55 protein-coding genes and 3 pseudogenes (1 of these 58 only partly in view) are annotated in these 54822 nt (G+C 72.5%); 30 read left to right on the forward strand and 28 right to left on the reverse strand.

What is annotated here, in order from left to right:
- Positions 1 to 512: pseudogene (locus ABD224_RS18000) on the reverse strand (hypothetical protein); the annotation flags it as partial.
- Positions 513 to 922: 410 nt separating this feature from the next.
- Here ABD224_RS18000 and ABD224_RS18005 point away from each other — a divergent pair.
- Positions 923 to 1357, forward strand: coding sequence for an SsgA family sporulation/cell division regulator (locus ABD224_RS18005; protein WP_344050997.1), 435 nt, complete (start codon positions 923 to 925; stop codon positions 1355 to 1357).
- On the opposite strand, the gene ABD224_RS18010 is transcribed toward ABD224_RS18005, so the two are convergent.
- Together ABD224_RS18010 and ABD224_RS18015 are read right to left on the reverse strand one after the other, a co-directional pair.
- Complete coding sequence (locus ABD224_RS18010) at positions 1351 to 2451, reverse strand: baeRF3 domain-containing protein (RefSeq protein WP_344051000.1); 1101 nt, start codon at positions 2449 to 2451, stop codon at positions 1351 to 1353. The two genes, ABD224_RS18005 and ABD224_RS18010, sit on opposite strands and share 7 nt — an antisense overlap.
- A gap of 64 nt (positions 2452 to 2515) precedes the next feature.
- Positions 2516 to 4102 carry an alpha/beta hydrolase gene (locus tag ABD224_RS18015; protein ID WP_344051002.1) on the reverse strand — a complete coding sequence of 529 codons (1587 nt, stop codon included), beginning with the start codon at positions 4100 to 4102 and terminating at the stop codon, positions 2516 to 2518.
- A 268-nt stretch (positions 4103 to 4370) separates the two neighbouring features.
- Here ABD224_RS18015 and ABD224_RS18020 point away from each other — a divergent pair, with 268 nt between their 5' ends.
- Positions 4371 to 5090: a chaplin gene (locus ABD224_RS18020; protein ID WP_344051004.1), complete on the forward strand. Its 720-nt coding sequence runs from the start codon at positions 4371 to 4373 to the stop codon at positions 5088 to 5090.
- 76 nt (positions 5091 to 5166) lie between these two features.
- Complete coding sequence (locus tag ABD224_RS18025) at positions 5167 to 5403, forward strand: hypothetical protein (protein WP_344051006.1); 237 nt, start codon at positions 5167 to 5169, stop codon at positions 5401 to 5403.
- Between the two features lie 44 nt (positions 5404 to 5447).
- On the opposite strand, the gene ABD224_RS18030 is transcribed toward ABD224_RS18025, so the two are convergent.
- Complete coding sequence (locus ABD224_RS18030; RefSeq protein WP_344051008.1) at positions 5448 to 5870, reverse strand: DUF6223 family protein; 423 nt, start codon at positions 5868 to 5870, stop codon at positions 5448 to 5450.
- A 219-nt stretch (positions 5871 to 6089) separates the two neighbouring features.
- On the opposite strand from ABD224_RS18030, the gene ABD224_RS18035 reads away from it, so the two are divergent.
- The 3 genes from ABD224_RS18035 (at position 6090) to ABD224_RS18045 (ending at position 8985) form a co-directional block, all read left to right on the forward strand.
- Positions 6090 to 7217, forward strand: a complete 1128-nt coding sequence (locus ABD224_RS18035) for a sensor histidine kinase (protein ID WP_344051010.1) — start codon at positions 6090 to 6092, stop codon at positions 7215 to 7217.
- On the forward strand, positions 7214 to 7876 hold the full coding sequence (locus ABD224_RS18040) for a response regulator (RefSeq protein ID WP_344051012.1): 663 nt from the start codon (positions 7214 to 7216) through the stop codon (positions 7874 to 7876). The genes ABD224_RS18035 and ABD224_RS18040 overlap by 4 nt, the downstream gene beginning before the upstream one ends.
- A 407-nt stretch (positions 7877 to 8283) precedes the next feature.
- The gene (locus tag ABD224_RS18045) at positions 8284 to 8985 is read left to right on the forward strand and encodes a hypothetical protein (RefSeq protein ID WP_344051014.1); all 702 of its coding nucleotides are present in this window, start codon (positions 8284 to 8286) and stop codon (positions 8983 to 8985) included.
- Between the two features lie 36 nt (positions 8986 to 9021).
- Here ABD224_RS18045 and ABD224_RS18050 read toward each other — a convergent pair whose 3' ends face one another.
- Positions 9022 to 10068 (reverse strand): acyl-CoA dehydrogenase family protein, encoded by a 1047-nt coding sequence (locus ABD224_RS18050; protein ID WP_344051016.1) that lies wholly within the window; start codon positions 10066 to 10068, stop codon positions 9022 to 9024.
- Positions 10069 to 10679: 611 nt separating this feature from the next.
- Between ABD224_RS18050 and ABD224_RS18055 the strand changes: the two genes are divergently transcribed.
- From ABD224_RS18055 to ABD224_RS18075, 5 genes are all read left to right on the forward strand, one after another.
- Complete coding sequence (locus ABD224_RS18055; RefSeq protein ID WP_344051128.1) at positions 10680 to 11333, forward strand: chitinase; 654 nt, start codon at positions 10680 to 10682, stop codon at positions 11331 to 11333.
- Between the two features lie 119 nt (positions 11334 to 11452).
- Positions 11453 to 12823: a phosphoinositide-specific phospholipase C-related protein gene (locus ABD224_RS18060; protein WP_344051018.1), complete on the forward strand. Its 1371-nt coding sequence runs from the start codon at positions 11453 to 11455 to the stop codon at positions 12821 to 12823.
- 56 nt (positions 12824 to 12879) lie between these two features.
- On the forward strand, positions 12880 to 13806 hold the full coding sequence (locus tag ABD224_RS18065) for an aldo/keto reductase (protein ID WP_344051020.1): 927 nt from the start codon (positions 12880 to 12882) through the stop codon (positions 13804 to 13806).
- A gap of 200 nt (positions 13807 to 14006) precedes the next feature.
- On the forward strand, positions 14007 to 14402 hold the full coding sequence (locus ABD224_RS18070; RefSeq protein WP_344051022.1) for a VOC family protein: 396 nt from the start codon (positions 14007 to 14009) through the stop codon (positions 14400 to 14402).
- A 28-nt stretch (positions 14403 to 14430) separates the two neighbouring features.
- On the forward strand, positions 14431 to 15519 hold the full coding sequence (locus ABD224_RS18075; protein WP_344051024.1) for an adenosine deaminase: 1089 nt from the start codon (positions 14431 to 14433) through the stop codon (positions 15517 to 15519).
- On the opposite strand, the gene ABD224_RS18080 is transcribed toward ABD224_RS18075, so the two are convergent.
- Both ABD224_RS18080 and ABD224_RS18085 read right to left on the reverse strand, forming a co-directional pair.
- Positions 15483 to 15998, reverse strand: a complete 516-nt coding sequence (locus ABD224_RS18080) for a mycothiol transferase (RefSeq protein ID WP_344051026.1) — start codon at positions 15996 to 15998, stop codon at positions 15483 to 15485. The two genes, ABD224_RS18075 and ABD224_RS18080, sit on opposite strands and share 37 nt — an antisense overlap.
- 27 nt (positions 15999 to 16025) lie before the next feature.
- Positions 16026 to 16934, reverse strand: coding sequence for a LysR family transcriptional regulator (locus tag ABD224_RS18085; RefSeq protein ID WP_344051028.1), 909 nt, complete (start codon positions 16932 to 16934; stop codon positions 16026 to 16028).
- Between the two features lie 127 nt (positions 16935 to 17061).
- Between ABD224_RS18085 and mgrA the strand changes: the two genes are divergently transcribed.
- The 3 genes from mgrA (at position 17062) to ABD224_RS18100 (ending at position 19418) form a co-directional block, all read left to right on the forward strand.
- Positions 17062 to 18054, forward strand: coding sequence for an L-glyceraldehyde 3-phosphate reductase (gene mgrA, locus ABD224_RS18090; RefSeq protein ID WP_344051030.1), 993 nt, complete (start codon positions 17062 to 17064; stop codon positions 18052 to 18054).
- Between the two features lie 281 nt (positions 18055 to 18335).
- A complete protein-coding gene (locus ABD224_RS18095; protein ID WP_344051032.1) occupies positions 18336 to 18746 on the forward strand; it encodes a hypothetical protein in 411 nt (136 codons plus the stop codon).
- Between the two features lie 216 nt (positions 18747 to 18962).
- A complete protein-coding gene (locus ABD224_RS18100; RefSeq protein ID WP_344051034.1) occupies positions 18963 to 19418 on the forward strand; it encodes an ATP-binding protein in 456 nt (151 codons plus the stop codon).
- A 113-nt stretch (positions 19419 to 19531) separates the two neighbouring features.
- On the opposite strand, the gene ABD224_RS18105 is transcribed toward ABD224_RS18100, so the two are convergent.
- On the reverse strand, positions 19532 to 20416 hold the full coding sequence (locus ABD224_RS18105; RefSeq protein WP_344051036.1) for an RNA polymerase sigma factor SigF: 885 nt from the start codon (positions 20414 to 20416) through the stop codon (positions 19532 to 19534).
- A gap of 383 nt (positions 20417 to 20799) precedes the next feature.
- On the opposite strand from ABD224_RS18105, the gene ABD224_RS18110 reads away from it, so the two are divergent.
- A complete protein-coding gene (locus tag ABD224_RS18110) occupies positions 20800 to 21204 on the forward strand; it encodes a helix-turn-helix domain-containing protein (protein WP_344051038.1) in 405 nt (134 codons plus the stop codon).
- A gap of 35 nt (positions 21205 to 21239) precedes the next feature.
- On the opposite strand, the gene ABD224_RS18115 is transcribed toward ABD224_RS18110, so the two are convergent.
- Together ABD224_RS18115 and ABD224_RS18120 are read right to left on the reverse strand one after the other, a co-directional pair.
- On the reverse strand, positions 21240 to 21842 hold the full coding sequence (locus ABD224_RS18115) for a ClpP family protease (RefSeq protein WP_344051040.1): 603 nt from the start codon (positions 21840 to 21842) through the stop codon (positions 21240 to 21242).
- Position 21843: 1 nt separating this feature from the next.
- Positions 21844 to 22497, reverse strand: a complete 654-nt coding sequence (locus ABD224_RS18120) for a ClpP family protease (protein ID WP_344051043.1) — start codon at positions 22495 to 22497, stop codon at positions 21844 to 21846.
- 312 nt (positions 22498 to 22809) lie between these two features.
- Here ABD224_RS18120 and ABD224_RS18125 point away from each other — a divergent pair, with 312 nt between their 5' ends.
- A complete protein-coding gene (locus ABD224_RS18125; protein WP_344051045.1) occupies positions 22810 to 23292 on the forward strand; it encodes a VOC family protein in 483 nt (160 codons plus the stop codon).
- Between the two features lie 62 nt (positions 23293 to 23354).
- Here ABD224_RS18125 and ABD224_RS18130 read toward each other — a convergent pair whose 3' ends face one another.
- Complete coding sequence (locus tag ABD224_RS18130; protein ID WP_344051130.1) at positions 23355 to 24362, reverse strand: zinc-binding alcohol dehydrogenase family protein; 1008 nt, start codon at positions 24360 to 24362, stop codon at positions 23355 to 23357.
- Between the two features lie 147 nt (positions 24363 to 24509).
- On the opposite strand from ABD224_RS18130, the gene ABD224_RS18135 reads away from it, so the two are divergent.
- Both ABD224_RS18135 and ABD224_RS18140 read left to right on the forward strand, forming a co-directional pair.
- Entirely contained in the window at positions 24510 to 25232 is a 723-nt protein-coding gene (locus ABD224_RS18135) for a ribonuclease H family protein (RefSeq protein ID WP_344051047.1), read from the forward strand.
- A 4-nt stretch (positions 25233 to 25236) separates the two neighbouring features.
- Positions 25237 to 26220 (forward strand): aldo/keto reductase, encoded by a 984-nt coding sequence (locus tag ABD224_RS18140; RefSeq protein ID WP_344051049.1) that lies wholly within the window; start codon positions 25237 to 25239, stop codon positions 26218 to 26220.
- A gap of 12 nt (positions 26221 to 26232) precedes the next feature.
- Here ABD224_RS18140 and ABD224_RS18145 read toward each other — a convergent pair whose 3' ends face one another.
- From ABD224_RS18145 to ABD224_RS18190, 10 genes and pseudogenes are all read right to left on the reverse strand, one after another.
- Positions 26233 to 27204, reverse strand: a complete 972-nt coding sequence (locus tag ABD224_RS18145) for an LLM class F420-dependent oxidoreductase (RefSeq protein WP_344051051.1) — start codon at positions 27202 to 27204, stop codon at positions 26233 to 26235.
- A gap of 40 nt (positions 27205 to 27244) precedes the next feature.
- Complete coding sequence (locus tag ABD224_RS18150; protein WP_344051132.1) at positions 27245 to 28822, reverse strand: serine/threonine protein kinase; 1578 nt, start codon at positions 28820 to 28822, stop codon at positions 27245 to 27247.
- A gap of 440 nt (positions 28823 to 29262) precedes the next feature.
- On the reverse strand, positions 29263 to 30222 hold the full coding sequence (locus tag ABD224_RS18155) for a threonine/serine dehydratase family protein (protein WP_344051053.1): 960 nt from the start codon (positions 30220 to 30222) through the stop codon (positions 29263 to 29265).
- A gap of 248 nt (positions 30223 to 30470) precedes the next feature.
- Positions 30471 to 31508 (reverse strand): polyprenyl synthetase family protein, encoded by a 1038-nt coding sequence (locus ABD224_RS18160; protein ID WP_344051056.1) that lies wholly within the window; start codon positions 31506 to 31508, stop codon positions 30471 to 30473.
- Positions 31505 to 32569, reverse strand: a complete 1065-nt coding sequence (locus tag ABD224_RS18165; protein WP_344051058.1) for a tetratricopeptide repeat protein — start codon at positions 32567 to 32569, stop codon at positions 31505 to 31507. Before ABD224_RS18165 ends, ABD224_RS18160 begins: the two co-directional genes overlap by 4 nt.
- 224 nt (positions 32570 to 32793) lie before the next feature.
- Positions 32794 to 33039, reverse strand: a pseudogene (locus ABD224_RS18170) (AIM24 family protein); the annotation flags it as partial.
- A 38-nt stretch (positions 33040 to 33077) separates the two neighbouring features.
- A complete protein-coding gene (locus ABD224_RS18175) occupies positions 33078 to 34307 on the reverse strand; it encodes a serine hydrolase domain-containing protein (protein ID WP_344051060.1) in 1230 nt (409 codons plus the stop codon).
- Between the two features lie 254 nt (positions 34308 to 34561).
- On the reverse strand, positions 34562 to 34912 hold the full coding sequence (locus ABD224_RS18180) for a UBP-type zinc finger domain-containing protein (RefSeq protein WP_344051062.1): 351 nt from the start codon (positions 34910 to 34912) through the stop codon (positions 34562 to 34564).
- On the reverse strand, positions 34909 to 36426 hold the full coding sequence (locus ABD224_RS18185; RefSeq protein WP_344051064.1) for an ATP-binding protein: 1518 nt from the start codon (positions 36424 to 36426) through the stop codon (positions 34909 to 34911). The genes ABD224_RS18180 and ABD224_RS18185 overlap by 4 nt, the downstream gene beginning before the upstream one ends.
- Positions 36423 to 38099 carry an NAD(P)/FAD-dependent oxidoreductase gene (locus tag ABD224_RS18190; protein WP_344051066.1) on the reverse strand — a complete coding sequence of 559 codons (1677 nt, stop codon included), beginning with the start codon at positions 38097 to 38099 and terminating at the stop codon, positions 36423 to 36425. The genes ABD224_RS18185 and ABD224_RS18190 overlap by 4 nt, the downstream gene beginning before the upstream one ends.
- 199 nt (positions 38100 to 38298) lie before the next feature.
- Between ABD224_RS18190 and ABD224_RS18195 the strand changes: the two genes are divergently transcribed.
- Complete coding sequence (locus tag ABD224_RS18195) at positions 38299 to 39201, forward strand: universal stress protein (protein ID WP_344051068.1); 903 nt, start codon at positions 38299 to 38301, stop codon at positions 39199 to 39201.
- A gap of 620 nt (positions 39202 to 39821) precedes the next feature.
- Here ABD224_RS18195 and ABD224_RS18200 read toward each other — a convergent pair.
- Together ABD224_RS18200 and ABD224_RS18205 are read right to left on the reverse strand one after the other, a co-directional pair.
- Complete coding sequence (locus ABD224_RS18200) at positions 39822 to 40073, reverse strand: hypothetical protein (RefSeq protein WP_344051071.1); 252 nt, start codon at positions 40071 to 40073, stop codon at positions 39822 to 39824.
- Positions 40074 to 40386: 313 nt separating this feature from the next.
- Positions 40387 to 41157 carry an MBL fold metallo-hydrolase gene (locus ABD224_RS18205; RefSeq protein WP_344051073.1) on the reverse strand — a complete coding sequence of 257 codons (771 nt, stop codon included), beginning with the start codon at positions 41155 to 41157 and terminating at the stop codon, positions 40387 to 40389.
- Positions 41158 to 41507: 350 nt separating this feature from the next.
- On the opposite strand from ABD224_RS18205, the gene ABD224_RS18210 reads away from it, so the two are divergent.
- Positions 41508 to 41936 carry a hypothetical protein gene (locus tag ABD224_RS18210; protein WP_344051075.1) on the forward strand — a complete coding sequence of 143 codons (429 nt, stop codon included), beginning with the start codon at positions 41508 to 41510 and terminating at the stop codon, positions 41934 to 41936.
- Between the two features lie 267 nt (positions 41937 to 42203).
- Here the strand turns inward: ABD224_RS18210 and ABD224_RS18215 are convergent, their stop codons facing one another.
- Entirely contained in the window at positions 42204 to 42425 is a 222-nt protein-coding gene (locus ABD224_RS18215; RefSeq protein ID WP_344051078.1) for a hypothetical protein, read from the reverse strand.
- Here ABD224_RS18215 and ABD224_RS29470 point away from each other — a divergent pair.
- The 5 genes from ABD224_RS29470 (at position 42334) to ABD224_RS18240 (ending at position 47201) form a co-directional block, all read left to right on the forward strand.
- Positions 42334 to 42567: a hypothetical protein gene (locus ABD224_RS29470; RefSeq protein WP_425580999.1), complete on the forward strand. Its 234-nt coding sequence runs from the start codon at positions 42334 to 42336 to the stop codon at positions 42565 to 42567. The two genes, ABD224_RS18215 and ABD224_RS29470, sit on opposite strands and share 92 nt — an antisense overlap.
- Positions 42568 to 42624: 57 nt before the next feature.
- A complete protein-coding gene (locus tag ABD224_RS18225; protein ID WP_344051083.1) occupies positions 42625 to 43275 on the forward strand; it encodes an AmiS/UreI family transporter in 651 nt (216 codons plus the stop codon).
- A 161-nt stretch (positions 43276 to 43436) separates the two neighbouring features.
- A complete protein-coding gene (gene fmdA / locus ABD224_RS18230) occupies positions 43437 to 44684 on the forward strand; it encodes a formamidase (protein ID WP_344051085.1) in 1248 nt (415 codons plus the stop codon).
- 182 nt (positions 44685 to 44866) lie between these two features.
- Complete coding sequence (locus ABD224_RS18235; protein WP_344051087.1) at positions 44867 to 45496, forward strand: TetR/AcrR family transcriptional regulator; 630 nt, start codon at positions 44867 to 44869, stop codon at positions 45494 to 45496.
- A gap of 31 nt (positions 45497 to 45527) precedes the next feature.
- Entirely contained in the window at positions 45528 to 47201 is a 1674-nt protein-coding gene (locus tag ABD224_RS18240) for an FAD-binding dehydrogenase (protein WP_344051089.1), read from the forward strand.
- A 43-nt stretch (positions 47202 to 47244) separates the two neighbouring features.
- Here ABD224_RS18240 and ABD224_RS18245 read toward each other — a convergent pair whose 3' ends face one another.
- Entirely contained in the window at positions 47245 to 47595 is a 351-nt protein-coding gene (locus ABD224_RS18245; RefSeq protein WP_344051091.1) for a DUF488 domain-containing protein, read from the reverse strand.
- Positions 47596 to 47767: 172 nt separating this feature from the next.
- On the opposite strand from ABD224_RS18245, the gene ABD224_RS18250 reads away from it, so the two are divergent.
- Positions 47768 to 48220, forward strand: coding sequence for a DUF6098 family protein (locus ABD224_RS18250; RefSeq protein ID WP_344051093.1), 453 nt, complete (start codon positions 47768 to 47770; stop codon positions 48218 to 48220).
- A gap of 18 nt (positions 48221 to 48238) precedes the next feature.
- Here ABD224_RS18250 and ABD224_RS18255 read toward each other — a convergent pair whose 3' ends face one another.
- Positions 48239 to 49456, reverse strand: coding sequence for a saccharopine dehydrogenase family protein (locus tag ABD224_RS18255; RefSeq protein WP_344051095.1), 1218 nt, complete (start codon positions 49454 to 49456; stop codon positions 48239 to 48241).
- Positions 49457 to 49595: 139 nt separating this feature from the next.
- Between ABD224_RS18255 and ABD224_RS18260 the strand changes: the two are divergent.
- Together ABD224_RS18260 and ABD224_RS18265 are read left to right on the forward strand one after the other, a co-directional pair.
- Positions 49596 to 50294 (forward strand): annotated as a pseudogene (locus ABD224_RS18260) (TetR/AcrR family transcriptional regulator); the annotation flags it as partial.
- A gap of 97 nt (positions 50295 to 50391) precedes the next feature.
- A complete protein-coding gene (locus ABD224_RS18265) occupies positions 50392 to 51735 on the forward strand; it encodes an MFS transporter (protein ID WP_344051097.1) in 1344 nt (447 codons plus the stop codon).
- Positions 51736 to 51828: 93 nt separating this feature from the next.
- Here the strand turns inward: ABD224_RS18265 and ABD224_RS18270 are convergent, their stop codons facing one another.
- A complete protein-coding gene (locus tag ABD224_RS18270; RefSeq protein WP_344051099.1) occupies positions 51829 to 52281 on the reverse strand; it encodes a cyclic nucleotide-binding domain-containing protein in 453 nt (150 codons plus the stop codon).
- A gap of 597 nt (positions 52282 to 52878) precedes the next feature.
- Positions 52879 to 53100, reverse strand: a complete 222-nt coding sequence (locus ABD224_RS18275) for a 3-deoxy-D-manno-octulosonic acid transferase (protein ID WP_344051101.1) — start codon at positions 53098 to 53100, stop codon at positions 52879 to 52881.
- A gap of 172 nt (positions 53101 to 53272) precedes the next feature.
- Here ABD224_RS18275 and ABD224_RS18280 point away from each other — a divergent pair, with 172 nt between their 5' ends.
- Complete coding sequence (locus tag ABD224_RS18280; protein ID WP_344051103.1) at positions 53273 to 53719, forward strand: ATP-binding protein; 447 nt, start codon at positions 53273 to 53275, stop codon at positions 53717 to 53719.
- A 241-nt stretch (positions 53720 to 53960) separates the two neighbouring features.
- On the forward strand, positions 53961 to 54822 hold the 5' portion of the coding sequence (locus tag ABD224_RS18285; RefSeq protein WP_344051105.1) for a SigB/SigF/SigG family RNA polymerase sigma factor. 44 nt of this gene lie beyond the right edge of the window; the window shows 862 of its 906 coding nt (coding positions 1-862); its start codon is at positions 53961 to 53963; its stop codon lies off the right edge, out of view.

The raw sequence follows: 54822 nt of genomic DNA on the forward strand, positions 1-54822 counted from the left end.
GTTCCCCGCGGCTCGACCGCGAGCCGGTGCCCGGTCCGCGCGCGGTGCCGGCGGCGCTGCGACGAGTCACGGGTCTCGCACAGCGCCGGCCGGCCGTGGCGCGGCTCGCCGACGTCCCGCGGCACCGACCGCATCGAAGCGGTGCCGTCGTCGGCTCCGGGCACCGGCCCGCCCCTGGTGCGCACCCCGCGGACGGTGCCGTCGGGCCGCACGGTGCGGAACTTCCCGTCGGCGGGCCGGGCGGCGACCGTCGCGGAGGGTGCGCCGGGAGCGGCGGTCACCGGTGGCGGACCGTCGTCCCCCGGCTGCGCCGGGTGCTCGCCCGGGGCGGCGAGCCGGCGCGGGACCAGGCCGTACGGCGCGTGCCCCCGGAGGATCCGCGGAGCCCGCGCACCCCGCTGCACGACGTCCGCCCCGCCCCCGGGCCGGAGCGCCTGCGGCTTCGGCGCGCCGAGCGGACCGCGCCCCGGTGACCGGGCGGGTGAGCGGTCCGTGGAGAGGCGGGGCGGCATGACATGACTCCCTGCGGGACGGTACGGCCGAGGCGGTGCGCGGGGCCGTTACGACTGTCGCACAGCCGGCGACGGCCCGTAAGGGATTTGGCAAGACACGTCCGGAGGATGCATCCGGCATATGCCACAGTCCTCCGGATGCGATTCCGCCGCGTCCCCGGCGTACGCGGCGGACGGGACGGGGCGGAGGCGGGGCGAGGGTGCTGTACGTGGGCCGATGGTCCATCGGCGTACGGCACGGCTTCCCGGGCACCTGTCCGAAGGCCGCGCGCCCTCCCGGGAGGCACACTGGGGTGTGTGACGCAGGTCACATCAATTGGTGGCCGGTCGGGCGTCCCGCACGCGGCCCCTGCGGCTCCTGACAACGACGGCACAACGGCCGACCCGACGACCCACAGGGAAAACCGACCATGGACATCATCCTCGAGCAGCCCGCGCGCGCCCATCTGATCACCGCGGACGGACGGGAGCTTCCCGTGCCCGCCACCCTGCGCTACGTCTCCACGGACCCGCTGGCCGTGCACCTGGACTTCCCGCCCGAGGTCGCCCTCGACGGCGAGGAGGTCACCTGGACCTTCTCCCGGGACCTGCTGGAGGAGGGACTCCAGCGGCAGGCGGGGGCCGGGGACGTGCGCCTGTGGCCGTGCGACACCTCTCGTACGGTGCTGGAGCTGCACTCGCCCTTCGGGCTGGCCCTGCTCCGGTTCGAGACGCCGGTGCTGCGCCGCTTCCTGCGGCGGAGCCATGCCATGGTGCCGCCCGGCCGGGAGGACCTCACCGAGGCCGTCGACCGCGGTCTGAGCGCCCTGTTCGGCTCGGTCCGGCACCGGCCCGGCGGTCAGTAGCGCAGCACTCCCGCGATGCCCTGGGCCTCCTCCAGGGTGCCGTCCGGGACGAAGCGGACGTCGGCGCCGGTCTCGAGGCACCGCTCGACGATCTCGTCCACGATGTCCTCGCGGGCGCCGGGCTCGTCGCTTCCGGCCGGCACCAGGTGGCCGCCGGTGTCGTCGCGCACCGTCACCTGGTGGTTCTCCTCCACGGCCAGCAGCTGGACGCGGCCCTCCCGGGCGGTGCGCCACACCTCGTCGATCCCCGACACATAGGTCCTGCGGCCGCGGGCGGCCTCCAGCTCCCGGAGCACCGCGGCCGTCTCCTTGCGGGCCTCCTCCTCCCGCACCGGCTGGAGCGCGCGCCACACGGCCTCGGGAGTGCCGTGCGCCAGCCCGCCGTGCTGCACCTGCACGGCGTTCCCGGCGACCGTGCCGGCCTCGTCGAACGCGGACAGCGCGGCCGGCTCGCCCGTGACGTACAGCGGACGCGGATGCTCGCGCAGCACGGTGCTCATCGCCGCGTCGGCCTCGCGCAGGAACTGACGGGTGCGCTCGTCGCGGAACGTGCTCGGCGCGTCGCCGATCCGCTCCTGGCGTTCGGCGTCGAAGTTCTCGGAGAGGTCCCGGGTCAGCGGGAAGCCGCCGGTGCGGTCCTCGGCGATGTGGTCGGCGGAGCCGCTCCACAGGGTCACCCGGTCGGCGGAGAGCGACAGGACCCAGAACGGGCGTGCGGCGGTATGGGCCGAGACCAGATTGCGGGTGAGGAAGGTGTCCGAGAGCACCACGCGCTCGGGGACGGTGCGGGGCAGCGACCACACCTGGTGCTCGCCCGGCGCCGCGTAGATCGCCAGACCGTCCTCGGCGTGCGTGAGATCCACCTCGGCGAGGGCCTGGTCGAGCTGCCGCATGACGTCGGCGCGCCGCTCCCGTGTGACCGCCGGGTCGGCCTCCAGCTGCTTCTTGGCCTCGGTCACGACATTGCGCAGCCGGACCGGGTCCTGGGCGTTGTAGGGCTCGCGGCGGTGCGTCGGCGTCAGCACGGACACGGCCGGATAGCTGCGCGGACGCCGCAGTTCGGCAAGGGTCGCGGGACTCGGATCGTGCCTCATGACAGCACCATAGGACCGATCCGCACATCAGGCATTCGGAGCAATCAGGGTCAACGGGCCTGTCTCACATGCCTCCGGGAGGTGCCTGATCCTCCCCGCACGAACTGCCGTTGGCCGGCAGGGAGCCGTACAGCAGGAAGTCGTTCACCTTCCGCTGCACGCACCGGGAGGAGAGATATCCCGTGTGCCCGTCGGCCCGGTTGTCGAGCACCACGGCGGACGGGCCGAGCCGCCGCGCCGTCTCCACGGTCCAGCGGTACGGCGTCGCCGGATCGCCGCGGGTGCCCACCAGCAGCATCTTCTCCGTGCCGACGTTCTTCACCTTGTCGCGGATGAAGCCGGTGCCCTTGGGGCGGCCGTGGCACATCAGCAGCTCGTTCAGCCGGGAGCGGCCGAAGACCGGGGAGGCCCGCTCGTACTCGGTGCCCAGCCGGCCCAGTTCCCTGACGAGCTGCTCGGCTCCGGGCCGGTCGGGGTCGTCCGCGCAGTTGACCGCCATCAGCGCGGCGGACGGGTTGTCCGGCGGAATCCCCGTGGTGCCGGCCGGCCCCTCGTCCCGCCGGGCCGGCAGCGTGCCGCCGTGGGAGAAGACCTCGATGCCGTGGGCGTCACCGTCCTGCAGCAGTGAGGCGACCGCTCGTTCCAGGGAGGGCCACAGCCGCTTGCTGTAGAGGCCCCGCCCGAGCGCGTCCACCAGGTCCTGGCCGGTCAGCCGGCCGCCGAAGCCGTTCGGCACCGGCTTTTCGTCGAGCGAGCGGACGAGCCGGACGACCCGCTCGTCGGCCGCGCGGCGGTCGTCGCCGAACGGGCAGGCGGTGTCCTGCACGCACCAGTCGAGGAAGCTGCCGAGCGCCCGCTGCTGTCCCTCGACGGCCACCAGCCCCTCCTCCGCCGGTGATTCGGTCAGGGTGTCCACCCCGTCGAGGGCCATCCGCCCGACCTTGCCGGGGAACTGTGCCGCGTACACCGCGCCGAGCCGGGTGCCGTAGGAGAAACCCAGGTAGTTGAGCTTGTCGTCGCCGAGCGCCTGACGTATCACATCGAGGTCCCGGGCCGTGTCGACCGTGCTCATGTGCGCCTGGACCGGACCGGAGTGCTCCGCGCAGGCGGCGGCCAGCCTCCGCCATGCCGCGAGCCGTTCACGGGCGATGCGCGGGTCGGTGAGATCACCGGCCGCGCCGACCGCCCGCACGTTCTCGTCGTCCGGGCCCAGACCGCAGCTGACCGGGGAGGACCTGCCGACGCCCCGCGGGTCGAAGGAGACCACGTCGTAACCCTCGGCCAGGTCCATGAACCGCCTGCTGTCAAAGGCCAGTCCGGTCACGCCGGAGACGCCGGGACCGCCGAAGTTCAGCAGCACCGAGCCGCGTGAGGGCCCGGTGGCCCGGTAGCGGGCCAGGGCCAGGTCGAGGGTGCCCGCCTCCGGGCGCGCGTAGTCGAGGGGAACGGTGACCTTCCCGCACTGCAGATCCTCGGAGATGCCCGCCCCGCACGCCGACCACGTCACCTTCTGGTCGTAGAACCGGTCCAGGCCGGGCTCCCCGCCGCCGTCGCCCGCCATGGGCGGTCCGGCGCCGAGCAGGGTCAGCGCGGCGGCTCCGGCGCACGCGAGGTGCCGGGCCGCGCGCCGCACGGACGACATGGCCGGCATCGGTGCCTCCAGCAACGCTCGGCCGGGGTTCGGCAACAGCGCCCTCGCGCTCACGATAAGCGGCGTCGGTGAGCGGCGCCTGTCGGCGCATGCCCTGCTTTGGCACCGAACCCGGACCCGTCGCCGGTCGTATCAGGACATCAACTGCTGTTCGACAACCGGACCCCTCAATGGGGTGAAAGACCGCAAAGCCATAACCCGGACCCTTCACCGGCGTTTTACCCGATGCGGGCGAGCGCCCGTGACCATGTCTGGAAGGCAGGGACCGATGAAACGGGTTACCCGGAACAGTGTGATCGCTCTCGCCGCCGCCTCCGGCGCGATGGCGATGACCGCGCCGATGTCCGCCGCCTTCGCGGCGGACGGCGGCTCCGTGGCGGAGGGTGTCGCCGCCGGCTCGCCCGGTGTGCTCTCCGGCAACACCGTTCAGGCGCCGGTGCACCTCCCGGTGAACGTCTGCGGAAACGCGGTGAGCGTGGTGGGGCTCCTCAACCCCTCGATGGGCAACGCCTGCGCCAACACCTCCGCCGGGGGGAGCGGGGCATCGTCGACCGGCACAACGGCGGGGCAGGGGAACACCGGCACGGCGGCGGGGAACGAAGCCGGCGGAGCGACGGCACAGGCGGGCGCGCAGAACTCGCCCGGTGTGCTCTCCGGCAACAACATTCAGGTACCGGTGCACGCCCCGGTGAACATCAGCAACAACAGTGTGAGCGTGCTGGGCGCGGGCAACTCGACCGAGGGCAACTCCTCCACGAACGGCTCTTCCGAGGAGGAGATCGGCGAGCCCGTGCCCGAGCCGCCCGCACGGGCCGTGCCGCACCCGCTGCCGAAGCCCGTGACGCACCCCGCGCCCGAGTCGCGGAAGCCCGCGTCGCTGGCCGACACCGGTGCGGACCAGGCCGTGCCCGCGCTCGCCGCGAGCGCGGCCCTGCTGGCCGGCGGTGTCGCCCTGTACCGGCGCTACCGGCCCGGCGCGACGCGCTGACGCATCAGGCGCCGTCATGGCGGACGGAGGCCCACCGGATCCCCCCTTACCGGTGGGCCCTACCCATGATTCCGTCGTGTGCGGCCCGCACGGCTCCCCGCAGGACGGGAACGGCGTGCTGGGGCCGGCCCCGGACACCGCGGACACGGAGGCGGTGATCGCCGGACAGGTGGCGTACTTCCGTGAGACGGGCCAGGGAGGCGAGGGGGTTCGTACGGTCAAGTCCCGCCTGGAGACCGGAAGTTCGCTTCCGCGGGAGCCGTGGCCGATGCCGCAGCCGCTGGGAGTACGGGTCGTACGCGGTGGCATCTGAACGGCTTTCAGGCAGGCACGGACGTGTGCTTGTGTCCGTGGCCGTCAGCCGGTGCGGCGGGAGCGGGCCAGGGCCAGCCAGCCGCAGACTGTGGCGATCAGGCCCAGCACCAGGCCCACGGCGCCACCGACCACTCCGTTGCCGGTGCCGGGACCACCGTCGGCGACGGCCAGGTTCAACGCGCCGATGACCACGCCGGCCAGCCCCGCCACCAGGGCCACGACGGCCCTGCTGCGCCTGCTGCCGGTGCCGGCGCGGCCGGCGGAGCGGGCGAGCACCCGCCCACCGATGACCACGCCGGCCAGTGCCACGAGCGCGGCCGTGGTGCCCACGAGCCGCCCGGTGGTCAGGCTGGAGGCATCGACGGCGGCCGACTGGGCCGAGGCGTGCGCGACCGCCGGTGCGGCAAGCCCGGGGCCTCCGAGCACGGCGGCCCCGGCGGCGGCAAGCAGGTGACGGACAGACATCGAGGTGCTCCTTCTCTCCCTGCGACCAGGTGTCGCCCGATCCTGTCCGCAGGACCCGCCCCGGGTCGTCCGGCGGACGCGGACACTTCGCACCGCCGCCGATGCCGCATCCGGCTGCCACGGACGCCGCAGAAGACGTGAAGGTACTGCGGGTGCGGTAGCCGGCCGCTCGTTCACGAGGAGGACTCGCCCGCGGTGACAGCCGGTTAGGGTGCGCGCATGAGCACAGGCGAGTCCGGCGTTCGGGCCCGGTTCGGCGACTGGGGCATCGCTGTCGGCGTGACGGTGGCGCTGCTGGTCACCGGGCTGTCCGGACAGCGTTCCGCCACGGACCTCGCCGTGCTCGGGTATGTGCTGCTGACGGTCGGCGGGCTGGCGCTGGGCGCACGCCGCCGGGCCCCGGTCGCTGTCCTGGCCGTCACCGGGCTGTGCGCGGTGGGGTACCAGGCGGCCGGTTTCGACGTGCCCGCCGTCGCGTACCTGTTCGCGGTGTACGCGGCCGTACGGGCGGGACACCGCACCGCCACGGTGGCGGCGAGCGTGGCCATGCTGGCCCTGCTCCCGCTCGCGGCCCTGGCCTCGGGCCCGCACGACACGGGCGAGGCGTTCGCACAGGCCCGGGGCGCTCTCGAAATCGCCTGGCTGGTCGCGGCCGGCGCCGCGGGGGAGGCGCTGCGGCAGGCCGAGCGGCGGGCGGACGAGGCCGAGCGCACCCGGGAGGAGACCGCGCGGCGCCGCGCCGACGAGGAACGGCTCCGTATCGCTCGGGAACTGCACGACTCGCTCACCCATCAGATCTCGGTCATCAAGGTGCAGGCGGAGGCCGCCGTGCACGTGGCCCGCAGGCGGGGCGAGCAGGTGCCGCCTTCCCTGCTGGCGATCCAGGAGGCCGTGCGCGAGGCGAGCCGGGAGCTGCGCGCGACGCTGGAGGCGCTGCGCGGCGACGACACGACTCCGCCACGCGGGATCGACGATGTCCCGGAACTGGTGGAGTGGGCCCGTACGTTCGGTCTGGACGTGACACTGACGATCGAGGGACAACGACACGACGTGCCGGCCGCGGTGGACCGGACCGTCTACCGGATCGTTCAGGAGTCGCTCACCAACGTCGCCCGGCACGCGGACGCGGCCACGGCGTCGGTCCGGATCGACTGCCGTCCCGACGCCCTCACGCTGCGCGTCGACGACGACGGCAAGGCGACGCCGGCCACCGCGCCGGTACCCGGCCTCGGGCTGCTCGGCATGCGTGAACGCGTCACCGCCCTCGGCGGCCGGCTGCGGGCCGGACCCCGCACCGAGGGCGGCTTCACCGTCCAGGCCGAACTCCCCGTGGACCGGACGTCATGATCCGTGTCCTGCTGGTCGACGACCAGCCGCTCATCCGCAGCGGATTCCGTGCCCTTCTCGACCTCGAGGACGACATCGAGGTGGTGGCCGAGGCCGCCGACGGCCGTGAGGGCCTGGAGCTCGCGAAGGAGCACCTGCCCGACGTCGCGCTCGTCGACATCCGGATGCCGGGCGTCGACGGCATCGAGGTGACCCGGCGCATTGCCGCGGATCCGGCCCTGGCCGGGGTGCACGTCGTCATCCTGACCAACTACGGCCTGGACGAATACGTCTTCGACGCGCTGCGCGCCGGCGCCGCCGGATTCCTGGTCAAGGACGTCATGCCGGAGGACTTCCTGCACGCCGTGCGCGTCGCCGCGCGGGGCGACGCCCTGCTGGCCCCCTCGATCACCCGCAAGCTGATCCACCGGTACGTCACCCAGCCGCTCCCCACCGACACCGGCACAAGGGTGGAAGAGCTGACCGCCCGCGAACGCGAGGCCGTCGTCCTGGTCGCGCGGGGTCTGTCCAACGACGAGATCGCCGCCCGCATGGTGATCAGCCCGCTGACCGCGAAAACCCACATCAACCGGGCCATGGCCAAGCTGCATGCCCGGGACCGGGCACAACTCGTGGTCTTCGCCTACGAATCCGGTCTGGTGACCCCACGCACCTCCTGACATGCGTTACGCGCACCAGGACCGTCCTGGGCGGCCGACGATCATGCGGCTGACCGTCCGCGAAGAACGGCCGCATCCCGGGGCCCGGTCGAGGATCACGGACGCGGAGGGCATGCGGAGAAGACGGGCGGCAGCCCGTCGACGAGGTGGTGACCGCCGGTTTGGGACCACCCGCTCCTGCCGGGAGCGGCCGGCCGGAACGGCGGGGTGACGCGGCGGCCACCCGCGTCCGCGGACCGTCAACGGCTGCTGCGCACGGTCGCGTTCCGGGAAGCGGTGCCGCGGGAGTGCCCGCCCGGCACCCCACCGCCCGGTGGCACGGCTCGCACCGGGGGAACCGCGGCCCCGGGCGGGCTCGTGTCCTGATACGGGCGCAAGGGAAACCGGGCGAGGGTCGCGGGGGAATCATGCAGATCATCGAGGTGACCGGTTATGCCGTCCGATCCGCTGTGATCACCATGAGGCGGACCGGAACGCCGCTCGAGTTCGTGATCTTCCCTATGGTGCATGTGGCCTCGCCGGCGTTCTACTCCCAGGTCCGCACCAGGCTCGGGGAATGCGACCTCATCGTCCTCGAGGGAGTCCGAGGGAAGTCGCTCGGAGTGAGTGCCCTCACGCTCGCTTACCGGTTCGCCCCACGCCGACGGCGCAACGGCCTGCAGGAGCAGCGCGAGGAACTGCTGCTTCCCGAGGGAGTGCCGGTCATCAACCCGGATGTGACCGCGGCGGAGGCGATCGCGGACCTGAGGACGCTGCCGCGATGGACGTACCTGCTGCTCATGGTCGCGGCTCCCGTGATGGGCCTGGCGTTCGCGCTGCGCGGTCCGCGTGCCTTCCTCGACGAGGACCTGGTGGTCGAGGATCTGCCGTCGACGCTGCGGGCGGAGATGATGGCCGACGATCCCGTGAAGCGAGCGATGACCGACCGGCGCGACCAGCGGCTGCTCGCCGCGCTCGGCGAGATCCACACGGAGCGCTGTGACGAGCCGATCCGGGTGGCCGTCGTCTACGGGGCCGAGCACGTCCCGGCGATCGTGTCGGGACTGGGGGACCGTTACGGGTACCAGCCACGCGAAGCGGAATGGCTCACCGTCCTCGTCCCGGCGTAGGCCGCCGGGCGGGGCCGGTTCCGCGCGAACCGGGCCTCAGTCGCCCAGATGGCCGAGATGGGCCCGGCGCACCTCGGCCGTCTGCCCCTGGACCAGCAGGAACATTCCCTCACGGAACAGCCGCTGGGCCCGGCTGCCCAGAACCAGGGACCGGCCGCCCCCGGCCACGACCGCCGCGGTCGTCGCGGCACGCATCAGGTCGTACGCCCGTGTCTTCAGCGCGAGCCGCTCCTCGAGGTGCTCGTGCGGCACCGGGTGGTCCCACAGGGCGTACGCCCGCTCCCGGGTCTCGTCGAGGCGGGCGCGCAGGGAACGCGCCGTGGGTGCCGCCTCGGGAACGCCGTCCAGCAGGGAGAGCGCCGCGTCGGCCACACCGAAGACGGCCGGGGAGGCATTGGTGTTGCGGGGACGGTCGGTCACGGCGAACTCCTCCTGCGGGGTGCGCAGGACGACCGCCTCCTCGGGGAGCCACAGGCCGTCCAGCCGCAGCGACACCGTGCGGGAGGCGGTGAGCGCCGCGAGCCGGATGGGCGGCGACGGACACAGCCCCGGCTGCTCGCGCGCCTCGGTGAACGCGAACACCACCTCGGCGGTGTCGGACACGCCCGCCAGCAGCATCACGTCGTTCAGCCCCCACCCCGTGTACCAGGGCACGGTGCCCTCGAAGCGCCAGCCGCCGCGGTCGGGCACGGCACGCACGGGCACCCGGGGGAAGGCACGGACGTGCGCGTAGGCGATCCCCGCGAGCAGCTCCCCGGACGCCAGCGGGCGCAGCAGCCGCTCACGCACCGGACGTCCGCTCTCCGCCAGCAGCCTCACCGGGGTGTGGTGCTGTGTCGTCACGAACCATGTCGAGCAGCAGGCCCCGGCCAGGATCTCCGCCGTCCGCCGGGCCACGGCGGCGGGCGCCGCAGCCCCGCCGTACTCCGCGGGCGCGCTCACCCCCAGCAGCCCCGAGCGCTTCACCGCCTCGATGTGACTCATGGGCATGCCCTCCTGGTCGACGCGTTCGGCGTTCGGGGCGAGCAGTTCGTCGGCGAGGAGGCGGGCACGGGCGACGAGGGGATGCGCGGCGACGGTCATGGAAGCGATTTTCCCGGTACCGCCCCCCGGGGCGCCGGTGCCGGGGACGTGTCGTTCGTGCGGGAGGAGCACGACCGTGCGGAGAAACGCGACGGCACGGAGGGCGTCACGGGGTACTGCCCGCCCGGTGTGATCCGGCCCGGCGAGCGCCTTTCGCCCTCGGCCGGGGTGCTCGCGGAGAGCATGGCCGGTGCCGGCGGGGCCTTCCACCGGGAGCTGCGCGAGGCCGGAGCCCGGATCTTGCCGGCGAGCCGGACGGTCCGGGGACGGCCGGGGCGCCGAGGGCGAGCAACGTGCTGATCACGGAGGGGGCCTGTGCCGGAGGCAAGGGGTGCCCGGTCGTCGGCGGACGGGCATCCGCGGTGCGGGCGCGGGAAGTTGACCGACTTCCGAACTTGACTGGTACAGACCAAACACGGTTGAGTGTGCGTCCGACATCCCCCCACCACGGCCGTCCCCACCTCGTGGCCGGTGTCACCGGTGCGTGTGCACAGGGCCGGGCCCCGCCCTGCTCGTGTACGGGTGCGGCCGTGCCGGACAAAGGAGTTGACCCTGTGTCGAGACGCCGTATAGCCGCCGTCCTGACCTCGCTCGCCGTCTCGTGCGCCGGCCTGGTGCTCCAGTCGGCCCCCACCGCCTCCGCCGCCGGATTCGTCGTGAGCGAGGCGCAGTTCAACCAGATGTTCCCGAACCGGAACCCGTTCTACAGCTACAGCGGGCTCACCGCCGCCCTCAGTGCGTACCCCGGCTTCGCCAACACCGGCAGCGACACGGTGAAGAAGCAGGAGGCCGCGGCGTTCCTCGCCAACGTCAGCCACGAGACCGGCGGGCTGGTGCACATAGTCGAGCAGAACACCGCCAACTACCCGCACTACTGCGACTGGAGCCAGTGGTACGGCTGCCCGGCGGGCCAGGCGGCGTACTACGGGCGCGGTCCGATCCAGCTCAGCTGGAACTTCAACTACAAGGCCGCGGGCGATGCGCTCGGCATCGACCTCCTCAACAACCCCTGGCAGGTGGAGAACAACTCCGCCGTCGCCTGGAAGACGGCCCTGTGGTACTGGAACACCCAGTCCGGTCCCGGTTCCATGACCGGCCACAACGCCATGGTCAGCGGCGCGGGCTTCGGCCACACCATCCGCAGCATCAACGGTTCCCTGGAGTGCGACGGCCGCAACCCCGCCCAGGTGCAGAGCCGCGTCAACAACTACCTGAAGTTCACGCAGATCCTCGGGGTTCCCGCGGGCAACAACCTGTACTGCTGAGGCGGCTGACGTGAAGGTGCGCTGCATGATGTCATGCACCTGACCATCCACCGACCGGGTCGCGGGCATCGCGCCACGGCGATGCGCCACGGCCCCGTCCGGACGAAGGGCACACCCTCATGCGCACCTTCCACGTCCTGCTCGCCACGGCCGCGGCGCTGACCGCCGCGGTCGTGGCACCCCCGGCCTCCGCGGGCGTCGCGGCGGACGTTCCCCCCGAGGGGACGTACTACGTCCAGAGCGTCACGACCGGCCTCAACGCCGCCGCCCAGAAAAGCGCCGTGGAACAGCACAGACCCAAGGGCAACGAGGACCACCAGCAGTGGAACCTCCGGGCGAGCGGAGCGTCGTACGTCCTGGAGAACACCGACACGGCGGGCAGCTGTCTCGGCCGCTCCGGCACCCAGGCGCGCGTCGTCGCCTGCACCAGTGCCGACGCGGCCTGGGAGATCGCACCGGCCGGGGACGACCGGTACACCCTCAGGGCCCCCGGCACCGACCGCCATCTGACCGTCGCCGCCAAACCGGCCGGCGCCACCTACCCCGCACAGCTGGCCGTCGGCCCCGCGGGCGACCTCGCCCGCTGGTACCTCACCCCGGTACGGCCGGCCACCCGGCCCATGCCGCCGGCCGACCAGCGCACCCTCGACCAGGTCACCTTCCTGACCGCCCACAACGCCTACGCCAACGGAGTCGACGGCGGCTTCGCCCCGCCGTTCATCAACCTCCTGCCCAACCAGACCCGCGGCATCGACCAGCAACTCGCCGACGGTGTACGCGGGTTCATGCTGGACATCCACCAGACCCCGGACGGCGCGATCCTCTGCCACAACAGCTGCACGCTGGTCAGCAGGCCGGTCGCGCTGTGGGTGGACCTCCAGCGCATGGTCGACTTCCTCAAGGCGCACCCCGATCAGTTCATCACCGTCTTCCTCGAGGACTACGTCGACCCCGGTGTCCTGCGCAGTGAACTCGCCCGGGTCAACGGCCTGTACGACGTGCTCTACCGGCCCGACCGGACCGGTGTGCGCCAAAGCGGCTGGCCGAGGATGGCCGATCTGATCGCCGCCAACCAGCGACTGCTGATCTTCACCGACCACAGCCGCTCCGCCGACGAGGCCGCGGGCCTGACCCGGGACAGCTTCGGTGTGATGTACCAGCGCGAGTGGACGGTCGAGAACTACTGGTCGATGGGGTCCGGTCTGGGCTCCTCCGACTGGTCCTGCTACAGCCGCTGGTACGGTGCCGACCTCAACATCCCGCTGACCCGTACCGAGCCCGGCTTCCGCCCGCTGTTCGTGATGAACCACTTCCGCGACAGCACGATCTCCGCCACGGCGCAGAACGACAACGGCAAACTCGCCGACCGTGCCGAGCGGTTCTGCATGCCGGCCGCGCGCAAGAAGCCCAACTTCCTCGCCGTGGACCGCTACGACCTGGGAAACCCGGCGGCCGCCGTCGCCTCCCTGAACACATACGTCCATCCCTGAGCGTCCATTTCTGGGAAAGACCACTCCTGAGGAAAAACGCTCGCGGCGCACGGGGGATGTGCGACACTCCGGCGATGAGCTCCGAAACGATCACTGCGGACGCCGCGGGCACCTTCGACCTCGGTGATCTGACCGTCAACCGCATCGGCCTGGGAGCGATGCGGTTGACGGGCAGCGCCGCCTTCCACCTCGGCACCCCGAGCGACCGGGGACGTTCGATCGCCCTTCTGCGCAAGGCCGTCGAGCTCGGCGTCAACCACATCGACACGGCGGCCTTCTACTTCTCCGCGCGCCGCTCCGCCAACGAACTGATCAACAGCGCGCTGTCCCCGTACCCGGAGGACCTGGTCATCGCCACCAAGGTCGGCCCGTTCCGGAACTACTCGGGAGAGTGGGGCGTCTCCGCGCGCCCCGACGACCTGCGCGGCCATGTGGAGGAGAACCTGCGCCAGCTCGGCCGCGACCACCTCGACGTGGTCTATCTGCGCCGGATGGGGCAGGACTCGATCGCCGAGCACTTCGGCGCGCTCGCCGAACTGCGCGAGGAAGGACTGATCCGGCACCTCGGCATCTCCGACGTCGAGCCGCGCCATCTGGACGAGGCCCGGGCCATCGCGCCGGTGGTGTGCGTGCAGAACCGCTTCGGGCTCGACTCCCGCGACCCGGCGACCGGCGAACTGCTGCGCATCTGCGGCGAGGAGGGCATCGCCTTCGTGCCGTTCTTCGCGATCGCCGGCGAGGGCGGCTCCCAGGGCGTGCGGAGGGAGGAGGACGACGAGGAGATCGCGGCCGTCGCACGGGCCCACGGCGCGACGCCCGCCCAGGTCCGGATCGCCTGGACCCTGCACCAGGGACCGCATGTGCTGGCCATCCCCGGCACCGGCAACCCCGACCACCTGGCGGAGAACGTGGCCGCCGGCGCCCTGCGTCTCACCGGCGAGGAGATGTCCCGTCTCGACGCGCTGCACACCAAGAGCGCATGAGACATCCGCGGCACACCGTCCGCCGGACCGGGACCGGGACCGGGCCGGTGCCGGCCCGGTCCCGCCTCGTGCCGGGGCACTCCTGACCGCCCCGTGGCCCCGTGCCGCGTTCCCGCGTCCTTCATCCGTCCGGCGGGACTGGCGCCCGGGAAGTTTTACGTATAACCTCACTCGGCGCCCGTCAGTCCCGAAAGGTTCCGATGAGACGCATCGCCCTGGTCACCCTCGTCGTCGACGACTACGACGAGGCGATCCGCCACTACACCGAGGCGCTCGGCTTCCGGCTCGTCGAGGACACCCCGCGCCCGGACGGCTCGCGCTGGGTCGTCGTCGCACCGGACGGGAACGGCGCCGGCACCGCCCTGCTGCTCGCCCGCGCCAGGAACGGGCGCCAGCGGGCCCGGGTGGGCGACCAGACCGGCGGGCGCGTCGGGTTCTTCCTGTACACCGGCGACTTCGCCCGCGACCACGCCCGGATGCGGGCGGCGGGCGTGACCTTCCTGGAGGAGCCGCGGCACGAGCCGTACGGCACCGTCGCCGTCTTCGAGGACCTGTACGGCAATCGCTGGGACCTGCTCCAGCCCGCCACCCCATGACATCCGCCAACCGTCCGAGGAGACGCCCATGACCGCGCCCCGCGTCGGCGCCGACACCCTGCGCAGGCTGCCCAAGGCCGTTCTGCACGACCACCTCGACGGCGGGCTGCGCCCGGCCACCGTCGTCGAGCTCGCCGAGGAGGCCGGCCACACGCTGCCCACCACCGACCCCGACGAGCTCGCGGCCTGGTACTGCGAGGCGGCCAACTCCGGGGACCTGGTGCGGTACATAGCCACCTTCGAGCACACCCTCGCCGTGATGCAGACCCGTGAGGGCCTGCTGCGCACCGCCGAGGAGTACGTCCTCGACCTGGCCGAGGACGGCGTGGTCTACGCGGAGGTCCGCTACGCCCCCGAGCTCATGGTGAAGGGCGGACTGACGCCGGCCGAGGTCGTCGAGACCGTCCAGGAGGGCCTGGCCGCCGGTATGGCCAAGGCGGCCGCCGCCGGTACGCCCGTCCGGGTCGGCACGCTGCTGTGCGGGATGCGGATGTTCGACCGCAGCCGTGAGATCGCCGGTCTGGCGGTCGCCTATCGCGACGCCGGCGTCGTCGGCTTCGACATCGCCGGGGCCGAGGACGGCTTCCCGCCCGCCGACCACCTGGCCGCCTTCGAGTACCTGCGCCGCGAGAACATGCCGTTCACCATCCACGCCGGCGAGGCCCACGGCCTGCCCAGCATCCACCAGGCGCTCCAGGTCTGCGGCGCCCAGCGCATCGGGCACGGCGTGCGGATCACCGACGACATCGTCGACGGCAAGCTGGGCCGGCTGGCCGGCTGGGTGCGCGACCGCCGGATCGCCCTGGAGATGTGCCCGACCTCCAACCTGCAGACCGGCGCCGCCCGTTCGATCGCCGAGCACCCCATCACCGCCTTGAAGGACCTCGGCTTCAGGGTCACCCTCAACACCGACAACCGCCTGGTGTCCGGCACCACGATGACCCGTGAGATGTCCCTGCTGGTCGAGCACGCGGGCTGGACGGTCGAGGACCTGCGCACGGTCACGGTGAACGCGGTCAAGAGCGCGTTCATCCCCTTCGACGAGCGCAACGCCCTGATCAGGGACGTGATCCTGCCCGGCTACGAGTCCGCGCTCTCCAGCAGCCCTCTGACGTAGGCGGCCTGGCCGATGTGCTGCAGGTCGTCGGACAGGACGCTGACGAGGCGGACGCCGAGGGAGACCGGCGGATCCCAGCGCTCGTCGACGATGCGCTCGAGGTCCCCGGCGGCCAGGGAGCGCAGGGCCTTCAGGGTCTGCTCGTGCACGGCGTCGTAGTAGCCGGCCAGCAGCTCACCCGAGTCGACCCGCACCCTGGCGACCTGCGCCGGGCTGTGCCCGTACCCGGTGTCGTGGCGCTCCAGGCCGAGTCCGAAGCGCTCCTGCCAGCCCTGGGAGAGCCACACCTGCTCGAGGCCGAAGGCGTCGGCGACGTGGTCGTCCTGCACGCGCGTGAGGTGCCACAGGAGCCAGGCGATGGAGTTGGCGCCGGCGGCGGGGCGGGCGTTGAGCCGCTCGGCCGGCAGGCCGTCGACGACGGCGTGGAGTTCTTCCCGGATGCGGCCGTAGCCGTCGATGAGGATGTCCCTTGCGTGCATGTGCCCACCCTCGCGCATCCGCTTCCGTCATGCCTCCGAAACACCGCGGGACGCCGGGCACGGTGACTCCAGCAGGGCGACCAGGGCACGGGCGGCGGGGCTGGTGGCCTGCTCGGGCGGCAGCAGGGCGACGGTCTCGTACTCCGCCCCGGTGGACTCCTTCAGCGGCAGCGCGGTCAGCGAGGGCCGCTTGTGCCGGAAGTGGCGGGGCACGACCGCGATGCCGAGGTTCTCGTCGACCAGGTCGAGCAGGCTGTGCACGTCGTTGACCTCCAGGGCCACCGTGCGTCTGATGCCCGCGGCGGCGAAGACCGCGTCGGTGGTCCGGCGCGGCCCCCAGTCCGGGTGGAAGTCCACGAAGACCTCGCCGCCCACGTCCTGCGGCGTGAGGGCGGCACCGGACGCCGCGAGCCGATGGCCGGGGTGGCACAGCACGGTCATCGGCTCGCCGGCCAGCGACACCGAGCGCAGCTGGTCGGTGTCCGCGCGGGTGCGGTAGGCGAACGCCAGGTCGAGCCGGCCGGCCGCGACCTCCTCCGCCAGCGCGCCCGAGCCCGCCTGCCGCAGCCGTATCTCCACATCCGGGTGCTGCCGCCGGAACGCGGCGAGCAGCCCGGCGACATACACCCCGGCGACGCACTGCTCGGTGCCCAGCGACAGCGTGCCGCGCAGTACGCCCTGCACCGCCGCCACCGCCTCGTACGCCGCCCGCACCTGCGCCAGGATCCGCTCCGCCTCACCGAGCAGCGCGCGCCCGGCCTCCGTGAGCGTCACCCGGCGCGTGGTGCGCACGAACAACGGGGTCCGCAACTCCCGCTCCAGCGACCGGATCGACGCCGACAGTCCCGACTGGGAGACCATCAGCCGCTCGGCCGCCCGGGTGAAGTGCCGCTCCTCGGCGACGGCGACGAAGTGCTGGAGGTGGCGCAGTTCCATGACTGAGAAGCCTAGTCGCTGAATTCCATCGGATTCTTCTGTTGGACCGCTGGCAGCCGGTGGCGCCAGAGTGGGACACCGGTTCCACGGAGCCGGTCGTTTCCCGTCGACGTCCCAGGGAGTCGCGTTGTACCTCGCCCACCCCGACCGCTATGCGGACATGCTCTACCGGCGCGCCGGACGCAGTGGCCTGAAGCTCCCCGTGCTGTCGCTCGGCCTGTGGCACAACTTCGGCCCCGACCGCCCGGCCGAGACCCGGCGCGCCCTGCTGCGCCGCGCCTTCGACCTCGGCATCACCCACTTCGACCTGGCCAACAACTACGGTCCGCCGCCCGGCGCCGCCGAGTCCGCCTTCGGCGAGGTGCTGCGGACGGACTTCGCGCCGTACCGGGACGAGCTGGTGATCTCCACCAAGGCCGGCCATCTGATGTGGCCCGGCCCGTACGGCGAATGGGGCTCGCGCAAGTACCTGCTGGCCTCGCTGGACCAGAGCCTGAGGCGGATGGGCCTGGAGTACGTCGACATCTTCTACTCGCACCGCCCCGACCCGGACACTCCGCTCGAGGAGACGATGGGCGCCCTGCACACGGCGGTCCAGCAGGGCAAGGCGCTCTACGTCGGCATCTCCAACTACTCCCCGGAGCAGACCCGCGAGGCCGCCCGGATCCTGGGCGAGATGGGCACCCCGCTGCTCGTCCACCAGCCGCGCTACTCGATGCTCGACCGGCGTCCCGAGGAGGAGGGCCTGCTGGACGTCCTCGGTGAACTCCAGGTCGGTTCCATCGTCTACTCGCCGCTGGAGCAGGGCCTGCTCACCGCCCGCTACCTCGACGGCATCCCCGAGGACTCGCGCGCGGCGAGCGACAGCCCGTTCCTGAACTCCGACGCGGTCACCGGGGAACTGGTGGACAGGCTGCGCGCCCTGCAGAAGATCGCCGAGTCCCGCGGCCAGTCCCTGGCCCAGCTGGCCCTGGCCTGGGTGCTGCGCGGCGGCCGGGTCACCTCGGCCCTGGTCGGCGCGAGCAGCCCGCAGCAGCTCCAGGACAGCGTCGAGGCGATCCGCAACCTGGACTTCGACGCGGAGGAACTGGCCCGCATCGACGCGATCGTCCGGCCGTAGGGGGCCGTTCCACGTCCCGGCAGGAGCACCCTGCCGGGACGGGCCGCGCGGGCCGGTCCCGCCGGGCGAGGCCGCGCGGCCACGGACCGTCACGGTTTCGGCCACACAGCGTGCCGAATATGCCGGGAGACTGGCCGGAAAGTCGTGGTGACACTGTTTCAGCAGTGAACATACTCGGGATTCAGGGCAGTTCACCACACAACAATCATGCTTCACCGCACGGAGACCGCCCGGAGAGCGAGGCAGTACCAGTAGGGCGACGACGCGACGGGGGAGGAGCAGTGCACGACGAATTCCTGTGCCATGTCACTGCGTACGGCGTGTGCGACGGACGCCGCGTCGGTGTCCCGCTCGGCACCTACCGCGCGCCCACCCTGGCCCTGGCCCTGTGGTGGCTGCGGGACCGCGCCTCCTGGATCGCCGAACGGCTCGACCCCCTTCCCGACAGCCCCCACGTCCCGGCCGGTGCGCTCGTCCCGGTGCCGGACACCGTGCCCGACGTACCGAGCATTCTGCGTGCCTGGTGCGCCGACATCGCACAGCAGGAAGCCGTCGCCGACGAGCTGGCCGACGGCCGATTGGTACGGATCGCCGCCAGCGACGACACCACCGAGTACGAACTGCTCGCGGAGTCGGTGGACTCCCTGCGCATGCACCGCACCCTCCCGGCCCTCGTCCTGCCGATGGCCTGACGGCGATCCCTGGGAGGAGCCCCCGGGAGGAGCCCCCGGGAGGAGCCCCCGGGAGGAGGCCCCGGGAGGAGCCCCGGGAAGGCTTCGGCCCGGTGGCGCACCCGCGCGGACGGCACGCCCGCCGGGAGAGCCGTACGCGGGGACTGCCGGGCGCGGCCCGGGGTAACAGGACAGATGCGGAAGTGTCCGGCCATCGGCTCGGCGGGAGAGACATGCATGACCGAGGACCTGGACGGGACAGCGATACCGGCTGGTTTCGATGTTCCCGTGGAACCGCTCCGGCGGGCGGCGCACTACACCGGTGAACCGGGGTGCATCGCCGCGGCGCGGTCCTTCGCCGCGCAGTTCCTGGACCAGCTCAGAACCGAGTGGTGCGCCGGGATCGGCCCCCGCTCCGGCGACGCGCTCCTGCTGGTGGTCAGCGAACTGGTCACCAACGCCGATCAGCACAGCAACGGCCCCTACATCCTGGAACTCGAGGGAACGGACACCTTCGTCGGCGTATGCGTCTACGACAGCAGCGCCGCGTTGCCCCGGCGCTTCCCCCGGGACCCGCAGCGCGTCGGCCGGCACGGCCTGGAGATCGTGCACGCGCTGGCCTCCGAGGTCACCGTGGAGCGGGTGCCGGTCGGCAAGCGGGTGCGCGCGGTGGTCGCCCTCGGCGGCGACTGAGTGACCAGGGGTGCTGTGCGCATCGTGCCGCACCCCGCTCGACGCGGGCACAAGGCGCCGCTCACCGAAGCCGGCCCGCTCCGCGCGACACCCTGGACGGAACCCGGGGCCGCTCAGGCGCAGCCCAGCTCGCCCAGCATTCCCTGGCGCAGCTGTGTGATGATCTTCTTGATCAGCCGGGAGACGTGCATCTGCGAGCAGCCGAGCCGTTCGCCGATCTCCGCCTGGGTGGCCTCCTCCACGAACCGCAGATGGATGATCTGCCGGTCGCGTTCACTGAGCCCGGCCACCAGCGGTGCGAGGCAGTGGAAGTCCTCGACGAGCCCGATCCCGGTCTCCTCGACCCCGATGAAGTCGGCGAGCACCGCCTCGCCGTCCTCGGCGCCGTCACCGGTGAGGGCGGCGTCCAGCGACGCGGAGTTGTAGCCGTTGGAGGCGATCTGGGCCTCGATCACCTGCTCCTCGGAGAGATTCATCAGCGTGGCGAGCTCGCCGACCGTCGGGTCCCGGTCCAGACGGCTGGACAGCTCCTCACGGGCCCGGGCCAGCTCCACCCGCAGCTCCTGCAGCCGCCGCGGGACGTGCACCGCCCAGGTGGTGTCACGGAAGAACCGCTTGATCTCACCGACGATGTAGGGCAGGGCGAAGGAGGTGAACTCCACCTCGCGCGCCAGCTCGAACCGGTCGATGGCCTTGATCAGACCGATCATCCCGGTCTGGACGATGTCCTCCATGTCGTCGCCGCGGTTGCGGAACCGGCCGGCCGCGAACCGCACCAGCGACATGTTCATCTCAATGAGAGTGTTGCGCGCGTACTGGTATGCGGGCGTGCCCTCCTCCAGCTCCGTCAGCCGCCGGAAGAAGTGACGGGACAGCTCCCGTGCGTCCCGTGGAGCGACCGACCGCGGGTTGGCCACCCCCGGCAGCGGCTCACCGTCCGTCCCGGTCTCCGGGGTCTCCCCGACCGCTGTCTCGGACCGGCTCACGGCGGTGTCCATTGCCTCTCCCAGTAAGGTCACGGTGCGGCCTCTGCCTTCTCGGCCTGTGTACGTCTGCCTGTGTACGTCCGGTCCCGGTGCTCCGCCACCGAAGGGCTCGTCGAACGACTGCGCGACCCCCGCGTTCCCTGCCCGCGGCGATGTATGCGCCCGGCCCCGGCTTTTCGCCGCTGCGCCCCTCTTGTCCCTCCGGTGGCCCTCCTGCGGGGCCGTACGGATTGCGGGTACCCGACGTCACCGGGAGGATGCCCTCCGTGTTCCGGGCCGCGTGGCGGCGACCGCTGCGGGCGGCGGACACGGCCGGTATGCGCCCGAACCGGTGATTCACCCAGAGCGGAATGCCGCTCTCTTCCGCCCGCGCGGATGATCCTTACGCTGAAGGGATGAGCAGCCGAGCACCCCGTCGAGCACCGGATCGAGTCCGTGTCGTCCCCGTGAATCCGCCGGCCGTACGCTCCGGAACGGCCCGCCCGCAGTCCCGCCGCCCGGCCGAGGCCCCCCGCGAACCGCTCTGGCGCGACCTCGTCGGCGATGTCCTGCGCCGGGAGAGACTCGCGCAGGAACGCACGCTCCAGGACGTCGCCGACGCGGCACGGATCTCGATGCCGTATCTGTCGGAGATCGAACGCGGCCGCAAGGAAGCCTCCTCGGAGGTCCTCGCGGCCGCGGCACGGGCGCTCGGCCTGGGGCTGGGCGACCTGCTGTCACGGGCGCGGGACGAGCTGGCGCGGGTCACCCGCCCCGCTCTGTCCGCCTCCCGCCACGACGGCCTGTGCCTGGCCGCCTGACGGCACACCGTCCCGGCCGGCGTCCCGTGTGCGCCTCAGACGGATGCGAGACGCCGGCTCAGCACCTTGTCGGCCAGCCCGTAGGCCACCGCCTCCTCGGCGGTGAACACCTTGTCGCGGTCCATGTCCGCGCGCAGGGTGGCGACATCGTGACCGGTGTGCCGGGACAGCACCTCCTCCACCTGGGAACGGATCCGGACCATTTCCTTGGCCTCCAGCGCCAGATCGGAGACCGTGCCCTGCCGGCCGCTGCTGGCCGGCTGCCCCAGCAGCACGCGCGCGTGCTGCAGCACGAACCGCCGTCCCGGATCCCCGCCCGCCAGCAGGACCGCCGCCGTGGAGGCCGCCTGCCCCACGCAGAACGTGGAGATCGGCGCCTGGACGAACGTCATCGTGTCGTAGATCGCCATCAGCGAGGTGAACGATCCGCCGGGCGAGTTGATGTACAGCGCGATCTCCTGCTCGGGGTTCTCCGACTCCAGGTGGAGAAGCTGGGCGATGACGACGTTGGCCACGCTGTCGTCGATCTCGGTGCCGAGAAAGACGATCCGCTCGTTCAGCAGCCGGCTGAACACGTCGTACGACCGCTCGCCCCGAGCGGTCCGCTCGATCACGTACGGAACCGTGTACGACCCCATGTCACCATCCCATCCGCCGGCGGGCGGCTGGGAGGATCTCGGCGAACGAGTCCACCACCCGGTCCACGATCCCGTACTCCAGGGCCTGCTGGGCCGTGAACCAGCGGTCCCGGTCGCTGTCCCGCGCGATCGTCTCCTCGCTCTGCCCGGTGTGCTCGGCGGTGATCCGCTCGATGCTCCGCTTGATGTACTCCAGGTTCTCCGCCTGGATCTCGATGTCGGCGGTGGTGCCGCCGATGCCCGCCGACGGCTGGTGCATCATGATCCGCGCGTTCGGCAGCGCGAACCGCTTGCCGCGGGCCCCCACCGTCAGCAGGAACTGGCCCATGCTGGCCGCGAACCCCATGGCCAGCGTCGCCACGTCATTGGGGATGAGCCGCATCGTGTCGTAGATGGCGAGGCCCGCGGTGACGGACCCGCCGGGGCTGTTGATGCACAGGACGATGTCGTTGCGCGGGTCCTCGGCCGACAGCAGGAGCAGCTGCGCGCACACGCGGTTGGCCGACGCGTCGTCGACCTGGGTGCCCAGGAACACGATCCGCTGCGCGAGCAGTCCGGCCGCGAGATGGTCGTCGAACCGGCTGGGAAAGGCGTCCCCCTCCATGGCACGCGGCAGGAACGGGGTGAGCGGGGACAGTGCGGTCGGTGGAGCCATCGGGTCTCCTCACGTTGACGGGATGCTGCCGAACCCCACTGTCGCCCCGGTGAGTTGCTCCCGGGTGGTTTCTCTGCCCGCAGCAGATTCGCCACGAGCAGAGCCGCCCCGCCGGCCCTCCCCGGACACCGGCCGCCTCCCCGGACACCGGCCGGGAGAACGCCCGTACGTCAGGCCGGCATACGTCAGCCGGAAGGAACGCCCGTACGTCCCGGCCGCCGCATCCCCGGACTTTTTCGCGGGCGCACCGATGAGTTCCGTCGTGCGGACGAGTCGGTATCCATGTCCGCATCACCCGTGCAGGAGGAACCCATGACCGCCCGAGGATTCACCACCTGTCTCTGGTTCGACGGCCAGGCCGAGGAGGCCGCCCGCTACTACGTCTCGGTCTTCCCGGACTCCCGCATCGGACGGGTCACCTGCTGCAACGAGGCCGGCCCGGGGGTCCCCGGTTCGGTGCTCACCGTCGACTTCGTGGCGAACGGCCAGAAGTTCGTCGCGCTCAACGGCGGCCCCGACTTCACGTTCAACGAGGCGGTCTCCTTCCAGATCCACTGCGCGGACCAGGAGGAGGTCGACCGCTACTGGGCCAGGCTCACCGAGGACGGCGGCGAGCCCGGCCCCTGCGGCTGGCTCAGGGACAAGTACGGCGTCTCCTGGCAGGTCGTCCCGGACAGGCTCCTCGAGATGCTCTCCGACCCCGACACGCAGAAGACGGTCCGTGTCACACGGGCGATGTACGCCATGAGCAAGTTCGACATCGCCGCGCTGGAGAAGGCGTACGCCGGCGAGTGACGGCGGGCCGCGGGGCCGGTCCACCCGTGCGGGGGAGTGGACCGGCCCCGCGGGCCCTCGGCTCAGGACAGGTCGTTCACCAGTACCGCCGCCCCGTCGAAGCGGCCGGCCTTCAGGTCCCGCAGGGCCCGCGGGGCCTCGGACAGCGGATAGGTGTGCGTGGTGGCGCGCACGCCGTGCCGGGCGGCCAGGGCGAGGAACTCCCGGCCGTCCTCCCGGGTGTTCGAGGTGACGCTGCGCAGCTCCTTCTCGTAGAACAGCTCGCTCTCGTAGTGCAGCGGCGGCGTGTCGCTCAGATGGATCCCGGCGACGGACAGGACACCGCCGCGGTCGAGGGCCCGCAGGGCCACCGGGACCAGGTCGCCCACCGGGGCGAACAGGATCGCGCTGTCCAGCGGCTCGGGCGGCGACGCGTACGCGTCCTGGGCCGAGGCGGCGCCCAGCTCCAGCGCGAGCCGCCGCGCAGCCTCCCCGCGGGTCATGACATGCACGGTGGCCCCCTGGGCGAGCGCCACCTGGGCGCACAGATGCGCGCTGCCCCCGAAGCCGTACAGGCCGAGCCGCCCGCCCGGCGGCAGCGAGGCCCGGCGCAGCGCCCGGTAGCCGATGATGCCCGCGCACAGCAGCGGGGCGAGCGCCACGTCGTCGACCCCGCCGGGCAGCCGGTAGGCGAAGTCGGCCGGAACGGTGGTGTACTCGGCGTAGCCGCCGTCGGCGTCCCAGCCGGTGTAGCGGGAGGCCGGGCAGAGGTTCTCCGCACCACGCACGCAGTAGGCGCAGGTGCCGTCGGTACGGCGCAGCCAGGCCACGCCCACCCGGTCTCCGGGCTCGAAGCCGCTCACCGCCCGCCCCCGGTCCGCCACCACGCCCACGACCTCGTGGCCCGGGGTGACGCCGGGCCGGTGCACCGGCAGGTCGCCCTCGGCGACGTGCAGGTCGGTGCGGCACACCCCGCACGCGCGCACCCGCACCAGCAGCTCGTCGTCCCCCGGCACGGGCACCGGCTTCTCCACCAGCCGCAGCGGTTCCTCCTCCACCGGCCGCGGCCCGGTCACCGCCCACGCCCGCATCGTGCTCTTCGCCATCTCGCACCCCGTCCTGCCGACGACCGCCCCCGACCGCCCCGGTGTGGAATCCGGTGCGGAACCCAGTGTGGAACAAACGGGCCCGTTCGGCGCGCGGCCGCTTTCGGAGGGACCCCTCCGCCGGAGCGTGGCATGATCGAGCCCATGCGTGAACGTGTGGTGGCCGCCTGCGACGGGGCGTCGAAAGGAAACCCGGGTCCGGCGGGCTGGGCATGGGTCGTCTCGGACGACACCGGGGCCCCGGTTTGCTGGGAGGCGGGAGCGCTCGGCAGGGCGACCAACAACGTCGCCGAACTCACGGCGCTGGAGCGGCTGCTGACGGCGACCGACCCGGATGTGCCGCTCGAGGTGCGGATGGACTCGCAGTACGCGATGAAGGCCGTGACCACCTGGCTGCCCGCCTGGAAACGCAACGGCTGGCGGACGGCCGCCGGCAAGCCGGTCGCCAACCAGGAGCTGGTGGTGCGGATCGACGCACTCCTCCAGGGCCGCTCGGTCGACTTCCGCTACGTCCCCGCCCACCAGGTCGACGGGGACCCGCTCAACGACTTCGCCGACCGTGCCGCCAGCCAGGCGGCCTCCGCGCAGCAGGCGGCGGGCAGCGCCCTCGGCTCGCCCGAGCCGCCGCCCTCGCCCGTCGCCCCGGCCTCCCCGCGCCGCCGCGCCGGCACCAGGACGGCCCGGCAGCGCGGCGGAGCGTCGTCCCGCACGATCAAGGCGAAGTTCCCCGGCCGCTGCGTGTGCGGCCGTTCCTACGCGGCCGGTGAGCCCATCGCCAGAAACGACCAGGGCTGGGGGCACCCGGAGTGCCGTACGGCCGCCACCGGGCAGCCGGCGGGGCGGGTGGCAGACTGACGCCATGGAGGAACGCGCATTCCGCAGGTCGCACCAGCACGCGTCGGTGGTCGGGCTCGGCACCTGGCAGCTGGGCGCCGACTGGGGCGACGTGGACGACAAGGAAGCCCTCGCCGTCCTGGAGGCGGCCGCCGAGTCGGGGGTGACCTTCTTCGACACCGCCGACGTCTACGGCGACGGGCGCAGCGAGTCGATCATCGGGGACTTCCTCAGGTCCCGGCCGGACCTGCACGTGCTGGTCGCCACCAAGATGGGCCGCCGCGTCGAGCAGATCCCGCAGAACTACGTCCTGGACAACTTCCGCGCCTGGAACGACCGTTCCCGGCGCAACCTCGGCGTCGACCGCATCGACCTGGTGCAGCTGCACTGCCCGCCGACGCCCGTGTACTCCAGCGACGAGGTGTTCGACGCCCTCGACACCCTGGTCGAGGAGGGGCGGATCGCCGCCTACGGCGTGAGCGTGGAGACCTGTGCCGAGGCGCTGACGGCGATCGCCCGGCCGAACGTGGCCAGTGTGCAGATCATCCTCAACCCGTTCCGCATGAAGCCGCTGCGCGAGGTGCTGCCCGCCGCGCGGGAGGCGGGCGTCGGCATCATCGCCCGGGTCCCGCTGGCCTCCGGGCTGCTGTCCGGCAGGTACACCAAGGACACGGTCTTCCCGGCCAACGACCACCGCACCTTCAACCGGCACGGCGAGGCCTTCGACCAGGGCGAGACCTTCTCCGGCGTCGACTACCTCACGGGCGTGGAGGCCGCCGCCGAGTTCGCCGCGCTCGCTCCCGAGGGCTTCACCCCGGCCCAGCTCGCGCTGCGCTGGATCATCCAGCAGCCCGGTGTCACCACCGTCATCCCGGGGGCCCGCTCACCGGAGCAGGCCCGCGCGAACGCCGCCGCCGCGCAGCTGCCGCCCCTGGGCGAGGAGACCCTCGCGGCGATCCGGGACCTGTACGAGCGCCGGATCAAGGACCAGGTGGAGCCCCGCTGGTAGACACCGGCATCCCTAGGCGAAGGCCTCGCGCAGCGCGGGCAGCAGTGTCCTCGCCGACCAGTCGAGGAACGGCTCCTGCGACGCGCCGCCGATCTGCACCAGCGCGATCTCCGTGAACCCGGCCTCGGCGTAGGGACGTACGGCCTCCACGAAGACCTCCGGGTCGTCGCCGCACGGAATCGCGTCGGCCACGTCGTCGGGGGTGACGAACTGCGTGGCCCCCTCGAACGCGTCCGGGTGAGGCAGTTCGGAGTTCACCTTCCAGCCGCTGCCGAACCAGCGGAACTGCGCGTGGGCCCGCTCCACCGCCGCCTCGCGGTCGGGGTCGTGGCAGACCGGAAGCTGGCCCACGCGCGGCTTGCCCTCGCCGCCGTGCCGGTCGAAGGCCTCCAGCAGCCCCGCCTTGGGCTCGGTGGCGATCACCAGATCGGCGAGGCGGCCGGCGAGGGCACAGGACTGCTCGCCGGAGACGGCGATGCCGATGGGCGGCGGCTGGTCCGGCAGGTCCCACAGCCGGGCCGACTCCACGGTGAAGTGTGTGCCGTGCCGGGTGACATGACCGCCCCGGAACAGCTCCCGGATGATCTCGACGGCCTCCTCCAGCCGTTCGTGGCGCACGTCGACGGACGGCCAGCCGCCGCCCACGACATGCTCGTTGAGGTTCTCGCCGGAGCCCAGGCCCAGCCGGAACCTGCCCTGCGACAGCAGGTGCAGCGTCGCCGCCTTCTGCGCCACGACCGCCGGGTGGTAGCGGAAGGTCGGGCAGGTCACGTACGTCATCAGCGGAATGCGCGAGGTCGCCTGGGCGGCGGCCCCGAGGACGCTCCAGACGTACGGCGCGTGCCCCTGCGAGCGCAGCCAGGGGAAGTAGTGGTCGGAGGCCACCGAGAAGTCGAAGCCGGCCCCCTCGGCCCGCACCACATGGCCGACCAGCTCCCGGGGCCCGGCCTGCTCGGTCAGCATCGTGTATCCGAACCGCACCATGGGCGCCGAGTCCCCGGGGACGGTGCCCCGGAAACGGGGATCAGGCCGGGGCCGGCCGGAAGGTCCGGAGGAAGACCTTCAGCGCCTGCCTGTTCACCGGCGAGGTGAAGTCGTCGGCGGGGGTCGTCCAGCGCAGCGAGAAGCTGCGTCCGCCGCCGAGGAGGAAGCCGCGGCCGAAGGTGCGCACCCGCTCGTCCCCGGTGCCGGACAGCCACTCCATGTCGGCCGCCTTGCGTCCCTGGTACGTCGTCGCGCGGATGGCGCCGATCCGCCGGTACGCCGTCTGCCGCTCCTCCAGCGCGGGCTCGACCTCGTCCCGCCAGATCACGACCGGGTCCGGGCCTGCCTGGGTGCTGTAGGTGACGGCGAGGGTGCGTGCGTCCCCGTCCGCGCCGAAGACCACCCGGTACGCCTGGTGGGGGGCGCGGGTGGTGCTCACCCGGCGCCATCCCTCGGGCAGCGCGAGGGAGAAGCCCTCCGGCGCGCTGAAGGGGCGGAAGCCGGCCGGCAGGCCGGTCGCCGTGGCCGACGGGGAGGCGCCGGCCGGCGGCGGGGTGCTCCGCCCGGTCCGGCCTTTGGAGCCGGTGGCGGAGAAGGACGGCTCGGCGGTGCCGGGGGCGGCGACGGAGCCCGGACCGCCGGTGCCGGGCAGCAGGAGGGCGGCGGCCAGTGCGGCGGCCGTGACGGTGGCGACAGCCAGCGCGGTGCCCAGGACCATGGTCCGTCTGCTCCGGGCCCGGACCGCCGCGCCCATTCCGCGCAGGCGGGGCCGGGGAGCCGCGGGCGCGACTGTGCCGGGGTCCTCGTCCACGACCCGGGTGAGTGCCTCCCGCACCGCCGGGCGGGTCAGGCGGTCCCGGTAGTTCTTGCGCAGCAGGCCCTCCACGACCCGCTCGAGCGGCCCGGTCCGCAGGGGCGGGCGCATCGGCAGCCGGACCACGTCCTGCAGCGTGACCTTGGGCCGGCCCCGGTCGCGGAACGGCGTGTGCCCCTCGGTCATCGTGTAGAGCAGTGCGCCGAGCGCCCACAGGTCGGCCGCCGGTCCGATCCGCTCGTCGCGGGCCTGCTCCGGGGAGGCGTACGACGGTGCGGTGAGCCGGGGCACGAGGGTCGCGCCCACCAGGCCGAAGCCGGTCACCACGACCTCGTCCCCGTCCCGTACGAAGACCTGGCCGGGGCCGAGTTCGCCGTGCGTGATGCCCTCGGCGTGCGCGGCCTCCAGCACATCGAGCAGGTCCAGTCCGATGCGGGCCGCCCGTACAGGGGTGAACGCCCCTTCCCGCGCGAGGAGTTCGCCCAGGGGGACGCCGTCGACCCACTCGGCGACCGTCCACAGCGTCCCCGCCTCCACCACGGCGTCGACCACCGTGGCGACCCGGCCCGGCCGCAGCAGCCCCATGGTCTCGGACATCCGCAGGACGCGGGCGGTGATGCGCCGGGCGTCGTCCTGGCCGGTGCCCTCCGGGAGCCCGGTCTGCGTCAGCAGACGGGGGCACTCCGTCTCGCTGTCCTCGCCGTACCAGCAGATGTGGTTCGTCTCGCGGTGGAGGACCTCGAGGAGCCGGTACCGTCCGGCGACCGACCCGTGTGCGGACACATGCCCCTGGACCATGGCCATCCTTCGCTGAGCTGAGAACACCGGCTCTCGCCTTTCGCCTTTTCCGAGGGATACGACGGAGAGCACCGGGTGCGTTCAAAAGGATCGTGGTCCGGAGGCCGTTTCCGCGGCCGTTTCCGCCGCTGTTCGGCGGGCTGCCGGGTGCGTGCGCGACGCAATCCGTCCGGATGCCGCGCCCGGTGCCGTCCGGGGCGCCGGACGCGGCCGGAGGTGCGCCGAGGTGCTGCTCGGGCGGGGGACGGACGGGACCGCATACGGGGCGGGAAATTCTGTTCCTCTTGTCACGAGGGGCGCCCGCGCTTTTCCGCGGAGTGATCCTCCGGGCGAATGCGCGGGCGCCGACCTGCGGTAACCGCCGGTAAATTCATACGGCGGCCGTATGCGGTCCGCCGATGCTTTTCGAGCGGGTCCGGTGTGCGCCGTTTCAGCGCGGTGCGCATTCAGCGCAGCCCGAACCGGTCCGCCCAGGACATGATGTCGGCGGGCGTCGCATTGCCTCCGCACACCACCAGCCCGAGCCGGACGTCCGGGCCGACCCGCTCCCGTACGCGCCGTGCGGCCGGCAGCAGACAGCCCGCGGCGGGTTCGGCCCACACCTTGGCGTGCTCGGCGAGGTCGAGGCAGCCGCGCACGGCCTCGCGGTCGGGCACCACGAGCACCTCTTCGACCAGGGCGGAGACATGGTCGTACGTCAGCCGGGACACGGCCGGCGCGCTGAGCGTGGTCACGATCGAGGACAGGGCCACGGGCACCGGACCGCCGGCCGCCAGCGCCTCGGACATGGCCTGGGCGCCCTCGGTCTCCACGCCCCAGACCCGCACACCGGGCCGCAGTGCGCGCAGGGCCGCGGCGACGCCCGCGATCAGTCCGCCGCCTCCGATGCTGACGAGCACGTCGGTGAGGTCACCGGCGTCCTGGGCCAGCTCCAGGCCGACGGTGCCCTGCCCGGCGATCACCACGGGGTCGTCGAAGGGGTGGACCAGGGTGAGGCCCTCGTCCCGCAGCCTTTCCGCCGTGGCGAACGCCTCGTCCATGCCGTCGGTCAGCCGTACCGTGGCCCCGCTCTCCTCCGCGATCGCGACGGACCGCGCGGGCGCGGAGCGCGGCATGACCACGGTGGCCTTCACCTGGAGGGCGGCGGCCATCACCGCGAGTGCGATTCCGTGGTTCCCGCCGCTGACCGCGACCACTCCCGCGTCCCGCTCCGCCTCGCTGAGCGACAGCAGCTTCGCCGTCGCTCCCCGCGCCTTGAAGGACCCGGTCCGCTGCAGCAACTCCAGCTTCGCGGTCACGGGGACACCGAGCAGCGCCGACAGGCCGGGACTCGGCACGGTGGGCGTCCGCACGATGTGCGCGCCGATCCGCTCGCCCGCGGCTTCGATCTCCGAGATGCCGATCAAGACAGTTCACCCTTCCGGCGCGTCGCACGACGCTCCGCGCCGCGTAGACCCTCACCCGGCGGAGCGGCACGGGTCAACACGTTTCCCGTCCGTTCCGGTCGCGTCCCGTCCGTTTCCGTCCCCGCCCGTTTCCGTCCCCGTCCGGTTCCGTTCCGTCCGGTCCCGGCGGCGCGGTCCGGGACGCCGGGGACGGCGCCGGTGTGCGGCCGGGCACGCGCGACCCGTGTCCGGTCCTTCCGGGAACAGGGTCACCGGGTGCGCTCGAGGAGGAAGGCCGGCAGGGCGTGCAGTGCGGCCGCGGCCGTCGCCCGCAGGGGGACCTCGGACAGGGCCGCCCCGGCGGCGTCGAGGTGGCGGTGGGCCTCGGCCAGGGCCGCGGTGCGGCCGCCCGCCGCCTCGATCAGGGCCGCGGTCTCGGCGGGGTCCGCGTCCGACGCCAGGCGTGCGGCCAGACGCCGGGCCGCCGGGCCCGTGGTGTCCAGGGCGGCCAGGACCGGGAACGTCTTCTTGCGCTCCCGCAGGTCCGCGTGGACGGGCTTGCCCGTCACGGCGGGATCGCCCCACAGCCCCAGGATGTCGTCCACGATCTGGAAGGCGACCCCGAGATGCCGTCCGGCCCGGTCCAGCGCGTCGGCCGTCGCCGGGGGCGCCCCGCCGAGGAGGGCGCCGAGCGCGGCGGCGCAGCCCAGCAACGCGCCCGTCTTCCGCTCCGCCATCACCCGGTACGCCTCCGGCCGCACCCGCTCGGGCCCCGTCCAGGGCCGTGCGGCGAACAGCAGGTCGTCGGCCTGCCCGTGCAGCAGGTCGGACAGGGCCGCGGACAGCCGGCGCAGCGTCCCCGCGCCGCCGGGAGCGGCGGCGAGCGTCTCGACGGCCAGCGCGAACAGGGCGTCACCGGCCAGGACGGCCGGACCGGTGCCGTACGCCTTCCACACCGCTGGCCTGCCGCGCCGCATCCCGTCGCCGTCCATGATGTCGTCGTGCAGCAGGGAGAAGGTGTGCACCAGCTCCACGGCGACCGCCGCGGCCGCCCCGTCCCGCCCGTCGGCCCCGGCCGCCTCCGCCCCGAGCACCGCCAGCGCCTGCCGCAGGCCCTTTCCGCCCGACGCGGCCACCGGAGCCCCGCCGACCTCGCACCAGCCGAACGCGTACCCGGCCATCTCCCCGACCCACGGGTGCAGCCGTCCGACCGCCTCCGTGAGCGCGGGCCGCACCAGCTCCCGGCAGCGCTCCAGTACGTCGGGCACACTCACCGCAGCCGGCCCCGCCGAGGACACCGCCGTCATCGCACGGCCTCCTGGACCACCGGGGCCTGAGGGGTCTGGGTGAGGCCGAACTCCTCCTGCGCCCGGCGCACCATCTCCTCCGCGTGCCGCAGGCCGATACGGGCCGTCGTGCGGGCCAGATCGGCCAGTTCGGCCGCCGTCTCCGCGCGGTCGCGGCCCAGACGGGCCAGGGACTTGGCCAGACCCAGACGGGACAGCGCCTCGCCGCGCGGTTCGGCGATGGCGCGGAACTCCGCCAGAGCCCGCTGGTACCACTCGCGCGCCTCGTCGTAACGCCCCGCGCGGTAGAGGACGTTGCCGCGCATCTTGTGGTTGTACGCCAGCGCGGAGGCCAGGTTCATCGCACGGCAGGTCTCCTCCGCCTCGCCGAGCAGCGCGAGCGCCCGCTCGGTGTCGCCGTCGCGGACGGACACCACGTCGGCGAGTCCCCGCAGCGCCCAGGCGTGGCCGCGCCGGTCGTCGGCACGCGCGGCTATCCCGGCCGCCTCCTCGAACATCGCGTACGCGGTGTCGTACGACCCGGTGTTGCGGTGCATCTGCGCGATGCCCTCCAGTGCCCACACCGTGTGCCGTGCCTCGCCGCGCCGCCGCGCCTCGGCGAGCAGCTGCTCGTGCAGCCGGCCGACGGCCTCGTAGTCGCCCTGGATACGGCCGGTCTCCGCGAGCCCGGCCAGCGAGTAGCCGCGTACGACGACGTCCCCGCCGCGCTCGCCGAGTTCCGCCGCGAGGGAGAGCAGCCGCCAGGCCAGGGCGAACGCCCCGCGCTGCCGGGCCAGCGTGCCGCCGCTCCACAGGGCCCAGGCCATCGCGGCCGTGTCCCCGGCCTCCCGGGCTGCCCGGTAGCTGGCCTTCCAGGCCAGGTCCGCCTCCCGGACCCGGCCGAGCCGCCGGTACGCCTCCGCGACCGCCAGCCCGGAGCGGGCCGCCTCAGCCGGCCTCCCGGCCCGCTCGGCGGCTGCCAGCTGCTCCTTGCCGGCGGCCAGGACCTCGGTCAGCGAGGAGTTCACGGACAGGGAGGTGAGGGCGCCCTGATACTCCGGGGCGAATGCCTTGCCGTACATGTGCGCCTTTCTATACACCATGTGTATACATGGCGTGTATAACGAATCGGGGACCATCCCCGGCCACCACAGGGACCGGGGCGGTCGGCTGTCACCGATCAAGACGTGAGCACCCACGGCGGGGGTTGCCTGTGCGACGCGGATCACCTTTCGAGAGCTCAACTTCCTTAATTTTGCTGAGGGTTGTGCGTCTTTGCCTCGCTCGGCCGGATGACGACGCACCCCTCGCCCCGTCCGCGCACCGCCATCGGCGACAGCCCCTCCCCGGTGAGCGCACGCTTGAGCATGCCGCCCACGTCCTGGCCCTTGCGTTCGAACCGCAGATCGCCGCGGAAGGCCGCCGTCGAGCCCTGACGGGCGGACATCTCGCCGTCCACCGTGTACTTGAGGCACGTGGCGTTCTCGACCGGCATGCCCGGCGCGGTCGAGGAACGCACCATGTGCTCACCGGAGAAAAGATCACCCTTCATGCGGGCATCCTGGCCCGAAGGCGCCGCTTGCACCGGAATCACCGGGCCGGTTCGGCGTCCTCGGCCCGGTCCGGGAGCCCAGCCGCACCGGACGCCTTGGCCTGCTTGCCGCAGAACGCCGGCTCCAGCGTGCGCAGCATGGTCCGGTGGACCTCGCCGTTGTTGGAGGCGTTGGCGAGCGCGGTGAGGCTGCGCCTGCCGTCCGCGCTGGTGAACGCGTAGGTGTAGTAGCCCTGCACGGCGCCTGTGTGCCCGTACACCGACACCCCGCACGACAGGTCGCGGCGGCGCAGCCCGAGCCCGTACGCCTGGCCGGTGCCCGCCGGGATCCACTGCCGCATCTGCGTCAGCTGGGCGGCGGGCAGCAGCCGTCCGCCCAGCAGCGCCGAGAGGAAGGTGTTCAGATCGCGGGCGCTGGAGATGAGCGCGCCCGCGCTCTGCGCCCAGGACGCCGTCTGCTCGGTGGCGTCCACCAGCGAGGCCCCCGCCTCGTCCGGGGTGAGGTAACCGCGCACATGCCGGCCGGGGATCCTGGTGTCGGGGTGGACGTAGAAGGTGTCGTTCAGCTTCAGCGGCCGGATGATCCGGTCCTCGTACTCGGCCCGCACCGGACGGCCCGTCAGATGCTCGATGAGCAGGCCGACCACCACGAAGTTGGTGTTGGAGTAGGTGTGGCCGGCACCGGGCACCTGGGTGAGCGGGTGCCGCAGCGACAGGTCGAGCAGCTGCCGGTAGGTGAACACCCTGGTGCGGACGGCCTCGAAACCGGGCACCGTCCGGGCGAACATGTCGTGGGTGTAGTCGTACAGCCCGCTGCTGTGGTTGAGCAGGTGCCGTACCGTGATCCGGCCGTCCGGCAGCAGCCCCGGCAGATAGTGGTCGACCGGGTTGTCGAGCCGCACCCGGCCCTCGGCCGCCAGCTGCAGCAGCACGACCGCGGAGAAGGTCTTGGTGACGCTGCCGATGCGGAACCGGCCCGTGGTGTTCATCGCCTCCTTCGTCCCGCGGTCGGCGACCCCCGCCATGGCCTGGTGGACCGTGGTGTGGTCGTCGGGGCGGCGGTCGTCGATCCGCGCCATCGCGCCCGGCGCGCCCTGGGTGAGCGCCGTGCGCAGCCGGCCGCCGAGCGCCGTCAGGTCCGGCGCGGGAAGGACGGCGGCGGAGGCCCCGGCGTCCGGCCCGCCGTCCACCGCGTGTGCCGGTCCCGCGAGCAGGGCCAGCGCCAGCGAACCGAGCACCGCGCTCCGGCACCCCACCCGTGAGGCCATGTGTTCCCTCTCCCGTCTCCGTCCGCGCGGTGATCCCTGGGCGGGACCGACCGTGTTCGGGCGGGGCAAGCATCTCCCGTGGCGTCAGATCTCCTGCGGCGACACACAGTCGGCCGCTCGCCGATCACCACTGAGGGGGAGGGGAGGAGGGACACCCTGGACATGGATGTCATGCATATGACAATCCAGACGGGTCCGGGGCGCGGTCGGCGCCGTCGCCGCCGGCACTCCGGCTCGAGGGCGGGCGGGACGGCTCAGCGCAGCATGGTCGCCCAGTTCGCGGGGACCCGGCCCGCCGGGCCGGGCGCCGGCTGGTCCACCGGGTGGCTCACCGGCGGCGCGAGCTCGGGACCGGTCACGTACAACTCGTTCGTGTCGTAGTTCCAGAACCAGCTCTCACCGGGCTCGTAACTGCGGATCACCGGATGACCGGTGGCCCGGTGGTGGGCGGTGGCGTGCTTGCCGAGGGAGTCGTCGCAGCAGCCGATGTGGCCGCACTGGGCGCACCGCCGCAGATGGAACCACCAGCCGCCGGCGGCGTCGCACTCGACGCAGCCGGTGCCGCTGGGCGGGACGCGGGGGTCGATTCCGGTGTCACTGGTCATGTCCTCTCCCGGGAGGTCGTACGGTCCTCGGACGCGAGCGGCGGGCCGTCGGGCGCGGCGGGGGCGAGAGCGGCGTCGTCGGGGCCGGCGGCGGTCAGGGGCAGCAGCACCCGGAAGCGGGTGTCGCCCGGCACCGACTCCACCTCGAGGCTGCCGTGGTGCTTGTTGACGACGATCCGCCGGGAGATGTCCAGCCCGAGACCGGTGCCCCGGCCGACCGGCTTGGTGGTGAAGAACGGCTCGAAGATGCGGTCGCGGATCTCCGGGGGAACGCCGGGGCCGGTGTCGCGGAACTCGACCAGGAGCCGGTCGTCGTGGAGCGCGGTGCGCACGGTCAGGGTGCCGTCACCGCCCGCTTCCTCCATCGCGCCGACCGCGTTGTCGATCAGGTTGGTCCACACCTGGTTCAGCTCGGCCGGATAGGCGGGGATGCGCGGCAGCGTACGGTCGTACTCCTTGACGACCCTGATCCGCGGCCCGGTCTTGCCCGACAGCATCAGCAGGGTGCTGTCGAGGAGTTCGTGGACGTCGGCGACCTGGTAGGGGGCGCGGTCCAGCTGGGAGTACTGCTTGGCGGCGTCCACCAGACGGGACACGCGCGTGGTGGAGTCCGCGATCTCGTCCATGAGCAGCTCGGTCTCCACCGTGTAGGTGAGCCAGCCCACGGCCCCCGGCAGGATGTCCTCCCCGACGACCGCCGTGACCTGCTCCAGCCAGTCCACGTCGAGCCCGGCCTGCACAAAGGTCGGTGCGAGCTGCCAGCCCTGCTCGACGCCGTGGTCCTCGAGCCAGTCGGTGAGGACGTCCTCGCGGTCGGCCGCCTCCAGCGGGGTGAGCACCGGGGCCTTGGCGACCCGCTCGGCGGTGCGCTGCTGGATGTCGACGAGGCTTGCCAACTGGTCGCGGGAGAAGGGGCCTTCGGCGATGAGGGCGAGCTTGCGCCGCATCTTGGCCACTCGTTCCCGCAGCGTCGCGGTGGCCCGGACGGCCGCCGCCGCGGGGTTGTTGAGCTCATGGGTGAGCCCGGCGGACAGCGAGCCCAGCGCCAGCAGCCGCTCGCGCTGCCCGACGGTCGCCTGGGCGTTCCTCGACCCGAAGAACAGCCCCTCCAGCAGGTGCACCGCCATGGGGAACCACTCGTGCATGACGTCCGCGAAGGTCCCGGCGGACAGCACGAAGAACCGTGTCGGCTCGGTGACGCGCATCGAGTTGTTGTAGACCTGGGGCATCCGGTCCCCGAGGTACGCCTGCATGGCGCCCGCGTACACGCCGGGCTGCGAGGACCGCACGACCTCCACGTCGTCGCCGCCGACCCGGCGGGAGAGCACCACCGTGCCCTGGAGCAGCACATAGAAACAGCTGGCTGGCTCACCCTCGGCGTAGACGGGGCCGGGGTCGAACCGCTCCACCCTCCCCTCGCGGCACAGCCGCTCCAGCTGTGCGTCCGACAGCTTCTCGAACAGGAACAGCGAGCCGATCTCCTCGGTGCTGCACGGCATCGGCCGGCCGCTCACGACTGCTCCAGGTACCGGTGGACGAGCATCACGGCCATGGCTCCCTCTCCTACGGCGGACGCGACCCGCTTGGCGGACTCCGCCCGCGCGTCGCCCGCGACGAACACGCCGGGCACATTGGTCTCCAGGTGGTACGGCGGCCGGTCCAGCTCCCAGCCGGCGGGCGGCCGTCCGTCGGGCGTGAGATCGGGCCCGGCCAGGATGAATCCGCGCTCGTCCCGCAGCACCGTGCCGTCCAGCCAGTCGGTCAGCGGGGCGGCGCCGATGAACACGAACACCCACTGGGTGTCGACGAGTTCGCTCCGCCCGCTCGCCGTGTCGCGCAGGGTCAGCCGCTCCAGGTGGTCGGAGCCGTGCACGGCCTCCACCACGGTCCGGGTGCGCACCGCGATGTTGGACGCCTCCTCGACCTGCTGGATCAGGTAGGACGACATCGACGCCGCCAGCGACGGGCCGCGCACCAGCAGGGTCACCGACTTGGCGCCCCGGGCCAGGTACATCGCCGCCTGCCCCGCCGAGTTGGCGCCGCCCACGATGTAGATGTCCTGCCCCTGGCAGGAGGGCGCCTCGGTGAGCGCCGAGCCGTAGAACACCCCGCGGCCGGTCAGATCCCGCGCGCCGGCCGCGGGCAGCTGCCGGTAGGACACGCCGGTCGCCAGGATCACGCTGTGCGCGGCGACCGCCGAGCCGTCCGAGAACCGTACGATCCGTGCCGCGCCGCTCACGTCCAGTCCCGTCACCTCGCGCGCGGTGAGGATCTCGGCACCGAACTTCGCCGCCTGCCGGCGGGCCCGGCCGGTCAGCTGGTCGCCGGAGACACCGTCCGGGAAGCCCAGGTAGTTCTCGATCCGGGAGCTCTGCCCGGCCTGCCCGCCGGTCGCCGAGCGCTCCACGAGCACCGTCCGCAGCCCCTCCGAGGCCCCGTACACGGCCGCGCCGAGCCCGGCCGGGCCGCCGCCGACCACCACGAGGTCGTAGAAGCCGGCCGCCGGGGTCGTCGCCAGCCCCACATGGGCCGCGAGCTCGGACGCCTCCGGCTCCAGCAGGGGCGTGCCGTCCGGGGTGATCACCAGCGGCAGCCGCTGCCCGTCCTGCCCGGCGGCGGCCAGCAGCCGCCTGCCCTCGGGCTCGTCGCAGGAGTACCAGCGGTAGGGCACCTGGTTGCGGGCCAGGAACTCCCGTGTCCAGGACGACCGCGCGGACCAGCGGTGCCCGACCACCTTCGTGCTGGGCACCGGCCGGTGGTCGCTGCACCGCCAGGCCTGCAGCAGATCGTCCAGGACCGGGTAGAGCTTCTCCTCGGGCGGGTCCCAGGGCTTGAGGAGGTAGTGGTCCAGATCGACGACGTTGATCGCGTCGATTGCCGCGTTGGTGTCCGCGTACGCGGTCAGCAGCACCCGCCGCGCGTCCGGGTACACGTCCAGGGCCTGCTCGAGGAACTCGATGCCGTTCATCCGCGGCATGCGGTAGTCGGCCAGGATGACGGCGACCAGGTCACCGCGCAGCTTCAGCTCGCGCAGCGCGTCCAGCGCGGACTCGCCGGACTCCGCGCGCACGATCCGGTACGAGGCGCCGTAGCGCCGCCTGAGATCCCGGGCGACGGCACGGGAGACCCCGGGGTCGTCGTCCACGGTCATGATGACGGTCCGCGTCGGCTCCGCGGCTTGGGTCATGTGCTGCCACCCCGCGTGGTGGTCGGATCGACGGCCCGGCGCGCCTGCGCCGTCACCGTGCCGGCTTTCGCCCATCGTACGGGGGTTCGTCCCGTTGTGCCCGGACGTGCGAGGGCCGGCTGCCCGCCCGGCCGCCTTTGTGATCACCCGGTGGGGGAGACTGGACCGAGAACGGCTCACCGCACAGGAGGCAGAGGGAATGACGCGGCCGATCACGGCAGGGGTGGACGGGTCGGAGGAGAGCCTCGCCGCGCTGGCATGGGCGGCACGGGAGGCCGAGCGCCGCGGGCTGCCGCTGCGCCTGGTGCGCGCCTGGCACCTCGAGGCGCGCGACGCGTTCGACGTGGGCGACCGGGAGACCCGGCGGCAGGAGGTGCGCGACGGCCTCGCCGAGGCCGCCCGGACGGTCACCGAACGCCACCCGGGCCTGACGGTGACCACCGACGTCGTGGAGGACGGCGCCGTGGACGCGCTGCTCGCCGCCGCGGCGGAGTCGGAGATGCTGGTGCTCGGCTCACGCGGCCGCGGCGCCCTGGTCGGGTTCCTGCTCGGCTCCGTCGGACAGCAGGTGATCACCCGGGCCGTACGGCCCGTCGTCCTGGTGCGCGCCGAGGACGATCCCTCCTCCGGGTCCTTTGAGCAGGGAGGGGCCTCGGCCGAGGCCGCGGGCCGGGAGATCGTCGTCGGCCAGCACGGCGGCCCGGAGGACAGCGCCGGCGCCCTGCGGTTCGCGTTCGAGGCCGCCGCCGCCCGCGGCGCTACCGTCCGCGCGGTACGGGCCTGGACGCTGCCACCGGTGTTCGCCTACAGCCCCGGCTCGCTCAAGCTGCTCGACGAGGCCGGCGGGCTGGAGCCGTACGAGCGCAAGGCACTGGCCGCGGCGCTCCAGCCGTGGCGGGAGCGTTTCCCGGACGTCCCGGTCGTCGAGCACGTGGAGATGGGCAGCGCCGGCGAGGTGCTGCTGACGGCGTCTAACCGGCCCCAGCTGATGGTCGTGGGCCGGCGCGCCCACCGTACGGCGGTGGGCGCGCGGATCGGCTCCGTCGCGTACGCGATGCTGCACCACGCCGGCTGCCCGGTGGCCGTCGTCCCGCACACCTGAGCCACCACGGCGCCACGGGCCGCCCGGTGCTTGTGCACGGCCATGGCCGGCTTTTGCAACGTGCCATGCACCGCGTCCGGTTGAGGAGTGGGGCATGTGCTGTGGGTGGGGCGTCATGCCGGTCGTGAGCGTCCGTGCGCCCCTGTGGGCCCTCTCCCGGTCGTCGTGGGGTTGGGCACGGTCGGCGTATGGGGCGTATCGGGGAGCTGGAGTGCGCGGGCCGTGGAGACGGACGCTGCCCGCACGGCCGGTCGGGTGTGCCCGGGCCGGGGGTCTCGGTGTACCGGTGCGTGGATTGCCGGGAGTACTGGGAGCTGGACGAGATGATCCCGGAGCGTCGGTCGGGGGAGGATGACGGGCTGACCCTGCCGTTGGGGGATCCGGGCGAGGCCGGCCATGGGACCGCGGCGTAGAGCGCGCCCGCACCGGGCCCGCGGACACGGCGGGGTCCGGCCGTACGGACCGGGCGCCGAGGGGAGGACCGGCCGCGTCGGAGACCTGCCGTCGGGTGACTTTGCCGGGCCGGCATCCAGGTGGCGCGGTCGATCGGGTGGAGGAGCCGTCGCGGGCGCCTCGGACGGCGATCGGCCCTGAAGCGGTGTGCGCCTTCGGGCGGCGGTCTACTCGGTGGTCGGCTGTTCGCGGAGTGCCTTGCGGACCTGTTCCCCGCTCAGGCCGATCTCGCGGGTGATGGTGTCGCGGTCGATGCCGCGGGCGTGGGCGGCGCGCATGGCGGCGTTGCGGCGGGCGACATGGGCCCTGCGGCGGTCCTGGCCGGCGACCGTGCGCTGAAGGATGCGCGCCCACCAGAGAAGGACGCGGCCGGTCCAGAGGGAGTACGGCTTGGGTGCGGGTGCGGGCGGTGCGGCCAACTGATCCCCCTCGTGCGGTGCTGGTCGTGGTTCGAAGGTGGCGGGCAGCACCCGGGGGCGGCAAGAACGCGAACCGGCCGCGGCCCGTGAGGCCCTCGAGGCGGTGGAGGCGGGGAGTGCCACAAAGGGCGCCGGTGGGACCAGGGGTCCCAGGTGGGCACGGCCGGAAACGACGACGCCCCCGGAGCGGGCCCGGGGGCGCTGTCGGCGCGTGCGGGAGCCGGTGGGCGGCCGGCTGCTGAAAGGTGCGCCCCCGGGGCGGCGCCGGTCCGCGGGGCCGGGGCAGGAGCCCCGGAGGAGAGCCGCGGAGGAATCAAGAGGATCTTCTGCGTGCCCTCCGGCTCGCGTGTTCCCGGGCTCGCTGCGCGGCCTGCCGCACCGGGCCGTGGTGCGCGGGGCCGTGCCCGGGCAGCATGACGTCCGCGTCCAGCTGCTCGAGCACGGCCAGGGAGGCCAGCGCCTGGGCGCGTTCGTGGTGGAACATGTCGGGCAGCAGCTGCGGGCCCCGGATGCGCGAGGTGGGGTGGCCGCTGACCAGGGCGTCGCCGGAGATCACCACGCCGGTGTCCGGGAGATGGAAGACGGTGTGGCCCCGTGTGTGGCCGGGGGTGTGCACGGGCACGGGCCGCCCGGGCAGGTCCAGCGGGCCCGCCGCCGGGAACGGCTGGGGCGCGGCGACCGGGATGTGCGCGGTACCGCCGACGCGGAGCGCGTGCACCGCCCAGGGCAGCACGCCCGGCCGCCAGCCGTTGCGCAGCACCCGCCCGACGCTGACCTGGTGCAGGAACTCCCGCCGGGCGTGCGGCACTTCGGCCTCGTGCAGATACACCGGGGTGCCGTGGACGGCGCGCAGGTACTCGGCCGAGCCGAGGTGGTCGTTGTGTGCGTGGGTGATCAGTACGGCTGCCACGGCCTCGGGCGAACTGCCCACCGCGGCCAGGGAGCCGAGCAGCTGGTGCCGGTCGCCCGGGTAGCCGGTGTCGATCAGTGTGGCCGCGTCCCCCTCGGTCAGGATCACCCAGTTGGTGTTGCTGCCGTGCACCAGGTAGGTGCCGTCGGCGATGTGCTGGACGTTCACGCGCATCAGTCTTCTCCCTCCCCGCGTACGACGGCGGGGATCCGCAGGTGTGCTCCCACTGTGGCCTCCGACGGGGGCGACGTGTGCGTTGCCGGGCCCGGGGCCGCGTCGCTTGTGAGTGACTTCACTGGGGTGAGGCTGGATTGCTGGTTAATGCAAGTTTTAACCTCTTTGGAAGCATGTGATCCTCACAGCCGGTTTCCGCGGTGCGGCGGACGGTTGCGCAGCAGCAGCCGGTCAAGCGGTGACCCGACGGGCAGCCGCCGTCCGGACAGCCATTTCGAGGCGCATGAGGAAGACGCGGTGCTCTCCGGCGCCGCGTCGTCGAAGGGCAACTCGAGCCGGAAGGTGGACAAGTGAGCGAAGACGCTGTGTGGGTCCGAGGCGTGACCGGCATCCAACTGCACCACGTCACCGACCTTCAGGACGCCCGGCGGTTTCTGGGCAATGCCGTCATGGCGCTGAACGCTGCCCATGTGCGCACGGGCGACGCCCGGTTCTCCGGTCTCGCGGACCGGCTCAAGGACGTCGTCGCGGCAACGCGTGATCTGGAGGGCGAGGCCCAGGAGCGCATACAGCGGCTGCACGCGGAGGACCCCGAGCGGTTCGTTCGCTGCCGGGAGGGCGAGGAGCCCTGGCCGGACGAGCTCCAGGCGGGCTTCGTGCCCCGTCACACCTGCCAGGACAAGTGCCTCTACCACGACCAGGGCGTGCTGGACGGCATCCTGCAGTGCACCTGCGGCCGGCCCCCGTGCCGTGCGTGCGCGATCGCCGGCGCGCCCTGACGTCCGCGGCGGGCACGGCACCCGTGCAGAAGCCGTGCACCGATGGTGTCCGTTCCTTTCCGGAATGCGGTCGTGATGTTTTCGGCCGGGGTATTCGGCGGGCGTGACGGCGAGTGAATTCGCGGTCGCCGTGCCAGGGCGGTGCCGGTGCCGGGAAGCCCTGTTTTGCGCGGTGCGGGGCGGAACCGTTTTGCGCGGTGCGGGGCGGCGCCCGGGGCGCCCCTTCAACTCGCCTTGACAGGGCGCTCCCCGCGGGGTTGCCTGGAATCAGGCGTGGAGTTCCCGACTCCCATCGGCTTGTTTCAGCCGCGCATCCGCGCGGGCCGAAGACGCGCCGGGGCGGAGATGTCCTATGGCTACGTACGAGTATTCGTGCAGTCGCTGCGGAGCGTTCGATGTGAAGCTGCCGATCGGCACGGCGCCGGCACAGACGAGCTGCCCGCAGTGCTCGGCAACGGCACGGCGCATGTACTCCTCCTTGACGCTCATGTCCACGTCGCCTGTCCTCGCGGCCCTGCGTGAGCAGGAGGAGAAGTCCCGGGAAGCGCCCGAGGTGGTCACCCGGGTACCTCCCAGGACGGCCGCGCCCGAGGCAGTCCATCCGGCGATCGCCCGGCTTCCCCGTCCCTGAGGGACGGGAGCCGCGCTGCCGGCGAGCAGACGAATCCCTCCGGGGAGGTGTGTCCCCTTGGCCAATGTCGGGCTTCTCTTCGTGGGCGCGGTGCTGTTCCTCAACGGGCTGATGCTGCTGGGAAAGGTCGACGCCCGTTCGGCCGCCATATTCAACCTTTTCGTGGGTGCGCTCCAAGTGGTGACACCCACCTATCTCATCATCAGCGCGAACCAGAATCCCAGGCTCATCCTGCTGGCTTCGGGCCTGTTCCTCTTCGGTTTCACCTACTTGTATGTCGGAATCGGACTGCTCATGGGGCTGGATACGACAGGAGTGGGTTATTACTCGCTGTTCGTGTCCATCGTCGCCCTGGGGTATTCGTACGCCAGCTTCCGGCTGATCGGTGACCAGCCGTTCGGAGTGATCTGGCTCTACTGGTCGTTCCTGTGGTTCCTCTTCTTCCTCCTGCTGGGGCTGAAGCGCGAGTCGCTGACGACCTACACCGGCTGGGTGACGGCGATCGAGGGCTGGGTGACCGGTGTCATTCCGGCGTTCCTGCTGCTGAGCGGTTACTGGGTCCCGGAGAACGCCCAGGCGACGGCGATCGCCCTGGGCGCGTTCGCCGTGCTGGCCTTCGGGGGACTGTGGTTCACGTTCCGGCCGAAGGGGCCCCGGAGGCGCACGGAGGAGTACGACGCGGGCTACGCGGCCGGTCACACCGGCTGACGGCCCGCCGGTCGCCGGCTCCCGTCCGGCCAGTGACCATCCGGCCTCTTCGCCCCCGGAACGCGGTCTGGGAGGTGGTTGCCGAGACGACAGAGGCGTCATGAGAAGCATCCGGGTCGAGGACGCCGCGTCCCGCCGACCGCAGCACACGAGGAGCTGACATGCCCAAAACCGTATTCAGCATCGATCAGTCCCGGCCGATGCGCGACCAGGACGTGCCGGGACACAACAGGTGGCATCCTGACGTTCCCGTTGCCGCCATGGTCCGCCCGGGGGACGAGTTCCGCGTCGAATGCCGCGACTGGACCGACGCGCAAATCGGCAACAACGACTCCGCGAACGACATCCGCGACGTCGACCTGATGCGCTGCCACATGCTCAGCGGACCGATAGGCGTCGAGGGCGCCGAGCCGGGCGACCTGCTCGTCGTGGACATTCTCGACCTGGGACCGGTGCCCCAGCAGACAGGGGACGCACCGGGGCAGGGCTGGGGATACACCGGTGTCTTCGCCAAGGCCAACGGAGGAGGTTTCCTGACGGACTACTTCCCGGACGCCTACAAGGCGATATGGGACTTCCACGGGCAGGTGGCGACCTCCCGGCACCTTCCCGGTGTCCGCTTCACCGGCATCACGCACCCCGGCCTCTTCGGCACCGCCCCGTCCCAGGAGATGCTGGAGCGGTGGAACAGGCGTGAGCAGGCACTGGTCGACACCGATCCCGACCGGGTCCCGCCCCTGGGGCTCGTACCCAGCCCCGAGCAGGCCCTCGCGGGCAAGGCGACCGGCTCGGACGCCGAGCGCATCGCCCGGGAAGGCGCGCGCACCGTTCCCGCACGGGAGAACGGAGGCAACCACGACATCAAGAACTTCACCCGCGGAGCACGTGTCTTCTACCCCGTCTACGTCAAGGACGCCAAGCTGTCGGGCGGCGACCTGCACTTCAGCCAGGGAGACGGGGAGATCACCTTCTGCGGCGCCATCGAGATGGGCGGCTACATCGACTTCCACGTCGACCTGATCAAGGGAGGCATGGAGAAGTACGCCATCACCACCAACCCCGTCTTCATGCCGGGCAACGTCGAGCCGCGGTACTCGGAGTTCATCTCCTTCATCGGGATCTCCGTGGACCACGACACCGAGACCAACTACTACCTGGACGCGACGGTCGCCTACCGCCGCGCCTGCCTCAACGCCGTCGAGTACCTGAAGAGGTTCGGCTACACCGGGGAGCAGGCCTACCTGCTGCTCGGCGCGGCACCCATCGAGGGACGCATCAGCGGGATCGTCGACATCCCCAACGCCTGCTGCTCCCTGTACCTGCCGACCGGAATCTTCGACTTCGACGTCCGTCCCACCGCGGAGGGGCCGAAGGCCGTGGACCGCGGGCAGTGCGCGGTGACCTCCTGACGAACCTGTCGCCGAGCCGCCGCCCGCCGGAGACCACCCGGCGGGCGGCGGCTCGACGACAGGCTCCTTGCACGACAGCGACGACAGCGACGACAGCCCCGCAAAGCCACGACCGCCGCTGTCGCCGGCCTTTCGATGCACCGGTGCATCGGATACATTCGCGTATCGAACGGAGGTCCGGCATGGCGGTCGAGGGCGCACAGCCGCGTGTCACCAGCCGTCGGCTGCGCACGCGGGCCAGGCTGCTCGACGCCGCGTTCGCGGTCTTCGCCGCCAAGGGGTTCGGCCGGGTGTCGATCGAGGAGGTCTGCGAGGCGGCCGGCTACAGCAGAGGCGCCTTCTACTCCAACTTCACCACCCTGGACGAACTGTTCTTCGCCCTGTACCGGCAGCGGGCCGAGCTGATCGCCGACCAGGTGGCCGGGGCGCTCGCCCCGGACGGCCCCGGCCTCGACGTGCCCGCCGCCGTCGACCGGGTCACCGAGGTGCTGCTGCTCGACCTGGACTGGCTCCTGGTCAAGACGGACTTCCTGGTGTACGCCGCCCGCCGCCCGGACGTGGCGCAGACCCTGCTGGAACACCGGGCACGGCTGCGCGGCGCCATCGCCGGCCGGCTCGCCCGCGCCTGCGACCGCACCGCCCCGCCCGCCGTCCTCGGCGACCCCGACAGCGCCGCCCGCGCGGTCGTCGCCGCCTACGACGGAGTCACCACCCAACTGCTGCTGGACAAGGACGTCGAGGGCGCCCGTGCCTGGCTGAGGCAGTTGCTCACCGCGCTGCTCACCGACGGCGGCGGCACCACCGCACCGTGATCACGAGGAAACCGAGAGGGGAACGGTCGCCATGGACGCGGACGTCATCGTCGTCGGAGCCGGCCTCGCCGGCCTGGTCGCCGCACACGAGCTGACCAGCCGGGGCCGCCGGGTCGCGCTCGTCGACCAGGAGAACGCCGCCAACCTCGGAGGGCAGGCGTACTGGTCCTTCGGCGGGCTGTTCCTCGTCGACTCCCCGGAGCAGCGCAGACTGGGCATCAAGGACTCCTTCGACCTGGCCTGGAACGACTGGCGGGGCAGCGCCCGGTTCGACCGGCTGGAGGACGAGGACTCCTGGGCGGTGCGCTGGGCACGCGCCTATGTGGAGTTCGCGGCGGGGGAGAAGCGGTCATGGCTCCAGAGCCACGGCATCACGCTGCTGCCCACGATCGGCTGGGCCGAGCGCGGTGATCTGCGCGCCGACGGCCACGGCAACTCCGTACCGCGCTTCCACATCGCCTGGGGCACCGGCACGGGCGTCGTGGAGCCCTTCGTCCGCTACGCCGAGCAGGCCGCCCGCGACGGGCTGCTCACCTTCCACCACCGGCACCGGGTGGACGAACTCGTCATCGAGAACGGCGCGGCACGCGGGGTGCGCGGCACGCTCCTGGCCCCTGACGACGCACCGCGCGGAGTCGCCTCCAACCGGGAGGAGACCGGCACCTTCGAACTCACCGCCCAGGCCGTGGTCATCGCCACCGGCGGCATCGGCGCCAACCAGGACACCGTCCGCCGCCACTGGCCCGCGAGACTCGGCACGCCCCCCTCGACGATGGTCACCGGCGTCCCGGCCTACGTCGACGGGCGGATGCTCGACATCAGCGCGAAGGCGGGCGTCCGCCTCGTCAACCGCGACCGCATGTGGCACTACACCGAGGGCGTGCGGAACTGGAACCCCGTCTGGCCCGGCCACGGCATCCGCATCCTGGCCGGCCCGTCCTCGGTCTGGCTCGACGCGCTCGGCCGCCGGCTGCCCGACCCCTGCCTGCCCGGCTACGACACGCTGAGCACCCTCCGATATCTGCGGACCACCGACGACCTCGTCGAGCACGACCACTCCTGGTTCATACTGACCCGGAAGATCGTCGAGAAGGAGTTCGCCCTGTCGGGCTCCGAGCAGAACCCCGACATCACCGCCAAGGACCGCAGGGCGGTGCTGCGCGACCGGCTGCTCGGCAAGGGCGCGCCCGGACCCGTGCGGGACTTTCTGCGGCACGGCGCGGACTTCGTGATCGCCGACACCCTCGAGCGGCTCGTCGAGAAGATGAACGGTCTGACCGACCGGCCGCTTCTGGACGCGGCCGAGGTCAGACGCCAGATAGAGGCCCGCGACCTGCAACTGGCCAACCCCTTCAGCAAGGACGCGCAGATCCAGGGCATCCGCAACGCCCGCCGTTACCTGGGCGACCGCCTCGGCCGGGTCGCCGCCCCGCACCGCATCCTGGACCCGGAGGCCGGCCCCCTGATCGGTGTCAAGCTGCACATTCTGACCCGCAAGACCCTCGGCGGCATCCAGACCGACCTCGACTCACGCGCGCTCGGCGCCGACGGGCAGGTGATCGACGGCCTGTACGCGGCCGGTGAGGCCGCCGGGTTCGGCGGCGGGGGCGTGCACGGCTACAACGCCCTGGAGGGCACCTTCCTCGGCGGCTGCCTGTTCTCCGGGCGCGCGGCGGGACGGCACGCGGCACGGCAGACCGCCTGACCGGGGCGGGGCGGCCCGTCTCCCCGCACCCGGGGAGACGGGCTCACTCCCTCAGCAGGTCGGCCAGCACCGCGGCGTGCCCCCTGTCCGGCGCCCTGGACGCGGTCACCAGGGTCACACGGCCCTGACGGGACAGCTTCCGGACGTGTTCGAGCCGCTCGGCGGCCTCCGGCTCGGCGAGCTCGGCCTCGTAACGGCGCCGGAACTCCTCGTACGACCCCTCGCCGCCGTGGTACCACCGGCGCAGCCCGGTCGACGGCGTCATCGCCCTCGGCCACTCGTCGATCCGCGCGTCCTCCTTGGAGATGCCCCGTGGCCACAGCCGGTCCACCAGGACGCGCACACCGTCGTCGGGCTCGGGCGGATCGTAGACGCGACGCACACGAACGCTCACGGTCGGACCTTTCTCGAGAGGCAGTGGTACTCCCTGGGGTGCTCCCCGACGGGAGCCTAGGACCCGCCACCGCGCACAGCACGGAACACATGGCTTCGGACACGTGGTTCCGGACGTCTCCCGGGGTACCCCGAGCGCCTGAGGAAGAGGGAGACCACGGAAGACCACGAGCATGAGCGCATCGGACGACGAGCTGCGGGTCGTGCACGCGCTGGCCGAGCTGGCCGCTCTCGTCGAGCGGCACCGGGGACTGTACGTCCGCTGGTCGCGTGGCCCCGCGACGGATCTCGGCGCCACCTCCAGCACCGACGAGCTCACGGGCGTCGCGATGCCGGGCCTGTCGGCCAACTCCCTCGACGTGGAGGAGTGGTGGCAGGACCGGTCCCTGCACCTGTGGGTGGCACGCCGGCTGTACGACTACGCGCACCTGCCCCATGAGAAGGGCCCCGGTGTGCGTCCCTGGGTCCTCAGGGGCCGTGAGCGGGGCCGGGGACCCGACAACGAGCCGCTGGTGGCCGACGCGGAGCCGCTGTGCTGGATCGGCTCGGAGGTCATCGAGGAGGCACGGACCGAGGTGGAGCGGCAGGAGGCGAAGTGGGGGCCGCTGCGCCGCTCCGGAGCCTGACCGGACCGCCGCGCCCTCTCACTGCTCGCGCATCCCCCAGGGGGAGCCGTACTCCGTCAGCAGATCCAGGAAGGGACGGGCCGGGAAGGCCTCCGGGCCGAGCACCCCCGCCCCGGTCCACACGCCGGCGGCCACCAGTTCCAGGGCGACCACGGGGTTGACCGCCGTCTGCCACACCACGGCCTGGCAGCCGTACTCGGCCATGGACCACTGGTTGTCGACCACGTGGTACAGGTACACCTCGCGCGGCGCACCGCCCCGGGTGCCGCGCACCCAGGTGCCCGCGCAGGTCTTGCCGTGCATCCGCTCGCCCAGCGTCGCCGGGTCGGGCAGACAGGCGGCGACGACGTCCCGCGGCGAGACGGCGACCGGTCCGTCCGGACCCGGCACGGTGACCGGTGCGGTGCGGTCCAGGCCCAGCCGGTGCAGCGTCTTGAGGGTGTCGATGAACTCCCGGCCCAGCCCGTACTTGAAGGTCACGCGCCGGGCGTCGATCCAGCGCGGGACGAGCAGCACCTCCTCGTGCTCCACGTTCACGCACTCGATCTCGCCGATGCCCTCCGGGAAGTCGAACACCTCCGGTTCGCTGAACGGCTCGGTGGTGAACCAGCCCCGTCCGGCCTCGTACACCACCGGCGGGTTCAGGCACTCCTCGATGGTGGTCCAGATGCTGAAGGACGGAGCGAAGTCGTGGCCCTCCACGGTCAGATCGGCGCCGTCGCGGACGCCGATCTCCTCGATCTCGTCGAAGAGCTCGTCGGCCGCGTACCGCGCGAACACGTCCGACAGGCCGGGCTCCACTCCCATGCCGACGAGCGCCAGCGCGCCCGCCTTCTCCCACTCCTCGGCCAGCGCGAACTGCTCGTCGCCGAGCTTGACCCCGCACTCCTCGTACGGCTGCTCGGGATGGGGCCGGGACAGGGACATCGCCATGTCCAGGTAACCGGTGCCGGCCGCGCGGGCCGCCCGGAACAGGGGCATGACGAAACGCGGGTCGGTCGCGTTCAGCAGCATGTCGCAGCGGTGCCGGGCGAGCAGGGCGGCCACCGCCGCCTCGTCGCCCGCGTCGACGCGTTCGGCGACGAACCGGCGGTCGTCGCCGAGAGCCGCCACGGCGGACTCGGCGCGCCCCCGGTCGTAGTCGGCGACGACCATCGCCTCGAAGAACGGGCGGCGGGCCGCGATCCGGGTGATCGCGGTGCCCACACCACCGGCTCCCACGAGCAGTACGCGCATGACGAGAACTCCCTCTCGGGCTCGGTCGGAGAAGAAAAAGGGGTGGATGAAGGGACGAGTGGGGGAGGCCTCCGGTCTCGATTACAGGTGTGCCGCTCCGATAAGGTCAACCGTGTTGGCATAAGAGCGAGGAGGGGCCGTGCCCAAGCCGGTGGTTCCCGAGGAGAAGCGGCGCCGCCGCCGTCCCACCCGGAGCGGCACCGTGCTGTCCGAGCGTCTGATCGTCGAGACCGCGATGCGCCTGCTGCGGGAGCACGGCAGCACGGGGCTCACCGCCCGCCGGCTCGGCCGGGCGCTCGACTGCGACCCGAGCACCCTGTACCGCTACTTCCGCGGCATGGACGACCTCGTCCTGGCCATCGGCGACGCCCTCATCGGGCAGGCCCTGCACGGCTGGCGGCCCACCGGCGACTGGCGGGCCGACCTGCGCGAGATGGGCCTGCGCATCCACTCCGCCTACGTCGCCCATCCGCAGGCCGCACTGGTGACCGCCAACCGCGTGACCGGCCGGGCCCATGAGCTGGCCGCCGACGAAGCCGTCCTGGACGTGCTGCGCACGGCCGGTTTCCCGCTGCCGGACACCGTGCGGATCTACCACGCCTTCATCGACCAGACCCTGGCCTTCGCCGCACTCGACGCCGCCTCCCTGGCCCTGCCGAGCGCCGCCCTGCGCTCCGACGAGGAGATGTGGCGCTCCACCTACGCCCGTCTGCCCGCCACCACCCACCCGCGCATCGCCGAGGCGGCGCCCCTGCTCGTCACCCGCATGGTCACCAGCGCCTACCCGACCGCGCTGGAGATGCTGCTGGACAGCGCGCAGGCCCGGCTGGAGCGCCTGCGCACGGGCGGACCCGGGACCGGGAAGCCCAAGGACACGACCGGTGCTGAGATAGTGGACCCTTCACCGATGGATGTACTGACCAACCAGGAAACCCGTGGACACCAGCGAGAGCACCGACACCAGCGAGAGCACCGACACCAGCGGGAGCACCGCCGGCAGCACCCCGACGCCCGCTGAGGACACCGACGCTCCGAAGCCGCGTGGATCCGGCTGGCGCCGCTGGGCCATGGACACCCGCCCGCTGCGGCGCCCCGCCTTCCGCCGGCTGTGGTGCTCGACCGTCGTCACCGCGGTCGGCAGCCAGCTCACCGCCGTCGCCGTACCCAAGCAGATCTACGACATCACGGGCTCCTCCGCCTGGGTCGGCTACGCCAGCCTCGCCGGTCTGCTGCCGATGGTGGTGTTCGCACTGTGGGGCGGCGCGGTCGCCGACACCATGGACCGCCGCACGCTGCTGCTGATCACCAACAGCGGCATCGCCGTCACCTCACTGCTGTTCTGGCTGCAGGCCGTCGCCCGGCTCGACTCCGTCGTGGTGCTGATGGTGCTGCTCGCCGTGCAGCAGGCCTTCTTCGGGCTGAACTCCCCGGCCCGCAACGCCTCCATCGCCCGGCTGGTCCCCGCCGGGGAACTGCCCGCCGCCAACGCCCTCGGCTCGACCGTCATGCAGACCGGCCTGGTCGCCGGCCCCCTGCTGGCCGGCGCGCTCATCCCCGTCATCGGGCTGGCCGAGCTGTACCTCATCGACGCGCTGGCCCTGTGCGTCACCGTGTGGGCGGTGCTGCGCCTGCCGCCGCTGCCTCCGCTGACGGACTCGGCCAGACGCCGCGCGGGAGTGCGGGAGATAGCCGCCGGATTCCGCTACATCTCCGGGCACAAGGTGCTGCTGCTGTCCTTCCTCGCCGACATCATCGCCATGGTCTGCGGCATGCCCCGCGCCCTGTTCCCGCAGCTCGCCGCCGAGACGTACGCCGCCTACGGCGAGGGCCTGGCGCTCGGCCTGCTGTTCGCGGCCATCCCCGTCGGCGCGGTGATCGGCGGGCTGTTCTCCGGCACCTTCTCCCGGGCACGCCGGCACGGCTGGATGGTGATCGGCGCGGTCACCGCCTGGGGAGCGGCCGTCGCCGGGTTCGGGCTGAGCGGCAGCCTGTGGGTCGCGGTGGCGTTCCTCGCGGCCGCCGGCGTCGCCGACATGGTCTCCATGGTCTTCCGCGGCGCCATCCTGCTGTCCGCCGCCACCGACGACATGCGCGGCCGGATGCAGGGCGTCTTCACGGTCGTCGTCGCGGGCGGCCCGCGCCTGGCCGATGTGCTGCACGGCACGGCCGGCTCGGCCTTCGGCCCGCGCGCGGCCGTCGTCGGCGGCGGTCTGCTGGTCGTCGTCCTGATGCTGGGTCTGGCGGCGGCCGTACCGGCGCTGCGCCGCTACCGCGTCTGAGCCGGGACCCGTCCGGCGATCCCTCTCCCGGGTACAGAGCCTCCGGCGGGCGCGGGGCCCCTCGCGGCGGGCGCGGACGGCCCCGGGCAGGCCCTAAGGGGAACGCCGGGGCAGCTCGTACTGCTCCAGCAGCTGGCGCCGGGTCATCTCCAGCCGGTGGGCGAGGACCTCGGCGACGCTCCGCACCAGGGACAGTCCGAGCAGGGGGTCCTCCACGCACAGGGCGAGCACCGCCGGGCCGTCGAACTCGTAGGCGCGCACCGGGCTGAACGCCTCCGCGGTGAAGTCCCACTGGTACGGCGGGAACAGCCAGGACCAGCCGAGCAGGTCGCCCGCGCCCAGACTCGCCACCTTCACCCGGCGCAGGGGCGTCACCTGCTGGTACAGGTACACGGCGCCGGAGCGGATGACCCAGAAGCGGTCGGCGGTGCCGCCCGCCTCGAAGATCCTGGTGTCCTCGGGGAAGGAGACCTCCCGCGCGAGCTCCATCAGGCGGTCCCGCTGCTTCTGGGGGAGGGCGGTCAGCAGTTTTATCGCTTTGGTCATGGCCCGGGGCTCCTCGCCGGCGATGGGTTCCGCGCATGTGCCTCATGCCCATTTCAGCCGTTGCGGGCACCCCGGGCACCTCGGCGGCGGAAGGCGTCCTCCTCCCGCCCCGGCGAGGGCTGTCCGGGCGGCCCGCGCCGGGGCGACGGGCGGTCGGGCATCTCCCGGGCCGGTCCATGAGCGTCCGCGACGCCGCCGGCGACAGGCGGGCCGCGTGTCCACGGCGAGCACTCCGGGCCGGGAGCACGGTGCGCATCATGAGGTGTGTCAGTACCCGGAGGGGACGGAATGAGTCGGCATCCGGCGGACGGAAAACCCGGGGACATGAAAAGCCCTGGCTGGACGGGGGAAACCAGCCAGGGCCGCATGCGACGCGTACGGGGGACTCCTCGGGTCGACCCCGTCGCCGCGTGTGAATGAACTTTAAACGGTCCCTCTTCCTTTCACGTAATCGGGGCCCGCTCACGTGATCGGATTCACTCCGTTGATCACTCGGTGCCGCCCGCGACCGCCCTCGGGCCGACGGGACCGGACCGGACGCGACCGGCTGCGGCCTCCCGCCGGCCGGCGGCTTCCTTCACGGTCCGCGGGCGCCTGTCAGTCCTGCTCGGTGTGCCTGCCCGGGGTGAGGATCTCGTCCAGCACCCGCAGCACGGCCTCGTAGGCCATGACCCGCACGGCCGCCTCGCGCGCGGCGTCCGGGTCGGCCGGCCCGAGGGTGTCGCGGCGGTCCCGCCACCGGCGCACCTCTCCCACCGCGCAGGCCCTGGCACGCTGGATGCGCCGCAACAGCTCGTCCGAGTCCACGACGTCGGTCATGCCCTCCCCCTACCCGCTCGGCGCACGGTGATGGCTCTTCCGCGGGCCGCCGATGGGAAGGTTTGGCGGCGCGTGCGGGGGCTAGCCGGACTGAGAGGGCCTGCGACGCCGTACCGAGGCAGGTCCGTCGCCGGGCCCGGCTTTCTGCTTCACCCCTCAGGGAGCGAGGAGAATGTGCGAAAGGCACAGTGCCACCCCCCTCGTCGAGGTGGTGTGCGCCGCGGACGGCTCCGGGCAGTCCCGGCCGTGCAAACCGGCCGACGCCCGCCGGGCGGTGGAACGCGCGATCGACGAGTGCTGCCGTGCGAGCCGCACCCCGTGTGACGCGCATGCCCTCTCCGACGCCCAGCTCGTCGCCTCGGAGCTCACGGCCAACGCGATCCTGCACGGCGGCGGAGTGACCGGTTTCCACGTCGACCGCGTCGGACGCGGTGTGCGGGTCTGTGTGAGCGACCGCAGCGACCGGCTGCCGGTGGTCCGGCCGCCGGTGGACCGCCAGGGCCGGCGCCGGGTCGGCGGGCGGGGCTGGCCGATCGTGTGCCGGCTGGCCCATGACGTCCAGGTCTGCGATCTGCCCTCCGGCGGCAAGTGCATCAGCGCCGTGGTGCCGCTGTCCTGAACCGCCCGGCCCGCCCCGACCGCGCCCCTCGGAGGCTTCCCCCTGGCCTGCCCGGCACAAAAATTACGGAAAGCGTAGTTTGCCCCTTCCGTCACCGGGCAGACGAAACTTTGTGCTTCGGACCGGAGGCGCGTCAGCGGGAGCGACAGTGCTGCCCGGGTAGGCCTGCGGGTGACCGGGCAGCATCACACCTTCCGCGGTAAGTCCCTGAAACCTCCCCCCTCTTCAGGAGCGATTCCGCATGCGCATCGACACGTCGGCGAGCTGTTCCGGCACCTCCTCCGACACCTCCGAGGACCAGCACGCTTCCGCCCGGCGGCAGCACGACGACGCCCCCGACACCACCGCTCTCTTCAGGCGCCTGGCCGCTCTGGAGGACGGGCCGGAGCGAGAGGCCGTCCGCGACGAACTCGTGACCGCGTGGCTGCCCATGGCACACCGCATCGCCGGCCGTTTCCGCGACCGCGGCGAGTCGATCGAGGACCTGCGGCAGGTGGCGGCGCTGGGCCTGGTCAAGGCCGTCGACCGGTTCGACCCGGACCGCGGGGCCTTCGAGAGCTACGCCGTGCCGACCATCACCGGCGAGGTCAAGCGGCACTTCCGGGACCGGATGTGGGCACTTCGCGTGCCACGCCGGGTGCAGGAACTGCGCAACAAGGTGCGCGTGGCGCGCCGTGAGCTCACCCAGAACCCCGGCAGCCCCGAGCCCCCGGTCTCCGCCGTCGCCGCACACACCGGGCTGACCGAGAACGAGGTGACCGTCGGGCTGGAGGCCCTCGACAGCTTCAGCACCCTGTCCCTGGACGCCGAGATGTCCTCCGGCAGCGACGGGTACAGCCTCGCGGACACACTCGGCTCCTCGGACGCCTCGTACGACGTCGTGGTCGACCGGGAATCCGCCAAGGAGGGACTGCGCAGGCTTCCTGAGCGTGAACGTGCCATTCTCTACATGCGTTTCTTTGAGGACATGACACAGAGCCGCATCGCGGACCGGCTCGGCATCTCCCAGATGCACGTCTCCCGGCTCATCAGCCGCAGCTGTGCCCGGGTGCGCGACGAGGTGCTGGCCGAGCGGGCCAACCGCCGTGGAGGCGGACCGCGGC

Origin of the sequence: Streptomyces thermoalcalitolerans, from assembly GCF_039525155.1 — a bacterium.
Lineage (GTDB): Bacteria > Actinomycetota > Actinomycetes > Streptomycetales > Streptomycetaceae > Streptomyces > Streptomyces thermovulgaris.

Excerpts from the sequence above, each read along its gene's own strand:
- ABD224_RS18140 (WP_344051049.1), top strand. The coding sequence starts at position 25,237 with ATGGAGGAACGCGCATTCCGCAGGTCGCACCAGCACGCGTCGGTGGTC.
- ABD224_RS18035 (WP_344051010.1), top strand. The coding sequence starts at position 6,090 with ATGAGCACAGGCGAGTCCGGCGTTCGGGCCCGGTTCGGCGACTGGGGC.
- ABD224_RS18150 (WP_344051132.1), bottom strand. The coding sequence starts at position 28,822 with ATGGCCATGGTCCAGGGGCATGTGTCCGCACACGGGTCGGTCGCCGGA.
- ABD224_RS18030 (WP_344051008.1), bottom strand. The coding sequence starts at position 5,870 with ATGTCTGTCCGTCACCTGCTTGCCGCCGCCGGGGCCGCCGTGCTCGGA.
- ABD224_RS18235 (WP_344051087.1), top strand. The coding sequence starts at position 44,867 with ATGGCGGTCGAGGGCGCACAGCCGCGTGTCACCAGCCGTCGGCTGCGC.
- ABD224_RS18180 (WP_344051062.1), bottom strand. The coding sequence starts at position 34,912 with ATGACCAGTGACACCGGAATCGACCCCCGCGTCCCGCCCAGCGGCACC.
- ABD224_RS18160 (WP_344051056.1), bottom strand. The coding sequence starts at position 31,508 with ATGACGGCGGTGTCCTCGGCGGGGCCGGCTGCGGTGAGTGTGCCCGAC.
- ABD224_RS18050 (WP_344051016.1), bottom strand. The coding sequence starts at position 10,068 with ATGACCGTCGCCGCGCATCCCCTCGTCGCCCGTGCCCGCCTCCTCGCC.
- ABD224_RS18110 (WP_344051038.1), top strand. The coding sequence starts at position 20,800 with ATGAGCAGCCGAGCACCCCGTCGAGCACCGGATCGAGTCCGTGTCGTC.
- ABD224_RS18250 (WP_344051093.1), top strand. The coding sequence starts at position 47,768 with ATGAGCGCATCGGACGACGAGCTGCGGGTCGTGCACGCGCTGGCCGAG.
- ABD224_RS18190 (WP_344051066.1), bottom strand. The coding sequence starts at position 38,099 with ATGACCCAAGCCGCGGAGCCGACGCGGACCGTCATCATGACCGTGGAC.
- ABD224_RS18060 (WP_344051018.1), top strand. The coding sequence starts at position 11,453 with ATGCGCACCTTCCACGTCCTGCTCGCCACGGCCGCGGCGCTGACCGCC.
- ABD224_RS18075 (WP_344051024.1), top strand. The coding sequence starts at position 14,431 with ATGACCGCGCCCCGCGTCGGCGCCGACACCCTGCGCAGGCTGCCCAAG.
- ABD224_RS18280 (WP_344051103.1), top strand. The coding sequence starts at position 53,273 with ATGTGCGAAAGGCACAGTGCCACCCCCCTCGTCGAGGTGGTGTGCGCC.
- ABD224_RS18010 (WP_344051000.1), bottom strand. The coding sequence starts at position 2,451 with ATGAGGCACGATCCGAGTCCCGCGACCCTTGCCGAACTGCGGCGTCCG.
- ABD224_RS18100 (WP_344051034.1), top strand. The coding sequence starts at position 18,963 with ATGACCGAGGACCTGGACGGGACAGCGATACCGGCTGGTTTCGATGTT.
- ABD224_RS18005 (WP_344050997.1), top strand. The coding sequence starts at position 923 with ATGGACATCATCCTCGAGCAGCCCGCGCGCGCCCATCTGATCACCGCG.
- ABD224_RS18105 (WP_344051036.1), bottom strand. The coding sequence starts at position 20,416 with ATGGACACCGCCGTGAGCCGGTCCGAGACAGCGGTCGGGGAGACCCCG.
- ABD224_RS18065 (WP_344051020.1), top strand. The coding sequence starts at position 12,880 with ATGTGCGACACTCCGGCGATGAGCTCCGAAACGATCACTGCGGACGCC.
- ABD224_RS18175 (WP_344051060.1), bottom strand. The coding sequence starts at position 34,307 with ATGGCCTCACGGGTGGGGTGCCGGAGCGCGGTGCTCGGTTCGCTGGCG.
- ABD224_RS18125 (WP_344051045.1), top strand. The coding sequence starts at position 22,810 with ATGACCGCCCGAGGATTCACCACCTGTCTCTGGTTCGACGGCCAGGCC.
- ABD224_RS18205 (WP_344051073.1), bottom strand. The coding sequence starts at position 41,157 with ATGCGCGTGAACGTCCAGCACATCGCCGACGGCACCTACCTGGTGCAC.
- ABD224_RS18270 (WP_344051099.1), bottom strand. The coding sequence starts at position 52,281 with ATGACCAAAGCGATAAAACTGCTGACCGCCCTCCCCCAGAAGCAGCGG.
- fmdA (WP_344051085.1), top strand. The coding sequence starts at position 43,437 with ATGCCCAAAACCGTATTCAGCATCGATCAGTCCCGGCCGATGCGCGAC.
- ABD224_RS18115 (WP_344051040.1), bottom strand. The coding sequence starts at position 21,842 with ATGGGGTCGTACACGGTTCCGTACGTGATCGAGCGGACCGCTCGGGGC.
- ABD224_RS18045 (WP_344051014.1), top strand. The coding sequence starts at position 8,284 with ATGCAGATCATCGAGGTGACCGGTTATGCCGTCCGATCCGCTGTGATC.
- ABD224_RS18240 (WP_344051089.1), top strand. The coding sequence starts at position 45,528 with ATGGACGCGGACGTCATCGTCGTCGGAGCCGGCCTCGCCGGCCTGGTC.
- ABD224_RS18120 (WP_344051043.1), bottom strand. The coding sequence starts at position 22,497 with ATGGCTCCACCGACCGCACTGTCCCCGCTCACCCCGTTCCTGCCGCGT.
- ABD224_RS18145 (WP_344051051.1), bottom strand. The coding sequence starts at position 27,204 with ATGGTGCGGTTCGGATACACGATGCTGACCGAGCAGGCCGGGCCCCGG.
- ABD224_RS18070 (WP_344051022.1), top strand. The coding sequence starts at position 14,007 with ATGAGACGCATCGCCCTGGTCACCCTCGTCGTCGACGACTACGACGAG.
- ABD224_RS18080 (WP_344051026.1), bottom strand. The coding sequence starts at position 15,998 with ATGCACGCAAGGGACATCCTCATCGACGGCTACGGCCGCATCCGGGAA.
- ABD224_RS18015 (WP_344051002.1), bottom strand. The coding sequence starts at position 4,102 with ATGCCGGCCATGTCGTCCGTGCGGCGCGCGGCCCGGCACCTCGCGTGC.
- ABD224_RS18275 (WP_344051101.1), bottom strand. The coding sequence starts at position 53,100 with ATGACCGACGTCGTGGACTCGGACGAGCTGTTGCGGCGCATCCAGCGT.
- ABD224_RS18165 (WP_344051058.1), bottom strand. The coding sequence starts at position 32,569 with ATGTACGGCAAGGCATTCGCCCCGGAGTATCAGGGCGCCCTCACCTCC.
- ABD224_RS18020 (WP_344051004.1), top strand. The coding sequence starts at position 4,371 with ATGAAACGGGTTACCCGGAACAGTGTGATCGCTCTCGCCGCCGCCTCC.
- ABD224_RS18085 (WP_344051028.1), bottom strand. The coding sequence starts at position 16,934 with ATGGAACTGCGCCACCTCCAGCACTTCGTCGCCGTCGCCGAGGAGCGG.
- ABD224_RS18195 (WP_344051068.1), top strand. The coding sequence starts at position 38,299 with ATGACGCGGCCGATCACGGCAGGGGTGGACGGGTCGGAGGAGAGCCTC.
- ABD224_RS18135 (WP_344051047.1), top strand. The coding sequence starts at position 24,510 with ATGATCGAGCCCATGCGTGAACGTGTGGTGGCCGCCTGCGACGGGGCG.
- ABD224_RS18130 (WP_344051130.1), bottom strand. The coding sequence starts at position 24,362 with ATGCGGGCGTGGGCGGTGACCGGGCCGCGGCCGGTGGAGGAGGAACCG.
- ABD224_RS18040 (WP_344051012.1), top strand. The coding sequence starts at position 7,214 with ATGATCCGTGTCCTGCTGGTCGACGACCAGCCGCTCATCCGCAGCGGA.
- ABD224_RS18255 (WP_344051095.1), bottom strand. The coding sequence starts at position 49,456 with ATGCGCGTACTGCTCGTGGGAGCCGGTGGTGTGGGCACCGCGATCACC.
- ABD224_RS18215 (WP_344051078.1), bottom strand. The coding sequence starts at position 42,425 with ATGAGCGTCAAGGAGGAGTACATGCGCCGTGCCGTTGCCGAGCACTGC.